The organism is Streptomyces sp. NPDC002795 (assembly GCF_042888725.1).
Classification (GTDB): Bacteria; Actinomycetota; Actinomycetes; order Streptomycetales; family Streptomycetaceae; genus Streptomyces.
Map to the genome: position 1 here is coordinate 677871 of NZ_JBIAQB010000002.1, position 55550 is coordinate 733420.

The window sequence follows — 55550 nt, forward strand, 5'->3', positions numbered from 1 at the left end:
ATCAGGAGAAGGACGGCCTGGGCGACCGGGAAGTCGTGGGTGTTGATCGCGTTGACGAGCAGGGAGCCGATGCCGCTGATGCCGAACGCCGTCTCGACGACGACCGTGCCGGCGAGCATGCCCGCCATGACGAGGCCGCACATGGTGACGATGGGGCCCAGCGCGTTGCGCAGGACGTGCCTGCGGACGATCTCGCGTTCCGGGACGCCGGAGGCGCGGGCCGCCTCGACGTGGTCGGACGCGGAGGCGTCCGCCATGGCCTGCCGGGTGACGCGGCTGACGATGGCGAGCGCGCCGAGGGCGAGGGAGACCGCCGGCAGCGTCAGATGGTGCAGGGTGCCGGCGAAACCGTCGCCCGCCCCGGTGACCGGGAACCAGCCGAGCTGCACGCCGAACAGCGAGACCAGCGCGATCGCGGCCACGAACGAGGGGACGGACGCGGCGAGCGTCGTGCCGCCGACCACCGCCGAGTCGACCCATGTGGAGCGCCGCACCGCCGCGAGGATCCCGGCGCCGACTCCGAGGATCACGTACAACACCGTGGCGTACGCGACGAGTTCGAGGGTGGTGGCGAGGCGGGAGGAGATGAGGTCCGCGACCTGGTCGCCGTATTTGAAGGAGCGGCCGAGGTCGAGGTGGACGGTGTCCCACAGCCAGCGGCCGTACTGGACGACGAGCGGTTCGTCGAGGTGGTACTGGGCGCGGACCTGGGCGAGCCGTTCGGGGGTCAGCTTGTCGCGGCCGCCCGCGAGGAAGACCGCGGGGTCGCCGGGGGCCGCGTAGACGGCGGCGAAGATGACGAACGAGGCGGCGACGAGGGTCGCGACCAGACCGGCGAGGCGGCGCGAGAGGTGGGTCAGCGCGCGCAGGGGGATTGCCTTCAAAGCTGCCACGACTACCCCTTCCTCGCGCCGAGCCCCGCGGCCCACGGGTAGTAGAGATAGGACTGCGAGGCCGTCGGCCCGGTCAGTTTCTTGTCCAGGACGAGGATCGTGGGCACCTGGGCCACCGGGATCCACACCGCGGACTCGACGAACGTGCGCTGGACGGCGGTGGCGAGCTTCGCGCGGGCCGCGTCGTCGAGGGTGCCGAGCGCCCGCTTCACCTGCCGGTCGTACGTGGCGTCCTTGAAGCCGACCCAGTTGTTCGGGGAGTCGGAGAGCCCGTTGTCGTAGAAGCCCATGGGGTCGGCCTTGGAGATGTACCAGTCGCCCACGAGTACGTCGATGTCGGCGCGGGCCGTCGGATCGCTGTAGAACTCCTCGAACTGGGCCGTCGGCACGGTCTTGATCTCGGCGCGGATGCCGACGCGTTGCAGGGCGGCGCGGGTGGCGTTCGCGATGACCGTGCGGCCCTGGCTGGCGTCGGTGCCGATGACGACGGGTTCGGTGGGGGCGCCGGCCTCCTTGACGAGCTTCTTGGCGCGGGCGATGTCGGATGCGCTGGGAGAGGCGGGGGCGAAGCGCGCCAACTCCTTCTGAGCAGCGGCGAATGCGGCCTTCTCGTAGCCCCAGGCGCCCGAGCCGACCGGTGACGCCCACGGCTGCACGAGGCCGCCGTAGCCGGAGTCGGCGATGCCCGTGCGGTCGAGGGAGAGCGAGAGGGCGCGGCGGATCCTCGGGTCGGTGAGGCCGCCGCGGTCGGTGGGGATGAGGGCGAGGGACGCGGTGGAGGGGCCGTAGTACTGCGCCAGGTCCTTGTCCGCGCGCAGCGCCGCCGCCGTGTTCGGGGACTCCGCGTACGCGCCGTCGGCCGCGCCCGTCTTGAGCGCGTTGACCAGGGCGCTGTCGGAGGCCCAGCGGAAGACGACCTGGCGGGTGAGCGGCTTCTTGCCCCAGTAGCCGTCGTAGGCGCGGATGGTGATCGAGTCGCCGGACTCCCAGCGGGCGAGCTCGTACGGTCCCGAGCAGGCGTCGGGCTGTCCCGGCGTGCCGAACTCCTTGCCCGATTTGGTGACTTGGTCCTTGTTCCAGACGATGCCCGCGTCGCCCGCCATGGCCTTGAGGAACATGGCGTCGGGTGTCTTGAAGGTGACGGTGACGCGGTGCGGCGCCGTCTTCTTCATCGAGGTGACGTTCTCGAACTCGTCGGACTGTTCCATGTCCTTGGAGGCGTGCCGCTTCAGCGACCACAGCACGTCGTCGGCGGTCAGCTTCGTGCCGTCGTGGAAGGTGACGTCGTCGCGGACGGTGAAGGTCAGCTGCTTTCCGCCGTCGGACGTCTCGGAGTCCTCGGCGAGCAGCGGTTTCGTCGTCATGTCCGGCTGGAGCTGGTAGAGGCGCTCGCAGACGTTGGTGAGGACGACGCGGCCCGCGCTGCCGCCCTGCGCGTCCAGGTCGAGGGAGTCCGGCTCGTCCTCAAGGAGCCAGTTCACCTTCTCTACGGGGCCGTTGGCGGCGGGAGTGGTGGCGTCCAGCTTCAGGTCGGCGGCCGGGGTGCCGCCGCCCTCGCCCTCGGGGCGGTCGGCGCCCGCGCAGGCGGTGGTGACGAGGAGGGCGGCCGTGGCGAGCAGGGCCGCGGCCGGCACTCTTCGGGGCTTCGGCGTCATCGCGCGTCTCATCGGGCGTCTCCGTACGGGCCGTCGTAGAGGTTCCAGGGCAGGTGCTGGTAGTCGCGGTCGCAGGGGGTGCCGGCGGTGACGTGGTAGTCGCCGCTGGTCAGGTCCACGCAGGAGGAGACGAGTGTCATCCAGTGCTTGACCTCGGGCTCGCGGGCGTCGGGGTGGGTGCACAGGGACTCGGGCAGGCCCAGGTGGTCCGACATCGCCTGCTTGATCAGCTTGCGGGACTCGTCGGGTCCTGTGGCGTTACGGAGGGCGGCGAGGCCCTGTTCGGCGCGGGGCACGCGGACGAGCGAGTCCGAGGACATCGGCCGGTAGTCGGCGGCGAGGGCCGCGGGGACGCCCGCCTGGTAGTGGTTGCCGTGCACGAGCAGGCCGTCCGTCGGGTGCAGCCAGCCGATGCCCGCGGGCGTCGTCTCCAGGTCGATCGCGTAGCCCTCCCGGCAGGTCAGCAGGGCGTTGGAGGCGATGTGGGCGCGGGTGCGGCACAGCACGTCGAGGGCGTCGGTGACGGTGTGCGTGTCGAGGACGCTGCGCCGGACGACGGTCTGCGGGAGGCCGATCGCGTCGTTGAAGCGGCCGCCGAGGCCGTTGGCGTTGAGGGCGATTCCGGCGGAGTTGGCGCCCTGGCGGCCGATCTGGCCCGCCTCCACCTGCATGATCACGGTGGGCTTGGGCGGCTGCTCGATCCGGATCATGACGACGGTGTCGGCGACGCCGGCCCGCCAGTCCCAGTTCTGCCCCGCCCATACGTGGCCGTCACCGCTGGCCTCGCCGAAGGCGGCGAAGGAGGTACAGCCCTCTGCGGGCTCCTCCGGTTCTTCGGGGGCGGCCATGTCCTTGAAGGAGCGGTCGTAGATGACCTCGCCGCGGGCGTTGAGCGCGAGGACGTCCAGGACGTCGACACCCGCTCCATCGGCGATCCCCCGCATCTCGTCGAGGAGTTCGGGGGCGTACGCGCGCACCGGCTCCAGCCAGCGGGCCGCGCGTGCGGTGACCCGGTCCCAGGTCAGCCCGGCGGACTGGCCGAAGGCCTGCTCGTAGTAGCCGATGGCGGCGTGCAGTTGGGGGCGTACGGCCTCGCCGTACTGGCGGCCACGGGCCAGAGGGGTGCCGCTGATGTCGATGACCGGGAGGGTCCGGGGTGCCATGGTTCTCCTTGCCACGGAGAGGATCCGAAGCGGGTCCGCTACCGAAAACCGTGCTGTAACGTCGATTACGAGATGCTCTCCACGTGGAACGTGTTGCCCAGGAGAGTAACGGCCGTCACACGAGAGTCAATAGCTGTAATGGAGATTACCGACGGGGTCGCCCGGCTACGAGGCGCCGTGCGCGAGCACTGGGACGAGCTGTCCGCGTCCGAGCGGGCGGTGGCCCAGTACCTGGTGAGCGCGCCCGCCGAATCCCTGCTGTTCGCCTCCGCCCAGGAGCTGGGAACGGCGAGCGGCACCAGCAACGCGAGCGTGGTGCGGACACTTCAGCGGCTCGGGTACGCGGGACTGCCCGCGCTCAAGCGGGAGCTGGCCTCGGACCTCACGTCCGCGGTGGCCCCCGAGGTGCGGCTCAAGCAGCGCATCGACCACGTCGGCCGCGACCTGGACGCCATCTGGGGCGAGGTGTTCGACGAGGCCGCCGAGCGCATCGAGCACGCCCGACGCCTGACGCCCGGCGAGGCGCTGCGGGACGCCGTGAAGGCCCTGGCGGAGGCCGGCGAGATCCACTGCTACGGAGCAGCGGCCTCCGAACTCGCCGCGCGACACCTGGCGTTGGCGCTCGGCAGGGTCGGGCGCAGGGCACAGTACATCGGAGCCACGGGGTTCACGCTCGCGGACCATCTGCTGCGGCTGCGCCAGGGCGACGCGGTCGTGATCTTCCAGCCGGGCCGCGACCTGCCCGAGCTGACGGTGCTGATCGACCGGGCGCGGGCGGTGGGCGCGCGGGTCGTCCTGGTGACGGACGAGCTGGCCGAACGGTACGGGGAGCGGGTCGACGCGGTGCTCACCGCCCCGCACACACCCACGGGGATCACCACGGAGGCACTGACGGCGCTGATGGTGTCGGACGCGCTGCTGCTGGCGCTGACGACGCTGGACGAGGGCATCGCCGTGGAGACCTCGCATCAACTCACGGTGCTGCGGGAGCAGTTGTTGAACCACCGGAGGAAGTAGGCCCGGCGACGGCCACCGGGCCGCCGCGTCTCGCGGGGCTTCCGCAGGCACCTCACCCGTGCATACGCGCGCCCTTCAGCACCTTGTCGACCGCGTTCCTCGGCCCGTACACGGCGAGGCCCACCAGGTCCAGATCGGCCGTGGTGACGGCTCGCAGGGCCGCCCGGTTGTCGGTGTCGTTGCCGGTGGTGAAGAGGTCGGACGTGAAGACGGAGCGGGGCAGAGCGCGGCGCAGAGCGCGTTCGTGGGCGGTCTTCAGCAGTTCCTTGCCGCCCTCGAAGACCAGCACCGGCTGCCGGAACATCGGCAGGTACGGGGTGCCGTCCGCGTCCTCGTACGGCTCCCCGATCACCTCGGGCAGCTCCGTGCCGAGGCCGCTGACCAGGAACGCCGTCACGTTCAGGCGCTGCCAGGTCTCCAGGTCGTCCCGGAGCAGCACGGCGATCTTGGTGTCGAAGCGGACGGGGGCCGGGGCGGCGGCGGGGGTGGTGTTCTCGGTGCTCATGGATTGAGACTGCCGTCCACGGTCCCCGCCGGTCTTGTACGTTTTTTGCATGGCGACCGGCGGTTCTACGGGTGAGGAGATCACCGCGTGGCGGCCCCGGGTACCGGGCGTCACGGAGGTCTTCCACGCCCACTTCACGCGGCACGCCTACCCGATGCACGTGCACGACACCTGGACGCTCCTCATCGTCGACGAGGGCGCGGTCCGCTACGACCTGGAGCGGCACGAGCACGGGACCCCGCTCGGCACCGTCTCGCTGCTGCCGCCGCACGTTCCGCACAACGGGCAGGCCGCCACGCCCGACGGGTTCCGCAAGCGGGTCCTGTATCTGGACGCGGCGGACGACGGACCGCTCGACGCCTCGTTCATCGGGGCCGCCGTGGACCGCCCCGACCTGGTGGATCCGCTGCTGCGGCAGCGCATCGGGCAGCTGCACGCGGCGCTCGCGCACCCCGGCGACGAGCTGGAGGCCGCGGCCCGTCTCACGCTCGTCGGGGAGCGGCTCCGGGAGCGGCTGCGACCGGCGCTCGCCGACTCCCGCAAGCCCCTGGCCAACCGCCGGGTCGCGGGCGCGCTGCGGGAACTGCTCGACGCCCGCCTCGTCGCCGGCGTCGACCTCAAGGAGGCCGCCTCACTGGTGCACGCGCACCCGGCGCATCTGGTGCGGTCCTTCGGTGCCGCGTACGGGATCGCTCCGCACCAGTACGTGATGGCGCGGCGGGTGGACCGGGCGCGGCGGCTGCTCCTGGGTGGGCGGGCGATCGCGGAGGTGGCGGAGGCGTGTGGGTTCTATGACCAGTCGCATCTGACGCGGTGCTTCAAGCGGGTGGTGGGGGTGCCGCCGGGGCGCTATGCGCGGGGCCGGTGATGTTGCGGCCGGCCGTGGTTGACGTCGCGGGGCGCTGCCCCGGACCCCGCGCCTCAATCGCCGGCGGGGCTTGATTGGGTTGATTTCCGCTGTAGGAGCGCCCCGCTCAGGACCGCCGTCGCCACCAGAAGCACGCCCGCCGCCACCAGGCTCACCCGCATCCCGCCCAGGGAGAACGTGCCCTCGCCGTTGGCCGCCAGGAGGGATCCGAAGACGGCCACCGCCAGCGCGCCGCCGGTCTGGCGCAGGGCGTTGAGGAGGCCGGACGCCGTGCCCACGCGCGGGCCCGGGACCGCGTCCATCAGCATCGCCGTCACCGCGGGGACCGCGAACGCGCCGCCGAGGCCCGTCGGGACGAGCAGCGCCAGGAGCAGCCAGGTGGGCGTGTGCGCGGTCAGCGGCAGCAGCGCGAACATCGCGAGGGCCAGGACGAGTTGGCCGATGACGACGACCGGGCGGCGGCCGAAGCGTTCGGCCGCACGCGGCGAGATCAGGTTCGTGCCGGTGATCAGTACGGCCAGCGGTACGAAGACCAGGCCCGCCGCCGTCGCGGACATGCCCCGCAGCTGCTGGAGGTAGAGGCCGAGCAGGAACACCACACCGTAGAAGCCGACGTTGATGGCGAAGCCGACCGCGAGGGACACCGAGACCGTGCGGTCGCGCAGCATGGTCAGCGGGACCATGGGGGCGCGGTGGCGTCTCTCCGTCACGTAGAAGGTGATCGCGGAGACGACCGCCACGGCGAACGCCGCGAGACCCGCGCGGCCGCCCTCGATGACGGCGAAGGTCAGGCCCGCGAGCGTGAGGACGGCGCTGATCTGGCCGGGGATGTCCAGCGGCGCCGGGCGGCGGGGCGAGGGGGCGACCTTCGTCAGGAGGAGCAGGATCGCCGCGCCCACGGGCAGGTTGAGGAAGAACACCGCTCGCCAGCCGACGTGTTCGGTGAGTACGCCGCCGAGCACCGGGCCCGCCGCCATCGACACCGATCCGCCGACCGTCCACAGGGCGATCGCCCGCGCCCGCCGCCGTGCGTCGTCGTACGCCTCCCGGATCAGCGCGAGCGACGCCGGCATCAGCACGGCGGCCGCCCCGCCCTGCACGACACGGGCCGCGATCAGCGCACCGAGGCCGGGCGCGACGGCGCAGGCCAGCGAGGCGAGGGTGAACAGGGCGGTGCCGAGGACGTAGGCGCGGCGGGCGCCCGTGCGGTCGGAGAGCGCCCCGGCCGACAGCATCAGACCGGCGAACATCAGCGTGTACGCGTCCGCCACCCACTGCAGCCCGGTCATGCCGCTGTGCAGATCGTCGCGGATGCCGGGCAGGGCGATGTTCACGGCCGATACGTCGATGGTGATCACGGCGAAGCCGAGCAGCGCGGCGAGGAGGGCGGGGGTCCGGCCGGTGCGGCGGGCCGGGGCCTCCCGCACCGGTTGCGTACGGACTCTGGGGGCGACGGTGGTCACGCTGTCCTCCTGGGGCACGGTGTTCGAAGTGCGGGTGGGCGGCGGGCACGGGCCGCGGCCCTGTGACATGCACTCCCTGGGCCCGCGGGCCCTGCTGACCGATCCGTCAGTAGGGCCCTTGCCTGCCGGCCACCCGCAGCGAGGACCACTCTGCGGCCGCGCGGCGAAAGGTGGCAGGCCGCGCTCCACCGGGGTGCCGCGTTCCTGGCCCTGACACGGCCCCCCACCGCCCTCGACGACCATGGACAATGCACGTATGGCTGAGACCACGGAACTGGGCCGCTACCTGCGGGCCCGCAGGGGGCAGGTGACACCGGCCGACGCGGGTCTGCCCGCCGGCACGGGCCTGCGGCGCACACCCGGGCTGCGGCGCGAGGAGCTGGCGACGCTCTCCGGAGTGAGCGTCGACTACTACACCCGCCTGGAGCGGGGCCGCGAGACCAACCCCTCCCCCGCCGTGATCGACGCCATCGCCCGCGCGCTGCGGCTGCGCGGCGACGCCCACGAACGCCTGCACGACCTGGCCGAGATGGCCTCCGGCAGGCACACCGAGCCCCGCCCCACCACCGACGACACGGTGCGCGATTCGGTGCTCCGGATGCTGGAGGCGCTGCGTCCGCTGCCCGCGTACGTGGTCAGCCGCTTCAACTACGTGCTCGCCGCGAACGCGCCGGGCCGTCGCCTGCTGCCCGGCCTGTGGGACCTGCCCGCCGAGCAGCGCAACGTCACCCGCTATCTCTTCCTGCACCCGGTCGGGCGGGCCCTGTACGTGCCGTGGGAGGAGACGGTGAGCGCGTCGGTCGCCCACCTGCGTGCCATCGGCGGCACGGAGGCGGACGACCCGAGGATGGCGGCGCTTGTCGGCGAACTCCTCCTGAAGTCACCCGACTTCGCCCGCATCTGGAACCGGTACGACGTCCAGGAACGCAGCGGCGGAACGAAGTCCTTCGACCATCCGAAGGTCGGCGCGATGACGCTCACCTTCGAGGTGATGCAGTTGGCGCGTACGGACGGGCAGCGGATGGTCGTCTACCAGGCCCCTGCGGGGTCGGCGGACGAGGCGGCTGCACTGAAGCTGGACCCGGCGAATATAAGCCCCTGCGGCGATTGAGCAGCGGGGTCCGGGGCGGAGCCCCGAGGCGTCAACCACGGTTCAGGCCCGCTCCAAGACCGCCGTGACCCCCTGCCCACCCGCGGCGCAGATCGAGATCAGCCCACGACCCGAACCACCCCGCTCCGCCAACAACTTGGCAAGCGTGGCGACGATCCTCGCCCCCGTCGCCGCGAACGGATGCCCGGTCGCCAGCGACGACCCCGCCACGTTCAACCGGTCCCGGTCGACCGGCGCGAGCCCCGCCTTCTCCCACGCGGCGAGCGTCGCCAGCACCTGCGAGGCGAACGCCTCGTGCACCTCGAACAGGTCGAAGTCCTCGACCCCGAGCCCGGCCCGCTCCAGCATCCGCGGCACGGCGTACGCGGGCGCCATGAGCAGCCCGTCGCCGTCACCACCCGCGACGTCACCCCCGACGAAGTCCACCGCCGCCGTCTCGTACGCGGTCAGATACGCGAGCGGCTCAAGGCCGCGGGCCTTCGCCCACTCCTCGCTCGCGAGCAGCACCACCGCCGCGCCGTCCGTCAGCGGCGTCGAATTCCCTGCCGTCATGGTCGGGTTCCCGCCCTCGACCCCGAACACCGGCTTCAGCGTGCCGAGTTTCTCGACCGTCGAACCCGGCCGCAGGTTCTGGTCGCGCTCAAGTCCCCTGTACGGGACCACGAGTTCGTCCAGGAAGCCGCGCTCGTACGCCGCCGCCAGCCGCTGATGACTGGTGGCCGCGAGCTCGTCCTGGGCCTCGCGCGCGATGCCCCACGCACGCGCGGTGACGGCGGCGTGCTCGCCCATGGACAGGCGGGTGCGCGGCTCGGCGTTGCGCGGGATGTCGGGGGCCAGGTGGCCCGGCCTGACCTTGGCGAGCGCCCTGATCCTGGCGCCCGCCGACTTCGCACGGCGGGCCTCCAGCAGGATCTTGCGCAGCGCGTCGTTGACGCCGAGCGGGGCGTCGCTCGCGGTGTCGGAGCCGCCCGCGATCGCGCTCTCGGTCTGGCCGAGCGCGATCTTGTTGGCGGCGGCGATCACAGCCTGTAGACCGGTGCCGCAGGCCTGCTGGATGTCGTACGCGGGCGTGCGCGCGTCCAGCATCGAGCCGAGCACGGTCTCGCGCGCCAGGTTGAAGTCGCGGCTGTGCTTGAGCACGGCGCCCGCCACGAACTCGCCGACGGCGCCCGGCTCATGGAGCTTCGTCCGCCCGACGAGGCCGTCGAGCGCGGCGGTCAGCATGTCCTGGTTCGACGCGGTCGCGTACGGGCCGTCGGAGCGCGCGAACGGGATGCGGTTGCCGGCGACGACGGCGACACGACGCGGGGCGTTTCCTAGGACGGGGGCGGCAGGGCCCTTCGGGGTTCGCGCCATGTCCGGCAGCTCCTGAGCTCTCGACAAGTTCTGACCAACGGGTAACCTTACTCCGCAGTAAATTTACGATCGAGCTGGGAGCTGGACAATGGCCGACCGCTATCTGAACTTCACCGGCACGGCCCCCGGCCGCTTCCTGACCCGCCGCCTCGGCCTGCCGCAACCCGCACCGCTGCTCCGCCACAGCCCCGAACACCCGCGCCTGGACGGGCAGTTGCTGTACCTCACGGCGGGAGAGCCCGCGCACCGGGAGGAGCTCGGGAAACTGCTCGCCGACACCGGCCTCGACGTCACGCCGTCGGCCGAGCGGCCCGTCGCCGCCGTCGTGGACGCCACCGCCGTGACCGGCCTCGACTCCCTCGCCGAAGTGCACGCCACGCTGCACCCGGTCGTCCGCTCCCTCGCCCCGGGCGGGCGCGTGGTCGTCCTCGGCGCACCCCCGTCACCCGAGGACCACCACCAGGCGGCCGTGCAGCAGGGCCTCGAAGGCTTCGTGCGCTCACTCGGCAAGGAGATCGGGCGCGGCCGCACCGTGAACCTGGTGCGTGTCGCGGGCCCGGTGGCCGGATCCGAGTCGACCCTGCGCTTCCTGCTGTCACCGAGGTCGGCGTACGTGAGCGGGCAGGTGATCCAAGTGGGCGCTACGAGCGGTGAGTTGACGCTTCCCGAGGACTGGGACCGGCCGCTCGCCGGACGCACCGCACTCGTCACCGGCGCCGCCCGCGGCATCGGCGAGGCCGTCGCCGAGACCCTCGTACGGGACGGGGCCGAGGTCGTCCTGCTCGACGTACCGTCCGCCGGGGCCGACCTCGCGAAGGTGGCGGAGCGGCTCGGCGGGCGCGCGCTGCCGCTGGACATCACGGCGGGCGACGCGGGTGAGCGGATCGCGGAGTCCGTACCCGACGGCCTGGACGTACTCGTGCACAACGCGGGCATCACCCGCGACCGGCGCCTGGCCAACATGCCTGCCGAGCGCTGGAGTTCGGTCCTGGAGGTCAACCTCGCGAGCGTGCTGCGGACGACGGACGCGCTCCTCGATGCGGGGACCGTGCGCCGCGGCGGGTCGATCGTCGCCACCGCCTCCATCGCCGGGATCGCGGGCAACGTCGGGCAGACCAACTACGCGGCCAGCAAGGCGGGCATCGTCGGCCTCGTACGCTCCCTGGCGCCGCGGGCCGCCGCCGAGCACGGGGTCACGGTGAACGCGGTGGCCCCCGGCTTCATCGAGACCAAGATGACGGCGGCCGTCCCGCTGTTCATCCGGGAGGCCGGGCGACGCATGAACTCCCTTGGGCAGGGCGGTCTTCCGGTGGACGTGGCGGAGACGACGTCCTGGTTCGCGTGCCCGGGGTCGGGGGCGGTGAACGGTCAGGTGGTGCGGGTGTGCGGGCAGTCCTTGCTCGGCGCGTAAGCCCTCCGGGCCGATCGGGACGGGTGGGCTTGGCCTCGGGGCTGGGTGGGCCCGGCCCGCCCGGTGCGCCTATCCGTCCTCCGGCCTCGGGGCTCCGCCCCGGACCCCGCTGCTCAATCGCCGCAGGGGCTTGATTCGCCCACCCGTCGCAAGGGACTGATATGCCCTGCCGCCGCTGGGGGCTTGATGTGCCCACCCGCCGCGCCCGCCGCAGGGGCTTGACAGGCCCACCCGCCGCACGAGCTCGACATGCCCACCCGTCGCAAGGGACTGATATGCCCTGCCGCCGCTGGAGGCTTGACGTGCCCACTCGCCGCGCCCGCCGCAGGGGCTTGACAGGCCCGCCCCGCTGCACGGGCTCGACAGGCCCACCCGCCGCACGGGCTCGACGTGCCCACCCGTCGCAGGGGCTCGACGTGCCCACCCGCCACACGGGCTCGACATGCCCACCCGTCGCAGGGCTCGATGTATTCACCCGTCACCTCGCTAGGACCCCTCCCATGACCCGTACCGTCACCCTCGACGCCGTCCCCTCACTCCTCCCCCTCATGCTCCGCGGCGCCGCGCTCTCCCCGTTCAAGCGGCCCCGCCAGGGCGCCTCGCTGCCCGACACGCGGCTTGCCGTCCCCGGGCTCCGGGTCGCGCAGAACCACCTCACCGCGTACGAACGCGCCTGCGGGTTCGCGACCGAGCGGCCCGAACTGCCCGTCACCTACCCGCACATCCTGGGCTTCCCGCTGGCCATGCGGCTGATGTCGCAGCGCGCGTTCCCGCTGCCGGTGCTCGGCCTCGTCCACACGTCGATCGAGATCACGCAGCAGCGCGACCTGTCACCGACCGAAACGTTCGAACTGGCCGTCCACGCCCAGGAGTTGCGGCCGCACCGCCGCGGCACGGAGGCCGTCGTCGTCACCGAGCTGCACGCCGAGGGAGTACCGGTGTGGCAGTCGACCAGTACATACCTCGCGCGGCACAGGACCTCCGCACCCACTGCCGAGCAGCCGCAAAACTCCGCCGATCCGCTTCCCGAACTCGCCCGCTGGCAGCTCTCCGACGACCTCGGCCGCCGCTACGCCGCCGCGTCCGGCGACCGCAACCCCATCCACCTGCACCCGCTCACGGCCCGCCTCTTCGGCTTCCCGCGCGCCATCGCACACGGCATGTGGACGGTGGCCCGCTGCCTGGCGGAGCACAAGGCGCGCGGACCCGTCCACGTACAGGCCCGCTTCAAGGCGCCGGTACTGCTGCCGGGCGAGGTGACGTACGCGGAGCAGGGCCCGGCCTTCGAACTGCGCTCGCCGGACGGCTCCCGCACGCATGTCACGGGCGAGGTGCACGAGTTGGCGGACTAGCACTGGTCCAGGACCCTTCCGACCAGCGCTCGCCGACCATCAGGTTGCCGAGGCCCGACCAGGCGAAGTTCATCAACGTCGTGGCGGCCTCCTTCGCGGACACCGACGCGTCGGTGTTCGCCCAGTTCGCCAGCGCTTCCGCCGCGCCGACCAGGGCCTGGGCGAGGCCCGCGACCTCCCGCTCGGCCAGCTCCGGGTTGCCGTGCGCCTCGCGTGCGGCCTCCGCGATCAGATGGGTCACGAACGCGACGATCTCCTCACGCATCGCGACGACCTCGGCGGCGATGGGTTCCCCCGTGGCCCCTGCGGGAGAGTCCCCGCCGGAACGCGCCTGACTGTGCAACACCGCCCAGCCGTCCGGGCGTTCGGCGGTGTGCGCGAAGAAGGCGGTCAGGCCCTCCCACAGCTGCCGGTCGGCGGCCACGTCCGTGCGTACGCCCGCCCGGACCGCGTCGACCAGCGCCTTCGCCTCCCGCCGGATACAGGCGCTGAACAGGTCGTCCTTCGAGTTCAGGTACAGGTACACCAACGGCTTGGACACGCCCGCCAGTACGGCGATCTCGTCCATCGACGCGGCCCGGTACCCCCGCTTCCCGAACACCCGCACCGCGGCGTCCAGCATCTGCCGCTCCCGCTCGGCCCGCGGCATCCTCTTCTGCCGCACCACCCCGTCACCGCGCACCCAGCCACCTTCCCTCGCCCACTCTGCACACTCCAGCGTACGCAGCCCGCCTCGCTCTCCCCGCTACGAAGGACCTCTCCCCACCACAGACCTCCACCCCCGACACCCCACCCACAACGGCCAACCTTCACCACCCTTGGCGGCAGCCCGTCCCCCGCCGCCTTGGGCAATCTGCCGCCTGGGGCGGCAGGGTGGGCAAGGCGGCACCCCGGTGCCGCGCACCCATCACCACGGGCACCGACCCCGGCACAGTCCAGAACCGGCGGTGCCGCGCAAACAGGCACCACCCCGCGGGGGCCGTAGCCCCCGGAGGGGGCGGCGGGTGGGAGATGGGCGGGCACCGGCCCAGCCGGACAAGGCACGGCCCGCGTAACAAGACCCTCGGCCACCGCCCCGGCCCAGCCCAGCCCCCGTCACCGCGCCACAACACCCCCGGCCCCAACCCCGCCCCCCGGCCAACCGCAGACGCACGAAGTCCCGCCCCCCGGAACGGGAAAGGCGGGACTTCGTGTGGGACGAGCCTGGGGGACGTCAGGCGGCGGCCGTCACGGCCACCTCCTGCGGCTCGTCCACCGGGGAGGACGTCGCGCTGTTGTAGGCGTCGCGGTCGAGGATCTTCTCGCGCGCGGAGACGAGCACCGGGACGAGGGCCTGGCCCGCGACGTTCGTCGCCGTCCTCATCATGTCCAGGATCGGGTCGATCGCGAGGAGCAGGCCGACGCCCTCCATCGGGAGGCCGAGCGTCGACAGGGTCAGCGTCAGCATGACCGTGGCGCCCGTCAGACCGGCCGTGGCGGCGGAGCCGATCACCGACACGAAGGCGATGAGCAGGTAGTCACCGACGTTCAGGTCGATGCCGAAGATCTGCGCGACGAAGATCGCGGCGATCGCCGGGTAGATCGAGGCGCAACCGTCCATCTTCGTCGTCGAACCGAACGGCACGGAGAAGGAGGCGTAGTCCTTCGGGACGCCGAGGCGCTCGGTGACCCGCTGGGTGAGCGGCATCGTGCCGACGGAGGAGCGGGAGACGAAGGCCAGCTGGATCGCGGGCCAGGCGCCCTTGAAGAACTGCAGCGGGCTCAGCTTGGCGACCGTGGCGAGCAGCAGCGGGTAGACGCCGAAGAGGACCAGGGCGCAACCGACGTAGATGTCGGCGGTGAACGTCGCGTACTTGCTGATCAGGTTCCAGCCGTACGTGGCGATGGCGTTGCCGATGAGGCCGATGGTGCCGATCGGGGCGAGCTTGATGACCCACCACAGGGCCTTCTGGAGCAGCTCCAGGACGGACTCGGAGAGGGTGAGGATCGGCTGGGCCTTCTCGCCGACCTTCAGGATGGCGATGCCGGCGACGGCGGCCATGAAGACGATCTGCAGCACGTTCAGCTGGGTGAACGGCGTGATGATGTCCGTCGGGATGATGCCGGTGAGGAAGTCGATCCAGGATCCGGCCTGTTCCGGCTTGGCGCCGTCCTTCGGGGTCAGGCCCGTGCCGGCGCCCGGGTTGGTGAGCAGCCCGATGGCGAGGCCGATGACGACCGCGATCAGCGACGTGACCATGAACCAGAGCAGCGTGCGCGTGGCGAGCCGGGCGGCGTTGTTGACCTTACGAAGGTTGGTGATGGACACCAGGATCGCGAAGAAGACGAGCGGGGCGACGGCCAGCTTCAGGAGCTGGATGAAGGTGTCGCCGACCTTCTGCAGGGTGGTGACCAGCCAGGATATGTCCTGGTTCCGGGCCAGCCAGCCGAGCAGCACACCCAGGACGAGGCCGCCCAGGATCTGCGCCCAGAACGGGATCTTGGGTATTCGGAAGCCGGACTTCTGTTCGGCTGCGGGGGTGTTCGCGGACACGGAGGCACTCCAGTGATGACACGCGGGGACAAGTCAGGGGCGTACAGGAGCGGCAACCGTGAGACGGGTCAACGACGCCGCTGCATCGCTTCGGCCAGGGAAGTCGGAACTTCGCGATCAGGCGCGACAGGCCGCGGACATGCAGCGGCAGAGATCGACATGCAGGCGCTCCACGAGCGCGACGCTCATGGCGGTTCGAGGCGCAACTGATGTCTTCATGACAGGAACGTTAACACCGCGGCTTTGGGAACATCAAAGGGCTTCTTTGGGGCAGACGAGGTGCCCGTACGGCCCCAAAGCGGCATTTACCTTGAAAATGCAGGCGACCCCGGCACCAGATCCGGTGCCGGGGTCGTACGAGGTGTGAGGAAGCTTACGAGGCCGAGCGGGCGGCGTCGTCCGCGTCGTCCTCCATGGAGCGGTTGGCCGCCATGTTCGACTTCGCGCGGTCCACGCGGGCGACGACCTTCTTGGAGGCGCGGTCGCGCTCACCGCGCAGCACGATGTAGCTGATGGGTGCGGACACCACCAGGCCGAGCAGCGCGATCCACAGCCAGTAGGAGCCACCGATGCCAGCGGGCACGATGCCGGTGGCGACGAGGCCCCAGACGACGAGGAAGCAGCCCACGAAGACCCCGAGCCGCATCAGCGTGTAGCGGAGCATGTCAATCCACTCTTCCGTTCCGAAATGGTGCCCTTACAGGACGAGCGCCCCTCCAGTGAAGCACGGGGAGGGGCGTCCGATTCCAGCGGGGGCTCGCGGAGTCCCGGCGTCAGACCAGCCAGCGGTTCTTGCGGACGGCGGGCAGCTGGGCCCACACCCCGCCGAGGCCGTAGTACCGGCCGGCGCCCGTCGCCGCGGTGATCAGCAGGACGAGCGCGATCATCCAGTGGTCGTCCATGAACGGGTTGCTGTCGGGCCACAGCGTGACGAGCCACATGGAGGCCATCATCAACGTTCCCGCGGCGGCCGCGATCCGCATGCCGACGCCGAGGATCATGGCGAGGCCGACGCCGAGCAGGCCGAGCATGAAGACCAGGTCGAGCCACCAGACACCGGCCACGGAGTCGAAGACGTGGGCGAAGGGGCCGGTCGTGCCGTGCAGCAGGAACCCTTCGGTGGGGCTGCCGCCGTTCAGCCAGCTTCCGCTGGAGGGGGTCGCCTTCCCGAGGCCGAAGGTCTTGTCGAGGAAGGCCCACAGGAAGTAGAAGCCGACGAGCACGCGGGACGCGGCGAGGACACCGCGGGCGGCGGGCGCGCGGACGACGACGTCGTCCTGACTGCCGGCACCCCGGCGCGGGGCGCCCGCGGCGCCGTGTCGGGCGGGACTGTCCGATGCGTGGAGGGCCATGGCCGTCGCCTTCTTCCTTGCGCACCCTGCGGTGCGATCCGCTCGTGAATACATTCACAAGCTACGCCCGGTGCTTACCCCTTCCCTACGGCCAAAGGTCCCGATCCCGGCATACGAACGTCCCGAACACACCCCGGAACCCCGTGGTTAGGCTCCGCCCATGCCCCTGCACTTCACCCTCGACCCCTCGGTCGACCCCGACCTGCGCGACGGGCTCCTCGCCCTGTGGTCGGACGTCACGAACGCCGGCGGCGCGGTCGGCTTCGTCCCTCCGGTCACTCCCGAGGACATACGCCCCGAGCTGGTCAAGCGCCTCGCCGACCTCGCCGGGGGCCGGACCCGGCTCCTCGTGGGCCGCGACGAGCACGGCCGGGTCGCCGCGTCGGCCTTCCTCGCGTACAGCCAACACCGCCTGATGAAGCACCACTTGTGGCTCTACACGGTGATGGTCCACCCCGGTCACCAGGGCAAGGGCTACGGCCGCGCCCTGATGTCGACCGCCGCCGAGGTGGCCCGCACCTTCGAGGGCATCGAGGCCATCCGCCTCACCTGCCGCGGCGGCACGGGCGCGGACGCCTTCTACGCGGCGTGCGACTACAAGGAAGTCGGCCGCGTCCCAGGCGCAATCCGGGTATCCCCGGGCGACGACCGCGACGACATCCACATGATGCTGCCCCTCATTTAGAGCCCCGCCGACACTTGAAGCGCGGCCCCCAAGACAGCGCCCCACTCTCTCCACCCCCGCCGACACTTGAAGCGCCGGACCCGAGGCAACGCCCCACACCTTCCAGCCCCGCTGGCGCTTGAAGCGCAGGGTCCGGGGCAGCGCCCCACTCTCTCCACCCCCGCCGACACTTGAAGCGCCGGCCCCGAGGCAACGCCCCACACCTTCCAGCCCCGCTGGCGCTTGAAGCGCAGGGTCCGGGGCAGCGCCCCGCTCTTTCCAGCCCCGCCGACGCTTGAAGCCCGGGACCCAAGACAGCGCCCCACTCTCTCCACCCCCGCCGACACTTGAAGCGCCGGACCCGAGACAACGCCCCACACCTTCCAGCCCCGCCGGCGCTTGAGGCGCAGGGTCCGGGGCAGCGCCCCACTCTCTCCACCCCCGCGACACTTGAAGCCCGGGACCCAAGACAGCGCCCCACTCTCTCCACCCCCGCGACACTTGAAGCGCCGGACCCGAGACAGCGCCCCACACCTTCCAGCCCCGCCGGCGCTTGAGGCGCGGGGTCCGGGGCAGCGCCCCGCGACCGAGGAGGACGACGACCGCAACGAAAACGGGCCCCGGCAACAACCGGGACCCGCCACAATCAAATCCGCATCGGCTGCGGCGCATCCCGCCGCCCCGGATCCGCCCCCTCGTACTCCCGAATGATCTCGTACCGCGTATTCCGCTCCACCGGCCGGAACCCCGCGTCCCTGATCAGGTCGAGCAGATCCTCACGCGTCATCTTGTTCGGCGTGCCGTAGTTGTCCGCGTCATGCGTGATCTTGTACTCGACGACCGAGCCGTCCATGTCGTCCGCCCCGTGCTGCAGCGCGAGCTGCGTGGTGTGCAGCCCGTGCATGACCCAGAAGCACTTCACGTGCGGCACGTTGTCGAACAGCAGCCGCGACACGGCGAACGTCTTCAGCGCCTCGGCGCCCGTGGCCATCGTCGTCCGCTCCTGCAGACGGTTCCTGACCTTGCCGTCCCGCATGTCCACGAAGTCGTGCTGGTAGCGCAGCGGGATGAAGACCTGGAAACCGCCGGTCTCGTCCTGCAGTTCACGCAGCCGCAGCACGTGGTCGACGCGGTGCCGGGGCTCCTCGATGTGCCCGTACAGCATCGTGCTGGGCGTCTTGAGGCCCTTCTCGTGCGCGAGGCGGTGGATCCGCGACCAGTCCTCCCAGTGGGTGTCGTGGTCGACGATGTGCTGCCGGATCTCCCAGTCGAAGATCTCGGCGCCGCCACCGGTGAGGGATTCGAGCCCCGCCTCGATCAGCTCGTCGAGGATCTCGCTCGCGCTCATCCCGGAGATCTTCTCGAAGTGATGGATCTCGGTCGCCGTGAAGGCCTTCAGTCCGACGTTCGGCAGGGCCTCCTTGAGGGCCTTGAGCGAGCGCGGGTAGTACCGCCACGGAAGGTTCGGGTGCAGCCCGTTGACGATGTGGAGTTCCGTGAGGTTCTCCGACTCCATCTCCTGGGCGAGCTTGACGGCCTCCTCGATGCGCATCGTGTAGGCGTCCTTCTCGCCGGGCTTGCGCTGGAAGGAGCAGTAGGCGCACGACGCGGTGCACACGTTCGTCATGTTCAGATGACGGTTCACGTTGAAGTGCACGACGTCGCCGTTCTTACGCGTGCGCACCTCGTGGGCGAGGCCGCCGAGCCAGGCCAGGTCGTCCGACTCGTAGAGCGCGATGCCGTCCTCGCGGGACAGCCGCTCACCGTCCCTGACCTTCTGCTCCAGCTCGCGCTTGAGCCCTGCGTCCATGTGCCCGTACCTCTCCTCGCTCAACGACCGGTCCCCACCGTACGCCGCCGCACCGACAGTCCCCTGGCAGGGCCCGGACCCTGGGCGGCTCGTCACACCTCTTCGGGAAGCTCCCCCACCCGGTTCTCCCACTTCGTGGAGAGAATGATCGTGGTACGCGTCCGGGACACGCCCTTCGTGCCGCTGAGGCGACGGATCGTCCGCTCCAGGCTGTCCACGTCGCCCGCGCGGACCTTCAGCATGTACGAGTCGTCGCCCGCGATGAACCAGCAGTCCTCGATCTCGTGCAGATCGCGCAGGCGGTGCGCCACGTCCTCGTGGTCGGCCGCGTCGGAGAGCGAGATGCCGATGAGGGCGGTGACACCGAGGCCGAGCGAGGCGGAGTCGACGGTGGCGCGGTAGCCGGTGATCACTCCGGCGGCCTCAAGGCGGTTGATGCGGTCCGTGACGCTGGGTCCTGACAGACCGACGAGCCGGCCCAACTCCGCATACGAGGCGCGCCCGTTCTCGCGCAGGGCCTGGATGAGCTGCCTGTCCACGGCGTCCATAAGGTCCAATGCCTTTCATTGTTCAGCGTTGACGCGAGCTTATGTGCACGATCGAAGGCGCGCTAGGGTTTTCCCTCGCAAAATCTAAAGTCCACCCCTTGGGTTAGCGCGGATCCAAGCGAAGATCCAAGCCAAGATCCAAGCGACGACCATCGGAGACCTGGTACCGCGTCACCCGGATTCGCGGGAGGCTCCCCCGAGCTCTCCCTCCCACCGGCGGTACAGCGTGTGCGGCACTCCCGCCGCGTCCAGCGCCCGCCCCGCGACGAAGTCCACAAGGTCCTGGATGTGCGTCGCCCCCGCGTAGAACGCCGGTGACGCCGGCAGCACCACGGCGCCCGCCTCGTCGAGCGTCACCAGGTGCTTGAGGGTCTGCCCGTTCAGCGGCGTCTCCCGTACGGCGACGATCAGCGGCCGCCGCTCCTTGAGGGTCACACTCGCCGCGCGCTGCAACAGATCCTTCGAGAGGCCGAGTGCGACACCCGCCACGCACGCCGTCGAAGCGGGCACGATGATCATGCCCTTGACCGCGTACGAGCCCGATGAGGGCCCTGCCGCGAGATCCCCCGCGGGCCAGTACCGCACGTCGTCGAGGCCGATCTCTCCGAACGTGTCCGGCTTGCCGTCGGCGCCGCGCGCCAGCCACTGGGCCAAGTCCTCGCGCCAGTGCGCGTCCCGCAGGCCGATCCCCGTCTCGTCGAGCAGCGTGAGCCGCGAGGCCCGCGAGACGACGAGGTCCACGGCTTCGCCCGCCGCGAGCAGGGCGCGCAGCACGGAAGCGGCGTACGGGGTACCTGACGCTCCGGACACCCCGACGACCCAGGGCTTGCGGCTGTTTGCATTGACGTGCTCCACACCACGAGCCTATCCGGCGGTCCGGCGGGGGAACTTGAGCAGGGGCGGTGGCCGTTCATCCCATGACGGGTGGGGGACGGGATGACATACGAAGACGGAATGGGCCGGGCGGCAGTTCGGCGCCGGCCGACGCGCGGGCGGGTGCTCACGGCGGCGAAGGTGATGCTCGCCTGGGTGGCCCTGCTCTGGCTCCTCGAAGTGATCGACGCGGCGTCGGGACACGCCCTTGACGGCTTCGGCATCCAGCCGCGCGAGCCTTCCGAACTGATCGACGTCGTCCCGGCCTCCTTCATCCACTTCGGCTTCGGCCACGTTGCGGCGAACTCGATACCCCTCCTGGTCCTCGGCTTCGTCGCCGCGCTCGGCGGCCTGCGCCGTTTCTTCCTGGCCTGCGCCCTGATCGTCGTCGCGGACGGCATCGGGGTGTGGCTGGTGGCCCCGGCGCACACGAACACGGCGGGCGCGTCGGGCCTGATATTCGGCCTGTTCGGCTTCGTCGTGCTGTCCGGTTTCGTGGAGCGCAGGCCGCTCGGCGTCGTCGCCGGCGTCCTGATAGCCGCGGTCTGGGGCACGACGTTCCTTGCGGGCCTCTCCCCCACGAACGACGGGGTGAGCTGGCAGGGGCATCTGATCGGGCTGCTGGCCGGGGTGGCGGCGGCGTTCGTACTGCGCAGACCGCCGGTCACGCAGGCCGATTGAGTACGGGCCGAGTACGCGGTCGAGTACACGGCTGAGTACACGGGCCCACGCGCCCGGGCACGCGGCGGGACAGGGTGGGGCCATGAAGGCCCGATATCTGATGCTGTGCGGCGCGGCATTCGTCGCCGCCCTCGTCCTGGTCCACGTACTCGGTGTCCCCGCCGAGACGCTGCTGCTCACCGGGGGTGGAGCACTGTGCCTGCTGTGGCTGGTGCTGCTGCTGACCGTGCCCTGGAATCTCTACTTCCGCGCCCGTGCCGTCGTGCACGAGGCCCGCGTCAGCCGCGAGAAGGGCATGGCCGTACCCGCCGACCGGGACGCGGAGGCCGCCCGGATCGCCGCCGTCATCCTGCGCATCGCGATCGGCGCGCACCTGGCCACGGGGGCCGTCACGGTGTTCGCCGCGTGGGCGACGGGGCGGACCGCGGGCTACTGGCTGGCCGGGCTCTATCTGCTCAGCACGGTCTTCCGCCCGGCGGGCTCCTACTTCGGCGCGCTGCGCCGCCGGCTCACCACGCTCCACCGCGAGGTGCGCTTCCCGCGCGACGACGTCGCCTCGGTGCGGACGGCCGTGGCGGCGCTGCAGAAGGGCGCCACCGTCCAGGAGGAGAAGGCCGAGGAGACGTACCGGGCCCTGGGTGAACTGCGGACGTCCGTGGACGCGGTCGGCCTCTCCGCCCACCGGCGCGCCGACCGCGCGGACCAGCGGATCGCGGCGCTGAGCCGCGAGTTCGAGGCGGTGGTGAACCGGCTGACGGACAACCAGGAGATCATCACCGGGCTCAAGGCGTTCCTGCGGCTGCTCCGCGCCGACGGCAGCGGCGGCGGCACGGAACAACCCGTCTGACGGGTCCTAGACCGTCAGGCCCCGCACCAGCAGGTCCAGCAGCGCGCACACGAACAGCGCGATCCCGATGAAGCCGTTGACCTGGAAGAACGCCCGGTTCAGACGGGAGAGGTCGTGGGGCTTCACGATCGTGTGCTCGTAGAGGAAGGCGCCCGCGACGATCACGAGGCCGGCCCAGAAGAAGGTGCCCGCGTCGGTGGCCACGGCGTACCAGACGAACAGGGCCGTCGTGAGGGTGTGGCAGACACGCGCGCCCCAGATCGCCCCGGGGATGCCGAAGCGGGCCGGGACCGACTTCACGCCGACCTCGCGGTCCGTCTCCACGTCCTGACATGCGTAGATCAGGTCGAAGCCGCCGATCCAGATGCCGACGGCGAGACCGAGGATGACCGCGGTCCAGGACCACTCCCCCGTGATCGCGATCCACGCCCCGATCGGGCCCATCGCCTGGGCGAGGCCGAGGATCGCCTGCGGGAAGTTCGTGAACCGCTTGCCGTACGGGTAGACCACCATCGGGATCACCGCGATGGGCGCCAGGGCCAGGCAGAGCGGGTTCAGGAGCGCCGCCGCGCCGAGGAAGACGACGAGCGCGACCAGCGCGCCGGTCCACGCGGTCTTCACCGACATCGCGCCGGTGACGAGTTCGCGGTGGGCCGTGCGCGGGTTGCGTGCGTCGATCTCCCGGTCGATGATCCGGTTCGCCGCCATCGCGAACGTCCGCAGGCCGACCATCGCGACGGTGACCAGGAGCAGGCGTCCCCAGTGGATGTTCCCGTCCAGCTCGAACATGGCCGTCAGCGCGGCGATGTACGCGAAGGGCAGCGCGAAGACCGAGTGCTCGATCATGACCAGGCGCAGAAACGCCTTGGTCCGTCCCGGCTGCTGCGGGATTGCTGCTGAAGCGCTGGTCACGAGAGTCCGTACTCCTTCCAACGGCGGTCCACCAGAGCCGCCGTACGGGGGTCGGAGACGACCATCTCCGGCCAGCCTCCGTCCCGCGTGTAGCCCTCCTCGGGCCACTTCTTCGTCGCGTCGATGCCCGCCTTGCCGCCCCAGAACTGCTGGTACGAGGCGTGGTCGAGGTGGTCGACGGGCCCCTCGGCCACCGTCAGGTCACGGGCGTAGTCCGTGTTCCCGAGGGCGCGCCACGAGACTTCATGAAGATCGTGGACGTCGCAATCGGAGTCGACGACGACCACGAGCTTCGTCAGCGACATCATGTGCGCGCCCCAGACCGCGCTCATCACCTTCTGGGCGTGCTTCGGGTACTTCTTGTCGATCGAGACGATCGCGCAGTTGTGGAAGCCGCCGGACTCGGGCAGGTGGTAGTCCACGATGTCCGGGACGATCACCTTGAGCAGCGGCAGGAAGAAGCGCTCCGTGGCGCGGCCCAGCGGACCGTCCTCCGTCGGCGGGCGCCCCACCACGATCGACTGGAGCAGCGGGCGCTTGCGCATCGTCACGCAGTCGATCTTCAGCGCCGGGAACGGCTCCTGCGGCGTGTAGAAACCGGTGTGGTCGCCGAAGGGCCCCTCCGGCAGCATCTCGCCCGGCTCCAGCCAGCCCTCGATGACCACTTCCGCGTTGGCCGGGACCTGGAGCGGCACCGTCTTGCAGTCGACCATCTCGACGCGCTTGCCCTGGAGGAACCCGGCCAGCATGTACTCGTCCATGTCACCGGGCAGCGGCGCCGACGACGCGTACGTGACCGCCGGCGGGCAGCCGAAGGCGATCGCGACCGGGAGCTTCTCGCCCCGCTTGGCGGCCACCTGGTAGTGGTTGCGGCTGTCCTTGTGGATCTGCCAGTGCATGCCGATGGTGCGCTTGTCGTGGCGCTGCAGGCGGTAGAGCCCGAGGTTGCGGACGCCCGTATCGGGGTCCTTGGTGTGGGTGAGCCCCAGATTGAAGAAGGAGCCGCCGTCCTCGGGCCAGGTGAACAGGGCCGGGAGCTGCTCCAGGTCGACGTCGTCGCCGTGCAGCACCACCTCCTGCACGGGGGCGGCCTCCGACTTCACCTTCTTCGGCGGTACGTGCGTCATCGCGCCGAGCTTGCCGAACGCCTCGCGGATGCCGACGAACCCCTGCGGCAGCTCCGGCTTCAGCAGCCCGCCGATCTTGTCACTGATCTCGTCGTACGACTTGAGGCCGAGCGCCTTGAGGAGGCGCCGGTCCGTGCCGTAGACGTTCATCGCGAGGGGCATCGACGCGCCCTTCACGTTCTCGAAGAGGAGGGCGGGGCCGCCGGCCTTGTTCACCCGGTCGACGATCTCACCGACCTCCAGATACGGGTCGACCTCGGCCTTGATGCGCTTCAGGTCGCCTTCGCGCTCCAGAGCCCTGAGCAGGGAGCGAAGATCGTCGTAAGCCATGCGTTCCAGTATCGGGCAACCGATACCCTGGCCAGGTCACCGGGGGCCGCATCGGCCCCGTTCCGCTCTTTGGGGGACCGCGACACCATGCTGCGCTACTTGCCGTTCCTGCTGGTCCTGGCGCTCTGGATCTACGCGTTCATCGACTGTCTGAACACCCCGGAGAAAGAGGTGCGCAAGCTGCCCAAGGTGGTCTGGGTCATCATCATCCTGCTGTTCGGCGAGGTGCTGCTGGGCCCGGTCGCCTGGCTGGTGGTGGGCAGGCCGCGGCGCGCTCCCGCGGGCGGCGGCAGCACGCGGTTCGTCGCGCCCGACGACAACCCCGAGTTCCTGCGGTCCCTGAGGGACGACGACAAAAAGGACGAATGAGCACCATGGATCTCGATCTCGCCCGCACCTGGCTCGCCACCGCCGTGGAGGAGGCGAGGGACGGCCTCGCCGAAGGGGGCATCCCGATCGGCGCCGCCCTGTACTCCGCCGACGGCAAGGTGCTCGGCCGCGGCCACAACCGGCGCGTACAGGACGCCGACCCGTCCGTGCACGGGGAGACCGACGCGTTCCGCAGGGCGGGGCGCCAGCGCACGTACCGGGGCACCACGATGGTGACCACGCTCAGCCCCTGCTGGTACTGCTCGGGTCTGGTGCGGCAGTTCGGGATCTCGCGGGTGATCATCGGCGAGGCGCGCACCTTCCACGGCGGGCACGACTGGCTCGCCGAGCACGGTGTCGAGGTCGTCCTGCTCGACGATCCCGAGTGCGTGGGCATGATGGAGGAGTTCATCGCGGCGAAGCCGGAGCTGTGGAACGAGGACATCGGGGACACCGGCGAGTGAGCCGTCGGCGCGGGCGGCCGTTGTGACGCCGTCGCCGTAACCGACCGTGCCGATGCGAGCCGTTCTTGCCCCAGTTCCACACGATGCCGAGCCCCGAGCAGCTGCCCATGGCCACGCTCGGGCCACCGCCGGAAGTACTGGTTTCTCCGCGGCCCGAACTCCCGCCGCCATCGGAGGAGTTGCCCTCCCTGCCGGCTTCGTCCGCTCCGGTTTCCGCGCCGCGAACCCCGCCCGCTCGGCGAGCAGGTCAACAACGGGCGCCGGCCAGTCGGCGCCGCCCAACGCCTCGCCCCCACCCGCGAGTTCGACACGAGGCCACCACCTCGGCGAGGCGCGGATCACAGGCACGGACCGGCTCCGGGTCAGCCGGCTCTGCTCGGCGGCCCGCAGGAGTGACCACAGGCCGGGGCCGTCGAGCGGTCCCCCGTGCCGCTCGACGGCCTCGGCCAGGGTGATCCCTGGGACGTACTCCGCGGCGAACCACGGCGGGTCGGCCTCCCGGGGTTGTCCACGACGCCGCGATACACCCGCCGACCCGTTGTCCGACACGGAGTTCAGTGTGGCTCAGCACCACACTGAACTGGAGTGGCTTTCTAGAAATTCACTATAGAAACACAGCTCCGGTGCGGTGCCCTAGGCTGGTCGTCGACATGAGCCCCAAGCAACTGCGCGGCGCGGAAACCGTCGACCGCCTCCTCGATGCAGCGCTGCGCGTCTACGCGGACGCGGGCGAGCAGGGCATCACCGTCAGCTCCCTGACGCGCACGGGCGGGGCCAGTCCGGGCAGCCTGTACCACCACTTCGGCAGCGTCGACGGGCTGATGCAGGCACTGTTGCTGCGCTGGCTCGGCCGGCTCCTCGACGAGCTCACCGCTGCCCTCGAACGCTCCCGCACGCCGCGTACGGGGATCCGCGCGGTGGTCGAAACGTATCTGCGCTTCATCCGGGAACACCCCGACGCCTCCCGCCTGTTGCACTCCTCGTACGCCGACCGGGTGGGGATGGCGCAGGCCCGCCAGTTGCGCGACGCGCAGGAGGCGCGGCTCTCCCCGCTCACCGAGTGGATGCGGCAGCACGTCGAATCCGGCGCGATCGCCCCGCTGCCCGCGCCGCTCATCGAGGCCCTGGTGCTCGGCCCGGTCGTCGGTCTCGCGCGCGGCTGGCTCGCCGGGACGCACGAGAGCGACCTCGATCACGCGGCGCGCGTCCTGTCGGAGCGGATCTGGCGCTCACTGGAGCCGTGAACACGTGAAAGGCCGGCCCCGCGGTACGGGACCGGCCTTCCAGAAACGTGTCACACCCCGGCGTACGAGTGCTTGCCCGTGACGAAGATGTTCACGCCGTAGTAGTTGAAGATCCAGCAGGCGAAGGCGATCAGCGCCAGGTAGGCGGCCTTGCGGCCCTTCCAGCCGGCGGTCGCGCGGGCGTGCAGGTACGCCGCGTAGGCGACCCAGGTGATGAACGACCAGGTCTCCTTGGGGTCCCAGCCCCAGTAGCGGCCCCACGCGTCGCCCGCCCAGATCGCGCCCGCGATGATCGTGAACGTCCACAGCGGGAAGACCGCCGCGTTCACGCGGTAGGAGAACTTGTCCAGGGACTGCGAGGCGGGCAGCCGCTCCATGACGGAGGTCGCGAACTTGCCGGGGGTGCCGCCGTTCGCGAGCTTGTTCTCGTACGAGTCCTTGAAGAGGTACAGGATCGTGCCGACCGCGGCGACGTAGAAGACCGCGCCGCAGAAGATCGCCGTCGAGACGTGGATGTACAGCCAGTACGAGTGCAGCGCCGGCACCAGCTGGTCGCTGGACGTGTACAGCACGGTGGTGGCGAGGCCGAGGTCGAGCAGGACCGTGATGACCAGCGGCAGGCCCAGCCAGCGCACGTTCTTCTTGCATGCGAGCAGGACGAGGTAGATGCCCACGGCGACGGTGGAGAAGGTGATGCTGAACTCGTACATGTTGCCCCACGGGGCCCGCTCCACCGAGAGCGCGCGCGTGACCACACCGCCGAACTCGACGAGGAAGGCGAGCACCGTGAGGGAGATGGCGATGCGCCCGTACATGTCGCCCTGCACGTCACCGGCCGCGGCGCCGGGCCCGTCCGGCACGTCTCGCGCGCCGGCCGCGGCCCGCGTCACGACCTGCGGCCGGTCGAGGACGGCGGCGCCGCCCTTCTTGTTGACGGTGACGGCGGGTGCGGCGGCCGTCTTCTCCTCGGCCTTGCCGGTCAGCGCGGCGGCGGTGCGGCCGACCTTGCTGCGGCTACCGAAGATCCACTCGGCCATGTTCGCGAAGAACGCGAGCAGATAGACGGCCATCGACGAGTAGATGAGGACGTTACTGGTGTGAGCCAGGTTCTCGTTGACTGCGGCGGCGAGAGTCACTTCTCAGCCCCTTCGGCGGCAGGAACAGCAGTGGGAGGTTCGGATGATTCGGTGGGTTCGGCGGGGTCGGGCGCGCTCGGCGCCTCGCTGTGCAGCTGCTCCACCAGGGAGCCCAGCTCCTCCGGCAGCTTCGCGGACTCGCTGCGGCCGAGGCCCGCGAGTTCGACGACGGTCACCCCGTCGGGGCCCGGAGCGGCGCGCACCCAGACGCGGCGGCGCTGGATGAACAGGGAGCCCGCCAGACCGCCGATCGCGGCGATGGCGCCGCCGAGTGCCCAGGTGTCACCGGGCTGGTGGGAGATCTGGAAGGTGACCCATTCCTTGATGTCCTTGTCGAACGTGACGGAGCCCGCCCCGTTCGGCAGCTTCATCGTCTCGCCGGGCAGCAGCCGCTGCTTGAGCGCCTTGCCCTTGGAGTCCTTGAAGGTCTTCATGTGCGAGGTGTCCAGCTGGTACACGTTCTGCGGGAGTCCCGCGTCCACGCCGAGGTCGCCGTGCGTCGCGTTCAGCGCGAGGACGGGGAAGTCGAGCGCGGGGAACTGGGAGAGCATCGTGCCCTTGCCCGCGCCCGCGAACGTCGGCACGAACCAGGCCGCGAAGCCCAGCTGTTCCTTCTTGCCCTTGGCGTCGCGGTAGCCGTCCATCACCTTGATGGCGCCCTGCGAGGAGATGTTGGAGTCGATCGGCAGCATCGGCACGGTCTGCTTCGAGACGACCTTGCCCTTGCCGTCGCGGACCGTGACGGGGACCGCGTAGCCGTGCCCGTTGAGGAAGATCTTGGTGCCGTCGATGTCCAGCGGGTGGTTGGACTCGATCTTGGCCTGCTTCGTCTTGTCGCCCGAGCCCTCGGTGTAACTCACGTTCGCACGGAAGGTGCGCGGCGTGCCCTTCTCGGGGCCCGTGCGCTCGTACGTGGCCGTGAACTTGTCGAGCGTGAAGCTGAACGGCGACAGGTCGTGGTCGCTGTCGAAGAGGTTGCCGGACTTGAAGTCGTCGTACTGCGTGAGCGTGTTGGCGAACCCGTCGCCCTCGGTGACGAGCTTGCCGCCCTCGAACTTGAACAGCTGGCCCCACGCGAAGGAGACCAGCATCACGATCAGCGCGATGTGGAAGACGAGGTTGCCGACCTCGCGCAGATAGCCCTTCTCCGCCGCGATCGCGTCCCCCGCGACGTGGGCGCGGAAGCGGCGCTTCTTCATCATCGCGAGGGCGGCGGTGCGCACCTGCTCGGGGTCCGCCTCGGTGCGCCACGTCGCGTACGCGGGCAGCCGGGTGAGCCGCTTGGGCGCGCCCGGCGGGCGGCCGCGCAGCTGCCCGACGAACTGCCAGGTGCGCGGCACGATGCAGCCGATGAGGGAGACGAAGAGGAGCAGGTAGATCGCGGAGAACCACACCGAGCTGTAGACGTGGAAGAAGCCGATCTTGTCGTAGATCGGCGCGAGCACGTCGTGCGCCTTGCTGAAGTCCTCAACCTTGGCCGGGTCCGTGCCCTGCTGCGGGATCAGGGAGCCGGGGATGGCGCCGAGGGAGAGCAGGAACAGCAGGATCAGGGCGACCCGCATCGAGGTGAGCTGCCGCCAGAACCAGCGGACCCATCCGATGACACCGAGCCTGGGCAGGTTGGGCGCACGGTCCTCCTGGGGGGCCGTGCTCAGCTGGGAGGACGCGGCTTCGAGCTCAGTGGGGTCGCCACCGCTCCGCACGTCGTCGGTTGTCTTGCTCATGGATCAGATTCCCACCTGGAAGCCGGTGGACCAGGTCCGCATCTGCCCCACGAGGGCGTCCCACGCACCCGTGAGCAGCAGAACCCCGGTCAGGATCATCATGATGCCGCCGATGCGCATCACCCACGTGTAGTGCTGCTTGACCCAGCCGAACGCGCCGAGCGCCTTGCGGAAGGCGATCGCGGCGAGCACGAAGGGCACGCCGAGGCCGAGGCAGTACGCGATGGTCAGTATGGCCCCGCGGCCGGCGGTGCTCTGCACCGAGGAGAGGCCGATCACGGAGGCGAGGGTCGGGCCGATGCAGGGGGTCCAGCCGATGCCGAACAGCGCGCCGAGGACCGGGGCTCCGGCCAGACCGGCGGCGGGCTTCTTGTGGAAGCGGAACTCCCGCTGCGTCATCCAGGGCATGAAGCCCATGAAGAAGACACCCATGGCGATCATGAGGCCGCCGAGCACCTTGCTCAGCACCCCTTGGTACTCCTGGAGCGTCTGGCCGAAGAAGCCGAACAGGGCGCCGCCGGAGACGAAGACGGCGGTGAACCCGAGGACGAACAGGCTGGCGCCCGCCGCCATGCGGCCCCTCCGCTGCTCCATCAGATCGGTGCCGGTGATGCCGGTCACGTACGACAGATAGCCGGGTACGAGGGGCAGTACGCACGGGGAGAAGAAGGAGACCAGGCCGCCGAGGACGGCGACCGGCACGGCCAGCAGCAGCGCGCCGTCCGTGACGGTGTCAGCGGCGGCGAGTGTGATGAGGGAGGAGCTCACCTTCGCTCACTTCTCCGCGACGACCGGCGAGACCATCTCGCGCAGGGCCTTCTCGCTGAGTGGCTTGAGCGAACGCGCGGCGATCTTGCCCTCGCGGTCGACGACGATCGTCGAGGGGATGGCCTGCGGGTTGAGGGTGCCCTTCTCGAACTTGAGGAGCAGCCGGCCCGTCGGGTCGTAGAAGCTCGGGTACGGGACCCCGTAGGACTCCTCGAACTTCTTGGCCGGGTTGGTGCTGGTGTCCCGGGTGTTGATGCCGAGGAACTGGACGCCCTGCTTCTCGGTGTCCTTGGCGACCTTCACGAAGTTCGGTGCCTCGGCGCGGCAGGGCGGGCACCAGGAGCCCCAGACGTTGAGGACGACGACCTTGCCCTTGTAGTCGGACATGTGGAGCTGCTTGCCCTCCAGGTCCTTGGCGCTCAGGTCGGGGGCGTCGTGCCGCTCGCCCTTCTTGACCGTGGCGATACCGCCGGACCCGGTGACGAAGTTGGTGTTGTTGCCGCCGCCCGACGTGCCGCCGGAGCCGCAGGCCGTCAGCGCGAGGGCCGCCACGGCGGCTCCTACGGTCAGCTTGGCGGCGCGGCGCTTCGTCGCGGTGGTGCGGGGGGTGCGGGAGGCGGCACTCATGTGAAAAGTTTCGCATGTCTGTTTAGGGGATCTTCCGCACCCCCCTCGCGGTAGGAAAAGCCCACTTCAGGAGGGGTTTGCGAGGAACTTGCGCCAGCCCTCGGCGGGCCGCTGTCCCACATCGAGCGTACGCAGCTTCGCCAGCGTTTTCGGGTCCTGCGCGTCGAGCCAGTCGACGAACTGCCGGAAGGAGACGAGCCGCACGTCACGGTGGTGCTCGGCGGTGGCCGCGATGTGCTTCAGCGCGTCCTCGACGGCGTCCATGTAGATGCCGCCGTTCCACTCCTCGAAGTGGTTGCCGATGAAGAACGGTGCCCGGTTCGTCTCGTATGCCCGCTTGAACCCCTGGATGTACGCCTGCGTCGACTGCTCACGCCAGCCCGGGTAGTTGGCGGCGGGCGCACGCGTGGAGTTGAGGGACTGGTTGGCCAGCATGTTGTAGTCCATCGACAGGACCTCGAAGCTCCGGCCGGGGAACGGGACGGCCTGCAACGGCAGGTCCCAGATCCCGAGCCGCTTGTCCGGCCAGCGCTGTACGCCGCCGGGCGAGGACGCGTCGTAGCGCCAGCCGAGTTCACGGGCGGTGGGCAACAGGTTCTCCTGGCCGAGCAGGCAGGGCGTGCGGCCGCCGACGAGTTCCTTGTCGTAGTCGAAGGGCAGCGCCGGAAGGTCCTTCCAGCCCGTGTGCGTACGCCACTTCTTTACGAAGGACGTCGCCTGGTCGATCTCGTCGCGCCACTGCGCGGGCGTCCAGTGGGCGACGGACCCGGAGCCTGCGCAGAAGTGCCCGTTGAAGTGCGTGCCGATCTCGTGCCCTTCGAGCCAGGCCCTGCGCACGTACGTCAGCGTCTCCTTGATGTGGGCGTCGGTCAGATAGCCGATGTCGGAGGCGCCGACGGGGTTGTTCGGCGGGCGGTAGAGCCGCTTCTTCGACTCGGGCAGCAGGTAGAGGCCCGAAAGGAAGAAGGTCATGTGCGCGCCGTGCTCCTCGGCGAGCTTCAAGAAGCGCGGAAAGAGTCCGTTGCCCACCTCGCCCGCGCCGTCCCAGGAGAAGACCACGAACTGCGGTGGCTTCTGGCCGGGTTCGAGCCGCTCGGGCCTGCCCGGCTGGTGCGGCTGCTTCCCGGTGTACGCCGTCGAGCCGTCGCCGATGGGCCGCAGCTGAGCCCTGCCCGGCCGGCCGGGCCCACCGTGCCGCTCCGCGGTGACCGTCGGGGCACCCCCCGCACCGCAACCGGCGAGCAGCGCCCCGCTCGCCGCGCCCGCACCGAGCCCGAGCAGTCCCCTGCGACTCACGTCCCGCATACCGTCGTCCCCAATTCCTCACGCCACCCCATGCACAGGGGCACCCCGGAAGAGGGCATGAGGAACACGCGGGTTCCGGTAAACGGTCCGGCTTTGCGGCGATTTGAAGAGGTACGCGAAAGGCCGCCGGGTCGACGGCGGCCTTTCGCTCTTGAATCGTTGCCCGGAATCAGGCGGTCAGACGGTCAAGCCCCGAAGGCCTTGTCCTTCCCCTTCACGGGCTTCGCGCCCGCCAGGAGATGCGCGGGAACGAGGTCGCGGGCGGGCTCGGTGTAGCCCACCGACACGATCTTGTCGCCCTGGTACGTGAACGTCGTCAGCGAGGCGAGCGTGCACTGCCGCTTGCGCGGGTCGTGCCACAGGCGCCGCTTCTCGACGTAGCTCCGCACGATCCAGATGGGCAGCTGGTGGCTGACCAACACTGCCTCGTGCCCGCGCGCCGCGTCCTTCGCCGCGTCGAGCGCGCCCGTCATCCGGACGACCTGGTCGATGTACGGCTCGCCCCAGGACGGCTTGAACGGGTTGACCAGGTGCTTCCAGTTCTCCGGGTTCTTCAGCGCGCCGTCGCCGACGCCGAAGGTCTTGCCCTGGAAGACGTTGTCCGCCTCGATGAGCCGCTCGTCGCTGCCCAGGTCGAGGCCGTGCGCCTTCGCGATCGGCGTCGCCGTCTCCTGCGCCCGGTCCAGCGGCGACGCCACGACGTGCGTGATGTCACGCGCGGAGAGGTGCTCGGCGACCCGGTCGGCCATCCGCCGGCCGAGCTCGGAGAGGTGGTAGTCCGGCAGGCGACCGTAGAGGATCCCGTCCGGGTTGTGCACCTCGCCGTGGCGCATCAGATGGACGACGGTGATGTCGTCGCCCGACTTCGGGGCGCTCATGCCGTGGCCTCCGCGGCCGCGCGGGCGGCGGCAGGAAGGGCGGCCGCGACGCGCTCGATCGCCCGCTCGTCGTGAGCGGTCGACACGAACCAGGACTCGAACGCCGACGGCGGCAGATACACGCCCTGCTCCAGCATCGAGTGGAAGAACGGACCGAAGCGGAAGGCGTCCTGCCCCTTCGCGTCCTCGTAGTCGTTCACCTCGTTCTCCGTGAAGAACACGGTGAACATGTTCGAGGCGTTCTGCACGCGGTGCGCGACGCCCTCCTTGGTGAGCGCCTCCGAGACCAGCGAACGCAGGCGCTCACTGGTCGCGTTCACCTTGTCGTACGCCGCGTCGTCGAGCAGCCGCAGCTGGGCGACGCCCGCGGCAGTGGCGACAGGGTTACCGGACAGCGTGCCCGCCTGGTAGACGGGGCCCGCCGGAGCGAGGTGCGCCATCACATCGGCACGGCCACCGAACGCGGCGGCCGGGAAGCCACCACCCATGACCTTGCCGAACGTCATCAGGTCGGGCACCACACCGTCGACGCCGAACCAGCCGGCCTTCGACGTACGGAACCCGGTCATCACCTCGTCGGAGACGAACAGCGCGCCGTTCTGCGCGCACACGTCCTTGAGCCCCTGGTTGAAGCCCGCCTTCGGCGGCACGACGCCCATGTTGCCGGGCGAGGCCTCCGTGATGACACAGGCGATCTGGCCGGGGTGCGCGGCGAACGCGGCCCGCACGGCCTCGATGTCGTTGTACGGCAGCACGATCGTGTCGCCGGCCTGCGCGCCCGTGACACCCGGGGTGTCCGGCAGGCCCAGCGTGGCGACGCCCGAACCGGCGGCGGCCAGCAGCGCGTCGACGTGCCCGTGATAGCAGCCCGCGAACTTGATGACCTTCGCCCGGCCGGTGAACCCGCGCGCGAGCCGGATCGCCGACATGGTCGCCTCGGTGCCGGAGGACACGAGGCGCACCTGCTCGACGGGGCCGATCCGCCCGACGATCTCCTCGGCCAGCTCGACCTCACCGGCACCCGGCGTACCGAAGGAGGTGCCGCGCGAGACGGCCTCCTGGACGGCCGCGATGACCTCGGGGTGGGAATGGCCGAGGATCATCGGCCCCCACGAGCACACGAGGTCCACATACTCGCGGCCGTCGGCATCCGTGAGATACGGACCGTTACCGGACACCATGAAACGGGGCGTTCCGCCCACCGCTCGGAACGCGCGCACGGGCGAGTTCACGCCACCGGGCGTGACCGCTTCCGCACGGTCGAAAAGGCCCTGCGACGCGGGTGCCTCGTAGGGATAGGGAGTGTTGTTCGCCTCTGCCATACCTCTCAGCGTACGGCCCACCCTCGCGCGCACCGGCGCGCGGACCCGCGGGCAACCTAGACTCGGGCTCGCGCCACACCCCGCCCGCACGTTTCGGCGGGGGACCGTGGGGGAGGTCACTGACACGATCATCGGGTTGCGCGCAGGCGGTCGCGCGGCCTACAAAAGGGCTTGCGCGCCCTGGGGAACAGCAGTCGGGTGGAGATTATGCATCGCGGTGGCGGACTGGGCGAGGGGACCGGTGACCTGGGCCCCCGGCGTGCCCGGCGGGGGAAGCACCGGCGCGAAGAGGGCGAAGAGGTCAGCGGCATCAGGGACGGGGACATCAGAGACGGGGACATCGGGAATGGTGGCCGGGTGGGGGTGACCTACAAATACTTCGGCGCGCCCGACGGCGCGACGGCCGCCCGCGTCCCGATCTCCATGCGCCCCGAGGAGCTCGGCGGTGACGAGCTGGGCATGGGCGGCATGTTCACCAAGATCAAGCCGGAGACGGTGGCCGCGATGGTCCTCACCGGCATCGAGGGCATACCCCTGCACAAGGTCCCGCCCCTGGAACTCGTCGTCCTCCACCCCGACTACGCGGTGGTCAAGCTCCCCATGACGGTCGTCGACCCGCTGCGCGGCGTCGGCGAGGAGTCCGTCGGTGCCGCGGCGTTCATCTGGTCCACGGTCCCCGACCGCGGCGGCCCCAGCGACGCGTTCAACGTGTACCAACTGCTGCACGAGTGGCAGGACTTCAGCCACCGCCTGCACGACGCGGGACACCAGGCGTACTGCCTGGTCTGGCCGTAACCGGGCCCTACAGCACCGGCGGCCCCGCCTCGATCCTCCGCAGCACTGCCTCGTACGAGTCGATCGACCCGCCCGTCTGCAACTGCCGCTCGTCCCACCAGGTCGCCCCCGCGTCCGCCAGCGGACCGACGACGTCGAGCGCCGCCGCCTTGCCGGGCGGCGTGAGCCCGCCGACGACGAACTCGAAGGGCCCCTCCACGGACTCCCGGTGCTCATTCACGTACCGGACGACGTCCGCGAACTGATCCGGACGCGGCGGCACACCGTGCAGGGCGTCGGCGAACAAGGGAGCCGCGCCGTCCCAGCGGGCCGCGCGGCGCATCGGCCGCCGGGCCGGCCAGAAGCCGCCGATCCAGACGGGCGGGCGGGGCTGCTGCACGGTCGCGGGCAACAGCCGCGTCTCCCGTACGCGGAAGTGGGCGCCGTCGTGGTCCACCGTCCCGCCCGACCAGTACCGGGACAGCAACTCAAGCCCCTCGTCGAGACGTTCGGCGTGCACGGCCCGGTCGACCGTGTCCCCGAAGCCGCCGTACTCGTCGTCGGCGGGGCCGCCCAGACCCGCGCCGAACACGACACGGCCACCGCTGAGCGCGTCCAACGTGGCGACCTGGCGGGCCAGTTGCTCAGGCCGGTAGCGGGGCACGGCCGCGACGAGCGTGCCGACCTTGATCCGGGACGTGGCCAGGGCCGCCGCCGTCAGCAGCATCCAGGGGTCACCGAAGGGCTTCCCGCGCTGCTCCTCCTTGTCGTGCACGACGTGGTCCCACACCAACAGGCCGTCCCAGCCCGCCTGTTCGGCCGCGACGGCCGTGCGGGCGACGGTGTGGGCGTCGGCGAAGTCACCGAAGTTCGGGATGTTGACCGAGAAGCGCATGACCTCATGATGTCGGCCCGCACGCCTGCCCGACAGGGCGCCACGCACCCCTCCCCCATGAGCCGCACGGTGAGCCGCCGGGGCGGCCGATCGCCTGATCGGTGGTCGGCCGAAGGGCTTCTTCCCCGGATCTCACCCGCGGCGCACACCATCCGGGGAAGGCATGGCACATGAAGATCGCGTTCCTGCTGCACAACGTGTACGCCGTCGGCGGCACGGTGCGCACCACGCTCAACCTCGCCGCCGCGCTCATCGAGCACGGCGGCCACGAGGTGGAGATCGTGTCGCTCTCCCGGCACCGGGAGGCCCCCCGGTTCCCGGTCGACCCGCGAATCACCCTCGTACCCCTGGTGGACCCGCGCGCCGGGACGCCCGACAGACTCCACCCCGCGTACGGAGAACCGGCCCGCGACTACCCCACCGCCGACAAGCGCCACCAGCAGTACACGCTGCTGCACGACATCCGCGCACGCGCCTACCTGGAGGAGCGCTGCGAGGCCGACGTCGTCATCGGGACGCGGCCCGGACTCAACGTCTACCTCGCCCAGTGGGCGCCGAAGCGGGCGCTGCGGATCGCCCAGGAACACCTGCGGCACGACGCGCACAGCGACAGTCTGCTCAACACGCTCGCCCAGCACTACCGGACGCTGGACGCGCTCGTCACGGTCACGGAGCAGGACGCGGAGGTGTACCGGGCCAAGGTGCGGCTGCCCGGCGTGCGGATCCTGTCCGTGCCGAACATCGTGCCACCGGCCGCCGTGCCGCCCTCCGACGGCAGCTCGAAGATCATCGCCGCAGCCGGCAGGCTCGCCCCCGGCAAGCGCTACGACCTGCTCCTTGAGGCCTTCGCCGCGGTGTCGGCGAAGCACCCGGACTGGGAACTGCGGATCTACGGAGGCGGCCGACAGGAATCGCGCCTGCGGGCCCTCGTGGACGAGCTCGGGCTGCGCGGACGGGCCCGCCTCATGGGGACGGTGTCGCCGATCGAGCCGGAGTTCGCGCAGGCGTCGATCGTGGTGAGCGCCTCCGACGCGGAATCCTTCGGGATGACGCTGGTCGAGGCCATGCGCTGCGGCGTCCCCGTCGTCTCCACGGACGCGCCGCTCGGCCCCGCCGAGATCATCACGGACGGCGTCGACGGGCGGCTCGTGCCCGTCGGGAACGCGAGTGCGCTCGCCGAGACGGTCATGGACCTCATCGAGGACGAGCCGGCACGCCGGAAGATGGGCGCGGCGGCGCTCAGTGCTGCGCACCGCTATGACCCGGAGCCGATCGTGGCCCGGTATGCCGCCCTCTTCACGGACCTGGCGGCGAGTCGGCGGCGCCGCGCCTGGAGCAAACTCCCCGCGCGACTCCGCCACCCACCCCGGTGAGCAGCGGGCCCCTGTGGCGGCACCGGCGTGACGGCCGCGGGGCTCCGCCCCGGACCCCGCGCCTCAAACGCCGGCGGGGCTGAATTCGCCGAACCGGCGTGACGGCCGCAGGGCTCCGCCCCGGACCCCGCGCCTCAAACGCCGGCGGCGCTGAATTCGCCGAACCAGCGTGACAGCCACGGGACTCCGCCCCGGACCCCGCGCCTCAAACGCCGGCGAGGCTGAATTCGCCGAACCAGCGTGACAGCCACGGGGCTCCGCCCCGGACCCCGCGCCTCAAGCGCCGGCGGGGCTGAATTGCCGAACCGGCCCGACAGCCGCGGGGCTTGGGCTGGTCACCCGACTCGGAGTGCCTCAAGGCGGTCCGCGAACGGGACGACCGTGAAGCCGTCGTCGGGGTCGACCGAGGTGACCGCCCCGTGCAGGGAGCGCGGAGCGATCGCCGCGGCCGTGTCGACGTCGGGGGACGCGGCGGAGCCGAACCGTGCCAGCTCCCCGCCCGCCCGGGCGATCCGGGACGCGAGGCCCTCCTCGCCCCAGTCCTCCGACGCCGCGTACACGGCCGTAGGAAGGACAACCGCCCGCAGATACGTGAACAGCGGACGCAGCGCGTGCTCGGTGACCAGGGAGTGCCGGGCGGTGCCGCCCGTCGCGCCCACGAGCACCGGCTTCCCGGTCAGCGCATCCTTGTCGATGAGGTCGAAGAACGACTTGAACAGGCCGCTGTAGGACGCGGAGAACACCGGGGTCACCGCGATCAGGCCGTCCGCCGCCGCCACCGCGTCGAGCGCGGCGGCGAGCCGGACCGGCGGGAAACCGGTGACGAAGTGCTGGGCGATCTCCGTGGCGTAGTCACGCAGTTCGAGCACCTCGACCTCGGCGTCCACACGCTCCGCGGTCGCGGCGGCCAGCCGATCCGCCAGCAGCCGGGTGGACGACGGGGCGCTCAGCCCCGCCGAGACGACGACGAGCTTCATACCTGGTCGACCTCCTTCGCGGCGACACGGGCAGCGTGCGTGGGCGCGTCCGGCACGTTCGCCGGCCGCTTGTTCGCGAACTCCTTGCGCAGCACCGGCACGACCTCCTCGCCGAGCAGGTCGAGCTGCTCCAGGACCGTCTTGAGCGGCAGCCCGGCGTGGTCCATGAGGAACAGCTGGCGCTGGTAGTCGCCCACGTAGTCGCGGAACGACAGCGTCCGCTCGATGACCTCCTGCGGCGAGCCGACGGTCAGCGGCGTCTGGGACGTGAACTCCTCCATGGACGGGCCGTGTCCGTACACCGGCGCGTTGTCGAAGTACGGGCGGAACTCGCGCACCGCGTCCTGCGAGTTCTTCCGCATGAACACCTGACCGCCGAGCCCGACGATCGCCTGCTCGGGGGTGCCGTGCCCGTAGTGGGCGTAGCGCTGCCGGTACAGGTTCACCATCTGCTTGGTGTGGCTGGCGGGCCAGAAGATGTGGTTGTGGAAGAAGCCGTCGCCGTAGTACGCGGCCTGCTCTGCGATCTCCGGCGAGCGGATGGAACCGTGCCACACGAAGGGCGCGACGCCGTCCATCGGACGCGGGGTCGACGTGAACGACTGGAGCGGCGTACGGAACTTGCCCTTCCACGTCACCACGTCCTCGTCCCAGAGGCGGCGCAGCAGCGCGTAGTTCTCGATGGCGAGGTCGATGCCGTCCCGGATGTCCTTGCCGAACCACGGGTAGACCGGGCCGGTGTTGCCGCGGCCCATCATCACGTCGACCCGGCCGTCCGCGACGTGCTGGAGCATCGCGAAGTCCTCGGCAATCTTCACCGGGTCGTTCGTGGTGATCAGCGTCGTCGACGTGGACAGGATCAGGTTCTCGGTGCGGGCCGCGATGTGGCCGAGCATCGTCGTCGGCGAGGACGGGACGAACGGCGGGTTGTGGTGCTCACCGGTGGCGAAGACGTCGAGGCCGACCTCTTCCGCCTTCCGCGCGATGGCGAGCATCGCCTTGATGCGCTCGTGCTCGCTCGGCGCGCGTCCGGTCGTCGGGTCGACGGTGACGTCGCCGACGGTGAAGATCCCGAACTGCATGCTGGTCACCTTGCTCACCTTCCGAAGTTGTTGACGCTTCAACTATACCTCCGGAACGGTGGCCCGCCACCAGGTATTCCCGCGACCGGCGGACACGGTCGAGCGCCGCCCTACACCCGGTACGGATCCCGCCCCGTCGCCGCCAGCAGCCGCTCGAACGGGCCCGCGTCCGCACCCACCGGCACCGCCGCCCCGAACGCCCCCATCTCCCGGCCCGTCGGCGCAAGCCGCTCCACCACCCCCGTGAGCTCCGCCACCACCGCGGGCTCGGCCGCGTACTCCTGGCCGGTCGCCCGCGCCAGATCCCACGCGTGCGCGGTCAGATCCAGCAGCGCCATCCCGCCCACGGTCCGCGCCGGCATGTTCAGCGACCCGGTCGTCCCCTCCTCCGCACCGGGCGTGGACCAGGCCTCCACCAGCACATCCGCCTCGGTCGCGAACCGCTCACGCCAGCCGCCCTCCGCCACATAGTCCGGCGGCGACGAGAAATCGGAGTCCCGCTTCACCGCGAGCTTCTGAAACTCGACGACCACATGCAGAAGGTGGTTCGCCAGAGCCCTCACGTCGTAGTCCGCGCACGGCGTGGGGGCGTCGAGGGCCTTGTCCTCGATCCCGGCGACGACGGGGACGGCACGGGAGACGGCCGCGGCGAGCAGCCCGCCCAGGGGCTTCGTGTGCGTCTGCTTCTCGTTCGTGTCCATACCTCGACGCTACGAGCCCCAAGACCGCCCGTCTTGAAGAAACACGACGCCAGGGAACGAAGGACGAAGGACCTGCGATGTCAGTGCCCCGCCCTACGCTTCCCCCATGTCACCGGAGCGCCCCGACACCCGCGGGATCGTCGACCCGGCCGCACTCCTCACGCGCGTGCGGCTGCGGCGTCACGAACCCGCCGAACCGCTGCGCCGGTACGTCGAGCACTACTGGTTCATCGACTGGGACCTGCCGGAGCCCTACGCCTCGAACGTGCTGCCCCACCCCTCCGTGCACCTCACCTTCCAGCAGGACGACATCGACCAGCCGCCGTACGGGGAGCTGACCGGCGTCGCCGCGCCCGGCCTCTACACACGCAAGATCCACGGGCGGGGAAAGGTGTGCGGGGTGAAGTTCCGCCCGGGGTCGTTCCGACCGTTCGCCCCCGACGCGCCGGTCTCGCGGTGGACGGGCCGGGTCCTGCCCTACGAAGAGGTCTTCCCGGCCACGGACCCCGCGGCCATCCTCTCCCCCACCGACGACCCCGGCCGGATCGCCGCCCTCGACGCGTACCTGCTGCCACTGGCCCCCACCGAACCCGACCCGCAGGCCGACCTCGCGACCGGCCTGGTCGACCGCATGAGAGCCGACCGCGGGGTCCGCCGCGTAGCCGACTTCGCGCAGACCGAGGGCATGACGGTGCGGGCGCTGCAGCGCCTCTTCCACGCGTACGTCGGCGTCAGCCCCAAGTGGTGCATCCTGCGCTTCCGCATCCACGAAGCGGTGGAGACAGCCGCGGCACGCCGCGACATCGACTGGGCCGCCCTCGCCGCCGACCTCGGCTACGCGGACCAGGCCCACCTCGTACGGGACTTCACGACGACGGTGGGCGTGCCCCCGACGGCGTACGCGAGCTGAGTCCGGCCTGATCCAAACGGCAGGCCCTAGTTCGCGTGCTTGATCGCGAAGATCATCACGAACGCGACGATATGAATCCCGAACAGGAAGTACCCGAGGTACCACCACATGTACCGCTCGCCGCGCTTCTCCTCCGCGCGACGCCGCTCGTCGTACTCCCGCTGAAGCACGTCCAGCGGATCGCTCGCGTCACTGCTCACGATGCACCTTCGTATTGGACGCCTGAGCACGCGGCCGGACCACCAGCAGATCGATGTTCACGTGCGGCGGCCGGGTCACGGCCCAGCGGATCGTGTCGGCGACATCGTCCGCGCTCAGCGGCTCGGCCACACCCTGGTACACCTTGGCGGCCTTGTCCTCGTCCCCGCCGAACCGGGTCAGCGCGAACTCATCGGTCTTCACCATCCCCGGCGCGACCTCGATCACCCGCACCGGCGTCCCGACGATCTCCAGCCGCAGCGTCTCCGCCAGCACATGCTCCCCATGCTTGGCGGCGACGTACCCGCCCCCACCCTCATAGGTCCCGTGCCCAGCGGTCGACGACAGAACAACAACGGTCCCGTCCCCACTCGCGGTAAGGGCGGGCAGCAGCGCCTGCGTGACATTGAGCGTGCCGATGACGTTCGTCTCGTACATCTGCCGCCAGTGATCCGGATCCCCGGTGGCCACGGGATCGGCGCCCAGCGCGCCCCCGGCGTTGTTCACCAGCACACCAATGGTCTTGAACGCCGAAGCGAACTCGTCAACGGCGGCCCGGTCGGTCACATCCAACGCATACGCGACGGCATCGTGCCCAGCCGCCGCGATCTCCTTGGCGACCGCGTCGATCCGGTCCTGCCGACGCGCCGTGAGCACCACGCGATACCCCTCGGCCGCCAGCTGCCGCGCGGTAGCGGCACCAATGCCACTGCTCGCGCCCGTGACGACGGCAATACGGGATGCGGGGGCGGGAGCCATGGTCTTGCCCTACCTTTCGGCGACGATCCACTGAATCGCAGCCCAGGGTACGCGCGACACTCACACGGGTGACGCCGCTCGATCACCCGGACGGGGCGGGAACGCGCGGGCTAGCGTCGCACTCGACAACCGAAAACAGAGCGGCCCCCGGCGGGATTGCAGTCCCGACCGGAGGCCTGACCAAGAGGAAGGCAGTAACTTCCCATGGCTGAACGCGAGCCTAGCGCTCACCACCAACTGGCGTTCGACGACGCCTCGGCATCCGGGTTCATGGACCTGGAGGTGCCGGAGTACTCGTACATGTTCGGGTTCCTGCAGATGGACGGACACCTTGCGAAGGGCACCGGCCAGAAGGGCCGCCTGAGCGCCGAGATCAACATCCGGGATGTCGACATCCTGCGCAGGTTCCAGGAGCTGACGCCGTACAACAGCAGCATCAGGGAGCGCGTCCGGGAGACGAACTTCTCCGCGAGCCACCACTCGGCGACGTGGACCCTGTGCTCCCTCGAAGCGCGCACGAAAATCAACGAGCTCGGGCTGCCATACGGCCGCAAGTCCAAACAGATCAAGCCACCCCGGGTGCCGTTCTCCCGGCGGGACTACCTGCGGGGAGTGATCGACGCGGACGGCTCCGTCGGGTACACGGGCAAAGGCCTCCCGTACATCACGCTCACCACACAGAGCACCGCCATCGCGGTCTACCTGTGCTTCTACGGCCGCAAGATCGCCGAAGTGCAGCGTCACCCCAAGCGCAATGCACGCGACGGCATCTACAACGTCATGTACGCGATGGAGGCCGCCCAGAAGCTCAGCGCCCATCTCTACTATCCGGGCTGCCTCGCGCTCGAACGCAAGCAGACTGCGGCCGACTCGCTGATCGGCTGGACCCGGCCGGCCGACATGAGGGCGGCGTACACCGCGCGACGCTGGAAGGAGTGGGAGGACCGCGTTCTCCTGAAGCACGACAGCATCGCAGCCGCCGCCGAGGAGCTGGGCCGCACCTACCAGAGCTGCAACCTGCGACGGTGGCGCCTGTTGAGCGGGAAGGTGCCGATGCCTGAGTGATCCTCGGCCGAGGGTCCGAGCTGCCAACAGCTCGGGCCCTCCCGCCAGTTCACCCCTTCACGCACACAACCTGCTTGATCTTCGCCACGACCTCCACGAGGTCGCTCTGCTGAGCCATCACCTGGTCGATGTTCTTGTAGGCACCCGGAATCTCGTCCAGAACCCCGGAGTCCTTACGGCACTCGACGCCCCGGGTCTGCTCCTCCAGGTCCCGCACCGTGAAGTGTCGCTTAGCCGCATTGCGGCTCATCCGCCGTCCGGCACCGTGCGAAGCCGAGTTGAACGCCTTGCTGTTGCCGAGGCCCTTCACGATGTACGAGCTGGTGCCCATGGACCCGGGAATGATTCCGTAGTCGCCGGACCCGGCCCGGATCGCCCCCTTGCGTGTCACGAGCAGGTCCATACCGTCGTACCGCTCTTCCGCGACGTAATTGTGGTGACACGAAATCTCGGGCTCGAACGTCGGCTTGGCCTTCTTGAACTCCTTGCGGATCACGTCCTTGAGGAGCGCCATCATGATCGCGCGGTTGTACTTCGCGTACTCCTGCGCCCAGTACAGGTCGTTCCGGTATGCCGCCATCTGCGGAGTTTCCGAGATGAAGACCGCCAGGTCCCGGTCGACGAGACCCTGGTTGTGCGGAAGCTTCTGCGCCACTCCGATGTGGTGATCCGCCAGTTCCTTGCCGATGTTGCGGGAACCGGAGTGCAGCATGAGCCAGACCGAACCTGACTCGTCGAGACAGATTTCTTCTAGATGATTCCCCGATCCGAGCGTTCCCATCTGCTTCCTGGCACGTTCGTGACGGAATTTGACCGCATCGGCCACCCCATCGAACCGCCCCCAGAAGTCCTCCCACCCCGCCGTACCGAACCCATGCAGCCGCCCCGGATCCACCGGCTCGTCATGCATCCCGCGGCCCACCGGAATCGCCTGCTCGATCTTCGAGCGCAGCCGCGACAGGTCGCCCGGCAGGTCATTGGCCGTCAGGGACGTCTTCACCGCGCTCATTCCGCAGCCGATGTCCACGCCGACCGCCGCCGGGCAGACCGCGCCCTGCATTGCGATCACCGAGCCGACCGTGGCGCCCTTTCCGTAGTGGACGTCGGGCATGACGGCCAGGCCCTTGATCCAGGGGAGCGTCGCCACGTTCTGGAGCTGCCGCATCGCGCCCTCCTCCACCGTGGCCGGGTCGGTCCACATGCGGATCGGGACCTTGGCGCCCGGAACCTCTACGTACGACATGAAATCCCCCGGAAATCGGAACAGTTGGTCAACTTCGAGCTGAAGCATCGGAAATGGATGTAGCGCAAATACCGGCGCCAGCGCGGCAAATAGGATGCCGGACCGGCGTTCACGGCAGCCGGTGCGATACACATAGTGCCCATTGGCCGCCCCACCGCGGCAACCGATTAACCAGGCGCAAGGCGCCGAGAGGAGCCTCAGGGTGCAGCGGAAGTCGTACGCGTTCGTACCGGGTGTCGCCGTGCTCCTCGCGGCGGTGCTCGCCGGCTGCACCGGTGGTTCCGATGACGACGGCGGGGCCGACGACTCGAAGCCGGGTGAGCCGACCGCGACCGCGTCGACCGCGGAGCCGGGCAAGTACCGGACGCTGCCCGAGCCGTGCAGTCAGCCGGACCGGGCCACGCTGGACGAGATGCTTCCCGGTATCAAGAAGCTCCCGGACGCGGAGCAGCGGGAGAAGGCGTACGAGGGTGTGGCCACGGTCACGTACGACACGGATCGCCGGGTCGGGTGCCGGTGGAAGGACGATGCGGCCCGGGGTGGCACGCATCGTCTGAGCCTCGACTTCGAGCGGGTGGTGTCGTACGACACGGCCGTGAGCGATGACGACCGCGCGGCGTCGGTGTTCGCGGCGAAGGCGGACGCGGCGCAGCTGCCGGAGCCCGTGGCGTCGGAGGCCTCGGCTTCGGCGTCGGAGAAGGTTTCGGATTCCGCGCCGGAGTCCGCGTCTCCTTCCGCGTCGGACGAGCCGTCCGGTGACGCCTCCGCTTCCGGCTCCCCCAGCTCCCCCAGCTCCTCCGCGACCGCCGATGATCTTCAGCCGCGGCTGCTCGACGACCTCGGCGACGAGGCGTTCGTCGACGATGTGCTGGCGGGTCCGACGACGGGTCGGCACCGCACGGTGACTGTGGCGTTCCGCACGTCGAATGTGTTGGTGACCGTCCGGTACGAGGTGCAGACGGCGACCGCCGCGAAGGTGCCGGACAGCAAGGAAATGCAGGACACAGCGCGGAATCTGGCCGGGAACCTGGTCGGCAAGTTCGGCGATTAGGGGCATTCGGGCACTGCCCGGTGGCAGGCTGAACGTGAGACGCGCGCGTCGGGCACGGCGTACGGTGACCCATCGGGCCCCACTCGTGAAGGTCGAATGGTCATCACGTGGCGGGTCCGTGGCCCTGTCAGCGTCCTAGTGAAGGAACCATGCACCGTCCGACCAAGCGACTCACCCGCACCCTTGTCTGCGCGGCCGCCGTGCCTGCGGTTCTCGTCGTAGCCGGCTGCTCGTCCGGTTCCGGTTCCGACAGCGCGAAGGACGACTCGCAGGCGAAGGCCTCGGCCTCGACCTCGGGCGCCAAGGCGAAGAAGGTCACGCCCGCGACGTACAAGGAGCTGCCGCAGGCGTGCTCGGCGTTCTCGAAGGACACGCTGGGCGATCTGGTCCCGAAGGCCGAGAGCAAGGCCGGCGCGTCCGACGACGAGTCGACGCGTGCGAACTGCTCGTGGTCCAGCCTGGACAACAACGGCGTGGAGGGCTCGCAGTTCCGCTGGCTCAATGTGTCGTTGGTCCGTTTTGACTCGGATGTGAACCGGGGCAGCGGCGACAAGCTGGCCGAGAGCTACTACGCGAAGCAGATCAAGGACGCCAAGGCGACCAAGGGCGCGAAGGACCTCAAGACGGCGCCGGTGTCCAAGACGGGCGACGCGGCGACGCAGATCAGCTACGACCGGAAGTACAAGGACAAGAAGGACACCGTCACGTCCAAGCAGCAGACGATCGTCTCGCGCGTGGACAACGTCGTGGTGACGGTCGACTACAACGGTTCGGGTCTGGCGGGCGAGAAGGCCCCCACCGCGGACTCGCTGTCGAAGGACGCGCAGAAGGCGGCGAAGGAAGCGGTGGCCAAGGTCATCGAGTCCGCCAAGGGCGGCGGTGACGCGGCCGGTTCGGCGAAGCCGTCGGCCCCCGCCAAGGAGTCCAAGGACTCCAAGAAGTCCGAGGAGTCGAAGAAGGGCGCGTGATCGCGGCCCGCTGACCTCCTGACGGAAGCCCGGTTCCCCCTTGGGGGACCGGGCTTCCGTGCGTACCGGCCCACGCCGCTGCGTACGCGTGTGCCAGTCTGTTGGCCGCAACAGCCGGAACTTGGAGGGGAAGTGGAGTGGCCGCGCCACTGAAGCTGACACGGACGCACCGGATACTCGTGGGGGTGGTCATCGCCGGGGCGGTGGTCATCGCCGCCATCGGTTTCGCCGGTTCGTACGCCGCTGTGCGGGAGTTGGCCCTGGAAAAGGGCTTCGGGAACTTCTCGTACGTCTTCCCGATCGGTATCGACGCCGGTATCTGTGTGCTCCTCGCGCTGGATCTGCTGCTGACGTGGATCCGGATCCCGTTCCCGTTGCTGCGTCAGACGGCGTGGCTGCTGACGGCGGCGACGATCGCCTTCAACGGCGCGGCGGCCTGGCCGGATCCGCTGGGTACCGGCATGCACGCGGTGATCCCGATCCTGTTCGTGGTGGCCGTCGAGGCGGCGCGGCACGCGATCGGGCGGATCGCGGACATCACCGCGGACAAGCACATGGAGGGTGTGCGGATCACGCGCTGGCTGCTGTCTCCGCTGCCTACGTTCTTGCTGTGGCGGCGGATGAATATCTCTATGCCGTACTGACCCGTCAGGGACGTATGGCACGTCTCGTCACTCGTTCGTGGCTCACAAGTATCTACAACGCGGGAGTCACGTTAGGTACGGCATGAACGCCGACGCCTTTCAAGCTGAACGGGCCCTGTCTCCCAGTGGAGACCCACAGAGCACCCGGTGGGTCATCCTCGATCCGCAGCTTTCGATCCACCGGGAGGGGACGGACTTCCTGACGTTCCTGCACGGTGCCGACCGGTCCGTGAACACCATCAGGGTCTACGCCGGGCGCCTGGCCTTGTTCCTGACTTGGTGCGCCGAGTACGCGGTCGACTGGAGGACCGTCACGCTGGCCGCGATGGCGCGCTTCCGGTTCTGGCTGGAGTCCACTCGCGGCAAGCGAGGCAAGTCGCGTTCCGGGGCGACGGTCAACGCGACGATCACGGCGGTGGTGGAGTATCTGCGGTACTGCGCTCTTCACGGTGTGATCGCGCCGGAGGTAGCGGACCGCTTGTCGCAACCGCGCTATCTCGCTACACCCCCACCAGGCTTCGATGCTGGTGAACGCGGGCAGTTCCGCACAGTGCGCGCGAAGGCAATCAAGTCGCGCGAGGTGGAGAAGCCCTACGAGGCTCTGTCCGAGGAACAGGTCGCTGCAACGGTGGCCGGCTGTCGTACGGCTCGCGACCGGTTCCTGGTGGTGCTGATGCTGGCGACCGGCATCCGTATCGGAGAGGCCCTGGGGCTACGGAGGCAGGACATGCACTTCCTGCCGGACTCCCGTGTGCTCGGCTGCAGCGTCTCCGGGGCTCACATCCACGTGCGCCACCGCCGGGACAACGAGAACAAGGCCCTGGCCAAGTCCCGTTATCCGCGAGTCGTCCCAGTCGATGGACCCACGGTGGCCGAGTACGTGGCCTATCGCGCTGACCGCGATGCCGTGGCCGAGGCCGAAGCGAACGATCTGGTCTTCGTCAACCTCTACCAGCGGCCTCTGGGCAAGGCGATGACCTATCAGGCGGCGAAGGGAATGTTCGAGCGGCTGTCGCGACAGTGCGGACTCGTCGTGCGCCCGCACATGCTGCGGCACACCGCCGCAACGGCCTGGGTTCGAGCCGGCGTGCCGATCGACGTCGTGCAACAGCTGATGGGGCACGTGTCGGCCGCGTCCACCGCGATCTACCTGCACGCCAACGAGCGTGAGAAGCGGGATGCCGTGGAGCGGGTGGCGGAGCGGCGGGCGGTGACCGCGTGATGCAGCAGGTACCCGCTTCGCCCTTGTCCTCACGCCCGGAGCTCGAGACGCCGGGCGTCGGCTGGTTGGCTTGGCTGCGCCAACACGTGCAGCCCGACTGGCGTCCGGGCGAGTGGGACCACGGGCGGATGTTCTTCGACGGTGATCTGGACAACGACGCCACGGGTGCGTCGCAGTGCAAGGTTGCCGCCTGCCGGACGCCGTGCCCTGGCCGTGTCGGCCGGTGCTCACCCTGCAAGGCGGCTGCCCGATCGAGCGATCTGTCGGCCGATGAGTTCGACGCGACGTACCAGCCGCCCCGGCAACGGCGCGCACGCGGGCTGTCGGATCGTGAGGCGTGCTTGGTTGCTGACAGCTCGGGACGATGCGCACGGGAAGCGGTAAGTCACGGGCTCTGCCCCACCCATGCTTCGACCTTCAGCGAGCGCAGAAGACGCAGCCCCGAGCTGAGCGTCGCGGACTGGCAGGGTTCCACGCGCCCCCAGCCGCTGCCGCACCAGGGAGAATGCCTCGTCGGCGGGTGCGTCCGTGAGCAGCAACAACTTCGCTTGTGTGGGTCACACCATGGGAAGTGGCGCCGCGAGCTCAGCAGCGGCAGGCGCACTCCCGACCAGCTTCTGGAGTGGGCCGCTGCTGCCGGCCCGTTCCTGCAGGTCCATCAGTTCTGGTGCGGCGGGCTTCGCCCCGTCGTCGCCCACGAGCTGCTGCTCGGACTGCAGGAACGCGACCGGGCAGGGCTGAGTATCAGTCCGCTCGCGGTACGGCTTGCCATCGCAGCCGTCGCAGACGTGGATAGCCTGTGCAGCCTGGACGTGTCGGCGCTGCGGCTCGGCGGGCAGCAGGGCAGCAGCCCGGCGCGCGCCTTGCTGGGGCAGATCCAGCGCATGGTCGAGCGTGCTCGTCGGCAGTACGAGGGGGCCGATCCGATGGCTGGTGAGGTCTGGGACGCGGCCGCCGTGGGGCTGTGGGCCGCAACCCATCGTCGCTACGACGCGGTGAAGGGCGACATCGATTTCCGTGTCGTCCGGCAGCAGTGGTTGCGCACACTGCTGATGGAATGGGCCCGCTCAGTTCGGCCGACCATCCAGGATCTGCGCACCTCCCTGCTGGCCTTCTCCGCCGCGTCCGAGGGGCTGGCCCAGAAGGCCGGTGGCGATACTCCTTCGCGTCTCGGCGCTGCGGACATGACGGCTGCCGTCGACGCGATCAAGAAATCCCGGAAGCAGAACGGGGATCCTCGGGCATCTGCCACCCAGGACAAGCTGGTCAGAGCGTGGTTCGCCGTGCTGGAGTTCGCCCGTGCAGGCGGGCTGATGGACGACGTTCCCGGTACCTTCAGCCGGGCTCGCCACCACCGTGTGGCTCCCGTCGAGGTCAACGAGGAACAGATCGGCCGAGCGTTGCCCGACACCGTCATTCGTCAGCTGGACGCCCAGTTGGATCTGCTAAGCGCCTCCCAGCGGGGCTGGCCGAAGGACCTTTCCCAGCTGTTCCACCGGACCATCTACGCCGTCCTGCGTGACACCGGGCGCCGCCTGAGCGAGGTCGCTAGCCTCAAGGTGGGCTGCGTCGAGCAGGAGGACGAGAGCTACCAACTGATCTACGACAACCACAAGGCCAAGAGGAACGGCCGCCGCCTGCCCATCGCGCAGAGCACAGCCGAGTTGATCATCCGCTGGGAACAGCGCCGTGCCGAACTCCCGCTGACCGAGCGCGCGGGACAGTGGCTCTTCCCCAGTGCCATGCACGGCTCCGGCCGCGGAAACGGGCACATCCGGGGTGACAGCATCTCAGCGGTACTACGCACCTGGGTGGACTCGCTCCCCCACATCGACAGCGGCATCCCGGGGCCGAACGGGCAGTCACTGCCCTTCGACCGCTCCCAGATCACCGCTCACGCCTTCCGCCACACCTACGCCCAGCGGCATGCAGACGCCGGTGTGCCCGTCGATGTCCTGCGCGACCTCATGGATCACACCTCGGTCGACACGACCATGGGCTACTACCAGGTGACCTTGAAGCGTAAGCGGGAAGCTGTGCGAGCCCTGGCGCCCCTGGCCGTGGACCGCACCGGCCGGTCGGCCCCTCTCGCCCAGAGCAAGTACGAGATCGCTTCGGTCGCCGTCCCGTTCGGCAACTGCACTGAGCCCTCCAACGTCAAGGCCGGCGGCGGATCTTGCCCTATCCGGTTCCAGTGCTCGGGCTGCACCTTTTACCGCCCTGACCCGTCATACCTGCCCGCCATCGAGGATCACGTACGCGGCTTGAAAGCCGACCGCGAGACCGCTGACGCCATCGGGGCAGCCGACTTTGTACTGACCAACCTCAACGCCCAGATCAACAGCTTCCAGGACGTGTCCGCCACCATGCGCGACCAGCTCACCGCCCTGCCCGACGACGAACGACAGCAGATCGAGGAAGCAAGCAAGATCCTCCGCAAGTCACGGGCCACCGCATCCCACAAGCTCCTGCCACTGACCGTGGCCAAGTCGCGCGAGGAGGATCAGTGACCGGTCACGAAAGCCGAGCTGCCGCTCTCAAGGCAGCGCGAGAGCGCGACAGCCAGAACAAGCGCCACCGCGTGCTGGAGGTTCTCGACTCCCTGCAGCGCGCGGGAACTAAGATCACGTTCGTCAGAGTGGCCAAGGAGGCAGGCGTTTCCAGCTGGCTCGCGTACTCGCCGGGGCTGCGCGAACACATCGACGCCGCCCGTCGGCGTCAGGAGGAGCTCGGCATCGAGGCGACAGCCGACGCCGTCCCACCACAGACCCGCGTCAGCAGCGCCAGTCTCAAAACCGACCTCGCACTTGCCCAGCAGCAGGTCAAGGAACTCCGCGACGAGCGCAACCGGCTGCGCGAACGACTCCGCCTCCAGCTCGGCACGGAACTGAACAACGCCGCCGCCAGCGAACTCACAGCCCGCGTAGAGGAATTGAGCCGCGCGAACGCAGTGCTCACCAAGGATCTCCAGCAAGCCCAAGCCGACAACGAGGCACTGCGCGCCACGATCGAGGACCTGGAGGACGACCTGACCGCAGCCCGGCAGAGTCTGCGCAAGATGATGCGCGCCACGTAGATTCAGATCAGGCTGCCACCACTCAGCACCGGAGCGACAGCATCGCCCGTACGATGCCGGTGCTGAACACAGTCCCGCCGAAGGAGGAACAGCGCATGGCCAGGAGGCAGAGCCCGGTGCGGCCCATCCATTTCCTCCTGGCTCCGCTCATGGCACGGCGCCTGTACCTATGGACGCTGGACAACCCCGGTCTCACCTACCGGGAAGCGCTGAAGTGGGAGAGCCGCTGGCAGCACGAGCGTGCCCGGCTGCGACAGGCTTATGGGCGATGGCTGTGGCGCCTGAAGGCGCCTCGGTTGGAACGGACTCCTCTGCGCGCTGGCCTCTTCAGCCCGGCTTTCCTCGCCGAGATGCGCTCCGTCCAGAGATCCATGAGCAGCAGTTGAGCAAAGCGGTGCCAGGCGGGCCCTTGCACCCACGCGAACCTGAACCCGCCACTCACCTCGAGACGGCCGAATCGTAGAAAGGGAGGACGTGGAGAACCGGTTCGCAGGAGGGTGCTCATCCTGTTCCGTGTGGGTGGCTGCACACGGTGGGTTCGTACGGAGAAGTGAGAGAGGCACCTGGGAGGTGCGCTGCGCGACGTGCCGCCACGTGGACAAGCTCGTCGAGGCGGACGACTTTGACCCCGACGAGCTCACCCTGCCCGCTGCACCACCGCCCGGGGCCGCTCCCGGCCTGCTCCTTCGTGTTCTCGGACTGAACCGATCCTGTTGGAAGTGCGGAAGGGGCACCACCTGCATCGTCGGTCTCTATCCGGCTCGGCCAGCACGCGGGTACTGCGGGCTCTTCACCACGGAGAACGCCCGGACGATGACACTCGCCGTGGGCCTTCTGGAGCGACACGGCCTGACGGATCTGACGGCGCCCGTGAGGCTCCGATACAGCGAGACCATGCGTGCCCGGTACCTGGCCAACGGGTGCCAACACTGTGACGCCCTCCAAGGAAACTTCCCTCTCCAAGAGGAAGCGTTCGCCCGAGTTGCGGCAGATGGCGGGCCGGACGGGCTCAACGCGCTGCTCATCGCCGAATGCCCTGCCCTCGCCTGGCAGGAAGTGGTGCACGATACCGGCGGCGGTGTCATCGCTGTGTGAAGCCAGGGCGATGCAGATCAGATGGCGCTCAACGGGGCGCCCTTGTGCGGGGATAGTTGGTCAAAACTCTGCGCGCGGCTCCTGTGCGAGGTTACGTCCGCTGCCGTTGAATCCTGCCGTACTGCCTATTCCAAGGTGTTCCAAGGTGCGGTTCATGACCTGGACTGCGAGATCCAGCGACTCCTTGTCTTCGATAACGCTGAACACTTCCTCTATTTTACTTCGGACGAGGAGTTTTTCGTCACTGGTCTGATCGACCTTGGCGGCATGAAGCGCCTTCTGCAGCACGGCAAAGGCGCGTAGGAACGACTCGACCTTCTTCTCCGGGTCGCCGGTCGCGAACTGAAGCTCGGCATACCGGCTGACCCACCAAACCGGTCCGAGGGTCTGATCAGTGAGCCGATCGAACAGTAGCTCGAGTTCGACAGTCTGTCGTGCATGTGCTGACCGCAGAACTACTTCTTCTTCAGCCCGCTGCTGTGCCAGTTGTTTATCTGCCTTGGTGATCCTAAGGCGCACGCCTGCCTCAACACCGATGCGCTGCTCGGCATCCCATATTTCCTGACAGAGCGCAGTGTTCATGGCGTCCTCTGCCGCGCCAAAGTCCAGCATCCGATACTGGCCAGCCACACCCTCCAGCGCTGCTGTGAGGAGGTGGCGCGCCAGGCCATCGGGAGCTAGGGGTCGGGGGGCGGAGGATTCACCGTTAATGCGCCAGCGGTAGTGGACGGTCGCACGGAAGTACAACCCGCGATCCTTGCTTTCCAGTGATGCCGAGAGGGAGCGACGATTGAAGAATCGTCGCCCCCTTCGCCAGCCAAGAACTCGAATCATGGTGCCGCGGAATCCGCCTCAGGTGAGTCAGGAACGGTCTGCTGTGCCGGCGTGGGCGCGAATGGCACGGCAGGCCCACCCGGTGCCACGCCGTACGCCCTCTGATACTCCACAAAAAGGGAAGCGAGTAGGGCGTCCTTCAACCGGCCGTCAGGCTTTACGACATCCCGCAGGGGAGCCTTGGCGATGCCCGTAACCCGGCTGAGTGCGATGATGATTTCGACCACGGGGCCCTCTGGCAACAAACCGTCCTCAGCGCTCCGGCGCCAGGTCAGCAGAACTTTCTGGGCTTGGGGCAAATCTTCACCGTTTTGAACGATGTGCTCCCATCCCTCTAGAAGGCGTCGACGTACTACTTTGCCTGCCTTACCCGTCTGATTGAGCGCCACTGCCAGAGGGGTCTTATCAAGCTGATCGACGCTAGAGGGAACGGTGAAGACGTCGTAGAAGACGCTCCATGCCGTTCCGGTCGGCTTACCTGAATTCGTGATCCAATGGACGACGGTGTCGGTCACGAGAGGTGCGAGATCCCCATCCGCGGCCAACGTACGCACAGCTTCGATGGCTTCCCGTTGTGCCACCTGTTGCGGGTCCTGAGAACCCGGCGAGTTGATGATGTAGCGAGCTCGGGTCAAAGCTTGGCTGGGGTACTCCTTCCCGAAGGAACCTGCGCAAGCTCGGGCGACGGCACGTTGGCGTGTCGGTTCCGATCTCCCTGCGGCCCACTTCGCCAGCTCAACCCTGGCCTGACTCCCCAGGGTAGCGTGCACGGCGAGATCGGAAATGAGGTCGCCGACAAGCTCCAGATGCTGCTTACTGCCGTTACGGAGCCAGCCTTCTGCCAGATCGAATAGGGGCTCTATGCCCACCGTCTCAGCAAGTTGAGTGAGCGAAGAAGCGAGCGCTTCAAGGTGACCCTCGGCCGGCCCCTGACTGATGTCCTGGAGCCACTGGGTGAGCACCTCCTCAGTCAGCTGCGTGTGCCTCGTCCAGAGGTATCGCAGGATTGCTGGCCCTTGCGACTCGTGGTCAAGTGATGCAACACCAGTAGCCTCATTGAAGGACATATCTGCTGGCTCGAGGCGCGTCGGTGCGTCCGGCATCGCGAGGAGCCCACCCTCAGGCATGGGTAGGTTGACTTTGCGGGCCTCAAGCAGGAGGTCAGCACTGTTCAGCACTACCGCAGCTGGCGCCTTATCCAGGAAGGCGCCAGCGATTCGGACGGCTCGCGTTTCGACTCCTTCCCGGCCTCCGGCGCTGAACCAGTCCCTCAGGTGGTTTTCCCAGCCCTTGTACTCATCAAGAGCTTCCTTGTCTGTGACGTGCTTGGCCCTTGCAATGATCGATGCCAGCCGAACCGCTTCACCGGGTGCGCAACCTTTCGGCAAAAGGCCATAGAACACGCCTTCTTCGTTGTCAATCCAGCCAGAGCGATCCCGCGTCTGCTCTTTGCTCTCCAGATACTTCTTGACAACATCACCGGGCTTTGGGCGATCGATCTCCACCACGAAGATCTCGGGATGGAGCGCGCCTGCTCGCGCCTGGGACCAGACGGCCCTCGTGGCAGTGATGACCATGTAGCTGCCTGCATTACGCAGCGTGGACGCATACGTCGCTAGATCGCTGTAGAAAGCATCGGGGAGGGACTGAGTAACACCACGCAGGTTGAGGAGATAGCCCGCGCCGCGCTCTACGGGCAGGCAGTCGACGTCCGGTTCATCCCAGTCAGGCCGTAGTTCGAAGAAGCGATCAGACGGGAGGTTTGTGGTGGCCAGCAGACGGAGCGCTGCCGACTTGCGGCCATGCTGCTCGGGAGCCAGCAGGACCACGATGCGGGCGGCTGTGCTCCCGTAGGAGGTTCGGATCGCTTGACCAGCCCTGTCAAAGCTGGTGTCTTTCTCGTCGCCAGGGGTGACGAAGCGGTTGGCCGGCATCAACGTGTCAGGGCTGATCGCACGCGGGCGCAAGCGCCGCAGTCCGGTCAGGTAATTCGTGATGTTGTTGTCCCGGCCAGCAACGTTCTGGTCACCATGGACGACATTGTCCTTGACGTCCTGTTCCACCGAGGGCTCAGGCGGGGTCGGCAACGACATCAGCGAGCTCCTCCGAAGTTGTTGTCCCGGCCAGCAACGTTTTGGTTGCCGAAGACGAAGTTGTTCTTAACGTCCTGCTTCACTGAGGCATCGGTAGGCGGCTCCACACCCTGCGCCTTCAGCGCATCGAGGAGCTCCTGGATTGTGTCGGGCTCGTCGCCGACGCAGGAGGCCAGAATCTCGCGCACCTGTGGCTCCACAGCGTTGATCATCGCCTCCCTCTGGTCAGGCTCAGCAGCCGCTACTACCTGCTCCAGCGAGTCGAGTCGAGCCACCGCCTCG

Annotated in this window: 52 protein-coding genes and 2 pseudogenes (2 of these 54 cut by a window edge); 22 read left to right on the forward strand and 32 right to left on the reverse strand. The window is 69.3% G+C overall.

Annotated elements, in window-relative coordinates; all coding sequences use genetic code 11:
* The 3 genes in view from ACFYWS_RS07725 to ACFYWS_RS07735 are tightly spaced (at most 11 nt apart) and all read right to left on the reverse strand, a layout consistent with a single transcriptional unit that may run on beyond the window.
* On the reverse strand, positions 1–884 hold the 5' portion of the coding sequence (locus tag ACFYWS_RS07725; protein WP_389271769.1) for an ABC transporter permease. The gene continues 85 nt to the left of window position 1, outside the view; only the first 884 of its 969 coding nucleotides appear in the window; it begins with the start codon at positions 882–884; its stop codon lies beyond the left edge, outside the window.
* Between the two features lie 11 nt (positions 885–895).
* The gene (locus ACFYWS_RS07730; RefSeq protein ID WP_389270855.1) at positions 896–2560 is read right to left on the reverse strand and encodes an ABC transporter substrate-binding protein; all 1665 of its coding nucleotides are present in this window, start codon (positions 2558–2560) and stop codon (positions 896–898) included.
* Positions 2557–3711, reverse strand: coding sequence for a C45 family autoproteolytic acyltransferase/hydolase (locus ACFYWS_RS07735; RefSeq protein ID WP_389270858.1), 1155 nt, complete (start codon positions 3709–3711; stop codon positions 2557–2559). Before ACFYWS_RS07735 ends, ACFYWS_RS07730 begins: the two co-directional genes overlap by 4 nt.
* A gap of 138 nt (positions 3712–3849) precedes the next feature.
* Here ACFYWS_RS07735 and ACFYWS_RS07740 point away from each other — a divergent pair, with 138 nt between their 5' ends.
* Positions 3850–4728, forward strand: a complete 879-nt coding sequence (locus tag ACFYWS_RS07740; RefSeq protein WP_389270861.1) for a MurR/RpiR family transcriptional regulator — start codon at positions 3850–3852, stop codon at positions 4726–4728.
* Positions 4729–4780: 52 nt separating this feature from the next.
* Here the strand turns inward: ACFYWS_RS07740 and ACFYWS_RS07745 are convergent, their stop codons facing one another.
* On the reverse strand, positions 4781–5284 hold the full coding sequence (locus tag ACFYWS_RS07745) for a DUF2000 family protein (protein WP_389270864.1): 504 nt from the start codon (positions 5282–5284) through the stop codon (positions 4781–4783).
* Between ACFYWS_RS07745 and ACFYWS_RS07750 the strand changes: the two genes are divergently transcribed.
* Positions 5283–6101 carry a helix-turn-helix domain-containing protein gene (locus tag ACFYWS_RS07750; protein WP_389270867.1) on the forward strand — a complete coding sequence of 273 codons (819 nt, stop codon included), beginning with the start codon at positions 5283–5285 and terminating at the stop codon, positions 6099–6101. The genes ACFYWS_RS07745 and ACFYWS_RS07750 overlap by 2 nt on opposite strands.
* A 53-nt stretch (positions 6102–6154) precedes the next feature.
* Here ACFYWS_RS07750 and ACFYWS_RS07755 read toward each other — a convergent pair whose 3' ends face one another.
* Entirely contained in the window at positions 6155–7564 is a 1410-nt protein-coding gene (locus tag ACFYWS_RS07755; RefSeq protein ID WP_389270870.1) for an MFS transporter, read from the reverse strand.
* A gap of 256 nt (positions 7565–7820) precedes the next feature.
* Here ACFYWS_RS07755 and ACFYWS_RS07760 point away from each other — a divergent pair, with 256 nt between their 5' ends.
* Complete coding sequence (locus ACFYWS_RS07760) at positions 7821–8675, forward strand: helix-turn-helix domain-containing protein (protein WP_389270873.1); 855 nt, start codon at positions 7821–7823, stop codon at positions 8673–8675.
* 42 nt (positions 8676–8717) lie between these two features.
* Here ACFYWS_RS07760 and ACFYWS_RS07765 read toward each other — a convergent pair whose 3' ends face one another.
* Entirely contained in the window at positions 8718–10031 is a 1314-nt protein-coding gene (locus tag ACFYWS_RS07765) for an acetyl-CoA C-acetyltransferase (RefSeq protein WP_389270876.1), read from the reverse strand.
* Positions 10032–10119: 88 nt separating this feature from the next.
* Between ACFYWS_RS07765 and ACFYWS_RS07770 the strand changes: the two genes are divergently transcribed.
* Positions 10120–11442, forward strand: a complete 1323-nt coding sequence (locus ACFYWS_RS07770) for a 3-oxoacyl-ACP reductase (protein WP_389270879.1) — start codon at positions 10120–10122, stop codon at positions 11440–11442.
* Positions 11443–11942: 500 nt separating this feature from the next.
* The gene (locus ACFYWS_RS07775) at positions 11943–12794 is read left to right on the forward strand and encodes a MaoC/PaaZ C-terminal domain-containing protein (RefSeq protein WP_389270882.1); all 852 of its coding nucleotides are present in this window, start codon (positions 11943–11945) and stop codon (positions 12792–12794) included.
* On the opposite strand, the gene ACFYWS_RS07780 is transcribed toward ACFYWS_RS07775, so the two are convergent.
* The 4 genes from ACFYWS_RS07780 to ACFYWS_RS07795 form a co-directional block, all read right to left on the reverse strand.
* Positions 12763–13443, reverse strand: a complete 681-nt coding sequence (locus ACFYWS_RS07780) for a TetR/AcrR family transcriptional regulator (RefSeq protein WP_389271772.1) — start codon at positions 13441–13443, stop codon at positions 12763–12765. The two genes, ACFYWS_RS07775 and ACFYWS_RS07780, sit on opposite strands and share 32 nt — an antisense overlap.
* 564 nt (positions 13444–14007) lie before the next feature.
* A complete protein-coding gene (locus tag ACFYWS_RS07785; protein WP_389270885.1) occupies positions 14008–15327 on the reverse strand; it encodes a dicarboxylate/amino acid:cation symporter in 1320 nt (439 codons plus the stop codon).
* A 373-nt stretch (positions 15328–15700) separates the two neighbouring features.
* Positions 15701–15991: a DUF4229 domain-containing protein gene (locus ACFYWS_RS07790; RefSeq protein WP_389270888.1), complete on the reverse strand. Its 291-nt coding sequence runs from the start codon at positions 15989–15991 to the stop codon at positions 15701–15703.
* A gap of 109 nt (positions 15992–16100) precedes the next feature.
* Positions 16101–16679: a hypothetical protein gene (locus tag ACFYWS_RS07795; RefSeq protein WP_389270891.1), complete on the reverse strand. Its 579-nt coding sequence runs from the start codon at positions 16677–16679 to the stop codon at positions 16101–16103.
* Positions 16680–16839: 160 nt separating this feature from the next.
* Between ACFYWS_RS07795 and ACFYWS_RS07800 the strand changes: the two genes are divergently transcribed.
* Positions 16840–17364 carry a GNAT family N-acetyltransferase gene (locus tag ACFYWS_RS07800; RefSeq protein WP_389270894.1) on the forward strand — a complete coding sequence of 175 codons (525 nt, stop codon included), beginning with the start codon at positions 16840–16842 and terminating at the stop codon, positions 17362–17364.
* Positions 17365–17989: 625 nt separating this feature from the next.
* Here the strand turns inward: ACFYWS_RS07800 and mqnE are convergent.
* From mqnE to ACFYWS_RS07815, 3 genes are all read right to left on the reverse strand, one after another.
* Entirely contained in the window at positions 17990–19153 is a 1164-nt protein-coding gene (gene mqnE / locus ACFYWS_RS07805; protein ID WP_389270897.1) for an aminofutalosine synthase MqnE, read from the reverse strand.
* 92 nt (positions 19154–19245) lie between these two features.
* Positions 19246–19701: an Lrp/AsnC family transcriptional regulator gene (locus tag ACFYWS_RS07810; RefSeq protein WP_266712846.1), complete on the reverse strand. Its 456-nt coding sequence runs from the start codon at positions 19699–19701 to the stop codon at positions 19246–19248.
* Between the two features lie 171 nt (positions 19702–19872).
* Complete coding sequence (locus ACFYWS_RS07815) at positions 19873–20556, reverse strand: UbiX family flavin prenyltransferase (RefSeq protein ID WP_389270901.1); 684 nt, start codon at positions 20554–20556, stop codon at positions 19873–19875.
* An 81-nt stretch (positions 20557–20637) separates the two neighbouring features.
* On the opposite strand from ACFYWS_RS07815, the gene ACFYWS_RS07820 reads away from it, so the two are divergent.
* Entirely contained in the window at positions 20638–21255 is a 618-nt protein-coding gene (locus ACFYWS_RS07820) for a rhomboid family intramembrane serine protease (protein WP_389270904.1), read from the forward strand.
* Between the two features lie 82 nt (positions 21256–21337).
* Positions 21338–22102, forward strand: a complete 765-nt coding sequence (locus tag ACFYWS_RS07825; RefSeq protein WP_389270907.1) for a hypothetical protein — start codon at positions 21338–21340, stop codon at positions 22100–22102.
* Positions 22103–22108: 6 nt separating this feature from the next.
* Here ACFYWS_RS07825 and mqnP read toward each other — a convergent pair whose 3' ends face one another.
* Positions 22109–23014, reverse strand: coding sequence for a menaquinone biosynthesis prenyltransferase MqnP (mqnP, locus tag ACFYWS_RS07830; protein WP_389270910.1), 906 nt, complete (start codon positions 23012–23014; stop codon positions 22109–22111).
* The gene (locus ACFYWS_RS07835; RefSeq protein ID WP_389270913.1) at positions 23011–24471 is read right to left on the reverse strand and encodes a menaquinone biosynthesis decarboxylase; all 1461 of its coding nucleotides are present in this window, start codon (positions 24469–24471) and stop codon (positions 23011–23013) included. The genes mqnP and ACFYWS_RS07835 overlap by 4 nt, the downstream gene beginning before the upstream one ends.
* An 87-nt stretch (positions 24472–24558) precedes the next feature.
* Here ACFYWS_RS07835 and ACFYWS_RS07840 point away from each other — a divergent pair.
* The 3 genes and pseudogenes from ACFYWS_RS07840 to ACFYWS_RS07850 all read left to right on the forward strand — a co-directional run.
* A pseudogene (locus ACFYWS_RS07840) lies at positions 24559–24837 on the forward strand (PLD nuclease N-terminal domain-containing protein); the annotation flags it as partial.
* Between the two features lie 8 nt (positions 24838–24845).
* The gene (locus ACFYWS_RS07845; RefSeq protein ID WP_389271775.1) at positions 24846–25304 is read left to right on the forward strand and encodes a nucleoside deaminase; all 459 of its coding nucleotides are present in this window, start codon (positions 24846–24848) and stop codon (positions 25302–25304) included.
* A gap of 650 nt (positions 25305–25954) precedes the next feature.
* On the forward strand, positions 25955–26548 hold the full coding sequence (locus tag ACFYWS_RS07850; RefSeq protein WP_389270916.1) for a TetR/AcrR family transcriptional regulator: 594 nt from the start codon (positions 25955–25957) through the stop codon (positions 26546–26548).
* Positions 26549–26598: 50 nt separating this feature from the next.
* Here ACFYWS_RS07850 and ccsB read toward each other — a convergent pair whose 3' ends face one another.
* The 7 genes from ccsB to hemL all read right to left on the reverse strand — a co-directional run bounded on the left by ccsB (position 26599) and on the right by hemL (position 34308).
* Positions 26599–27684 (reverse strand): c-type cytochrome biogenesis protein CcsB, encoded by a 1086-nt coding sequence (ccsB, locus tag ACFYWS_RS07855; protein WP_389270919.1) that lies wholly within the window; start codon positions 27682–27684, stop codon positions 26599–26601.
* Positions 27681–29408 carry a cytochrome c biogenesis protein ResB gene (locus tag ACFYWS_RS07860; RefSeq protein ID WP_389270922.1) on the reverse strand — a complete coding sequence of 576 codons (1728 nt, stop codon included), beginning with the start codon at positions 29406–29408 and terminating at the stop codon, positions 27681–27683. The genes ccsB and ACFYWS_RS07860 overlap by 4 nt, the downstream gene beginning before the upstream one ends.
* 3 nt (positions 29409–29411) lie before the next feature.
* On the reverse strand, positions 29412–30176 hold the full coding sequence (locus tag ACFYWS_RS07865; RefSeq protein ID WP_389270925.1) for a cytochrome c biogenesis CcdA family protein: 765 nt from the start codon (positions 30174–30176) through the stop codon (positions 29412–29414).
* Positions 30177–30182: 6 nt separating this feature from the next.
* A complete protein-coding gene (locus ACFYWS_RS07870) occupies positions 30183–30803 on the reverse strand; it encodes a TlpA family protein disulfide reductase (protein ID WP_389270928.1) in 621 nt (206 codons plus the stop codon).
* A 66-nt stretch (positions 30804–30869) separates the two neighbouring features.
* Positions 30870–32108, reverse strand: a complete 1239-nt coding sequence (locus ACFYWS_RS07875; RefSeq protein ID WP_389270931.1) for a hypothetical protein — start codon at positions 32106–32108, stop codon at positions 30870–30872.
* Positions 32109–32293: 185 nt separating this feature from the next.
* Entirely contained in the window at positions 32294–32986 is a 693-nt protein-coding gene (locus ACFYWS_RS07880) for a histidine phosphatase family protein (RefSeq protein ID WP_389270934.1), read from the reverse strand.
* Entirely contained in the window at positions 32983–34308 is a 1326-nt protein-coding gene (gene hemL / locus ACFYWS_RS07885) for a glutamate-1-semialdehyde 2,1-aminomutase (RefSeq protein WP_389270937.1), read from the reverse strand. Before hemL ends, ACFYWS_RS07880 begins: the two co-directional genes overlap by 4 nt.
* A gap of 207 nt (positions 34309–34515) precedes the next feature.
* On the opposite strand from hemL, the gene ACFYWS_RS07890 reads away from it, so the two are divergent.
* Positions 34516–35103: a hypothetical protein gene (locus ACFYWS_RS07890; RefSeq protein WP_389271778.1), complete on the forward strand. Its 588-nt coding sequence runs from the start codon at positions 34516–34518 to the stop codon at positions 35101–35103.
* A 7-nt stretch (positions 35104–35110) separates the two neighbouring features.
* Here the strand turns inward: ACFYWS_RS07890 and ACFYWS_RS07895 are convergent, their stop codons facing one another.
* A complete protein-coding gene (locus ACFYWS_RS07895; RefSeq protein WP_389270940.1) occupies positions 35111–35977 on the reverse strand; it encodes an LLM class flavin-dependent oxidoreductase in 867 nt (288 codons plus the stop codon).
* A 170-nt stretch (positions 35978–36147) separates the two neighbouring features.
* Between ACFYWS_RS07895 and ACFYWS_RS07900 the strand changes: the two genes are divergently transcribed.
* On the forward strand, positions 36148–37350 hold the full coding sequence (locus tag ACFYWS_RS07900; RefSeq protein WP_389270943.1) for a glycosyltransferase family 4 protein: 1203 nt from the start codon (positions 36148–36150) through the stop codon (positions 37348–37350).
* A gap of 335 nt (positions 37351–37685) precedes the next feature.
* On the opposite strand, the gene ACFYWS_RS07905 is transcribed toward ACFYWS_RS07900, so the two are convergent.
* The 3 genes from ACFYWS_RS07905 to ACFYWS_RS07915 all read right to left on the reverse strand — a co-directional run bounded on the left by ACFYWS_RS07905 (position 37686) and on the right by ACFYWS_RS07915 (position 40110).
* Positions 37686–38327, reverse strand: a complete 642-nt coding sequence (locus tag ACFYWS_RS07905) for a CE1759 family FMN reductase (RefSeq protein ID WP_389270946.1) — start codon at positions 38325–38327, stop codon at positions 37686–37688.
* The gene (locus tag ACFYWS_RS07910) at positions 38324–39409 is read right to left on the reverse strand and encodes an LLM class flavin-dependent oxidoreductase (RefSeq protein ID WP_389271781.1); all 1086 of its coding nucleotides are present in this window, start codon (positions 39407–39409) and stop codon (positions 38324–38326) included. Before ACFYWS_RS07910 ends, ACFYWS_RS07905 begins: the two co-directional genes overlap by 4 nt.
* Before the next feature lie 110 nt (positions 39410–39519).
* Positions 39520–40110, reverse strand: a complete 591-nt coding sequence (locus tag ACFYWS_RS07915) for a TIGR03086 family metal-binding protein (protein WP_389270949.1) — start codon at positions 40108–40110, stop codon at positions 39520–39522.
* A 106-nt stretch (positions 40111–40216) separates the two neighbouring features.
* Here ACFYWS_RS07915 and ACFYWS_RS07920 point away from each other — a divergent pair, with 106 nt between their 5' ends.
* Positions 40217–41020 (forward strand): DUF6597 domain-containing transcriptional factor, encoded by an 804-nt coding sequence (locus ACFYWS_RS07920; RefSeq protein ID WP_389270952.1) that lies wholly within the window; start codon positions 40217–40219, stop codon positions 41018–41020.
* A gap of 26 nt (positions 41021–41046) precedes the next feature.
* Here the strand turns inward: ACFYWS_RS07920 and ACFYWS_RS07925 are convergent, their stop codons facing one another.
* Both ACFYWS_RS07925 and ACFYWS_RS07930 read right to left on the reverse strand, forming a co-directional pair.
* Positions 41047–41220, reverse strand: a complete 174-nt coding sequence (locus ACFYWS_RS07925; RefSeq protein ID WP_389270955.1) for a hypothetical protein — start codon at positions 41218–41220, stop codon at positions 41047–41049.
* Positions 41210–41977: an SDR family NAD(P)-dependent oxidoreductase gene (locus tag ACFYWS_RS07930; RefSeq protein WP_389270958.1), complete on the reverse strand. Its 768-nt coding sequence runs from the start codon at positions 41975–41977 to the stop codon at positions 41210–41212. Before ACFYWS_RS07930 ends, ACFYWS_RS07925 begins: the two co-directional genes overlap by 11 nt.
* Before the next feature lie 204 nt (positions 41978–42181).
* On the opposite strand from ACFYWS_RS07930, the gene ACFYWS_RS07935 reads away from it, so the two are divergent.
* Complete coding sequence (locus ACFYWS_RS07935) at positions 42182–43042, forward strand: hypothetical protein (RefSeq protein WP_389270960.1); 861 nt, start codon at positions 42182–42184, stop codon at positions 43040–43042.
* A 49-nt stretch (positions 43043–43091) separates the two neighbouring features.
* Here ACFYWS_RS07935 and ACFYWS_RS07940 read toward each other — a convergent pair whose 3' ends face one another.
* Complete coding sequence (locus ACFYWS_RS07940) at positions 43092–44285, reverse strand: RtcB family protein (RefSeq protein WP_389271784.1); 1194 nt, start codon at positions 44283–44285, stop codon at positions 43092–43094.
* A 202-nt stretch (positions 44286–44487) separates the two neighbouring features.
* Here ACFYWS_RS07940 and ACFYWS_RS07945 point away from each other — a divergent pair, with 202 nt between their 5' ends.
* From ACFYWS_RS07945 to ACFYWS_RS07975, 7 genes and pseudogenes are all read left to right on the forward strand, one after another.
* Positions 44488–45336, forward strand: a complete 849-nt coding sequence (locus tag ACFYWS_RS07945; RefSeq protein ID WP_389270963.1) for a DUF3558 domain-containing protein — start codon at positions 44488–44490, stop codon at positions 45334–45336.
* 149 nt (positions 45337–45485) lie between these two features.
* Positions 45486–46304: a DUF3558 domain-containing protein gene (locus ACFYWS_RS07950; RefSeq protein WP_389270966.1), complete on the forward strand. Its 819-nt coding sequence runs from the start codon at positions 45486–45488 to the stop codon at positions 46302–46304.
* Between the two features lie 137 nt (positions 46305–46441).
* Positions 46442–46933 (forward strand): annotated as a pseudogene (locus ACFYWS_RS07955) (DUF2637 domain-containing protein); the annotation flags it as partial.
* A 97-nt stretch (positions 46934–47030) separates the two neighbouring features.
* On the forward strand, positions 47031–48170 hold the full coding sequence (locus ACFYWS_RS07960) for a tyrosine-type recombinase/integrase (RefSeq protein WP_389270969.1): 1140 nt from the start codon (positions 47031–47033) through the stop codon (positions 48168–48170).
* Positions 48170–50680 (forward strand): tyrosine-type recombinase/integrase, encoded by a 2511-nt coding sequence (locus tag ACFYWS_RS07965; protein WP_389271787.1) that lies wholly within the window; start codon positions 48170–48172, stop codon positions 50678–50680. The genes ACFYWS_RS07960 and ACFYWS_RS07965 overlap by 1 nt, the downstream gene beginning before the upstream one ends.
* On the forward strand, positions 50677–51246 hold the full coding sequence (locus ACFYWS_RS07970; RefSeq protein WP_389270972.1) for a DUF6262 family protein: 570 nt from the start codon (positions 50677–50679) through the stop codon (positions 51244–51246). Before ACFYWS_RS07965 ends, ACFYWS_RS07970 begins: the two co-directional genes overlap by 4 nt.
* 594 nt (positions 51247–51840) lie before the next feature.
* Complete coding sequence (locus tag ACFYWS_RS07975) at positions 51841–52341, forward strand: hypothetical protein (RefSeq protein WP_389270975.1); 501 nt, start codon at positions 51841–51843, stop codon at positions 52339–52341.
* A gap of 60 nt (positions 52342–52401) precedes the next feature.
* Here the strand turns inward: ACFYWS_RS07975 and ACFYWS_RS07980 are convergent, their stop codons facing one another.
* The 3 genes in view from ACFYWS_RS07980 to ACFYWS_RS07990 are tightly spaced (each overlapping or abutting the next) and all read right to left on the reverse strand, a layout consistent with a single transcriptional unit that may run on beyond the window.
* Positions 52402–53175 (reverse strand): hypothetical protein, encoded by a 774-nt coding sequence (locus tag ACFYWS_RS07980; protein ID WP_389270978.1) that lies wholly within the window; start codon positions 53173–53175, stop codon positions 52402–52404.
* A complete protein-coding gene (locus ACFYWS_RS07985) occupies positions 53172–55268 on the reverse strand; it encodes a hypothetical protein (protein WP_389270981.1) in 2097 nt (698 codons plus the stop codon). Before ACFYWS_RS07985 ends, ACFYWS_RS07980 begins: the two co-directional genes overlap by 4 nt.
* On the reverse strand, positions 55268–55550 hold the 3' portion of the coding sequence (locus ACFYWS_RS07990; RefSeq protein WP_389270984.1) for a hypothetical protein. 86 nt of this gene lie beyond the right edge of the window; the window shows 283 of its 369 coding nt (coding positions 87–369); the start codon falls outside the window, past its right edge; it ends in the stop codon at positions 55268–55270. The genes ACFYWS_RS07985 and ACFYWS_RS07990 overlap by 1 nt, the downstream gene beginning before the upstream one ends.

Excerpts from the sequence above, each read along its gene's own strand:
- ACFYWS_RS07730 (WP_389270855.1), bottom strand. The coding sequence starts at position 2,560 with ATGAGACGCGCGATGACGCCGAAGCCCCGAAGAGTGCCGGCCGCGGCC.
- ACFYWS_RS07735 (WP_389270858.1), bottom strand. The coding sequence starts at position 3,711 with ATGGCACCCCGGACCCTCCCGGTCATCGACATCAGCGGCACCCCTCTG.
- ACFYWS_RS07740 (WP_389270861.1), top strand. The coding sequence starts at position 3,850 with ATGGAGATTACCGACGGGGTCGCCCGGCTACGAGGCGCCGTGCGCGAG.
- ACFYWS_RS07750 (WP_389270867.1), top strand. The coding sequence starts at position 5,283 with ATGGCGACCGGCGGTTCTACGGGTGAGGAGATCACCGCGTGGCGGCCC.
- ACFYWS_RS07745 (WP_389270864.1), bottom strand. The coding sequence starts at position 5,284 with ATGCAAAAAACGTACAAGACCGGCGGGGACCGTGGACGGCAGTCTCAA.
- ACFYWS_RS07760 (WP_389270873.1), top strand. The coding sequence starts at position 7,821 with ATGGCTGAGACCACGGAACTGGGCCGCTACCTGCGGGCCCGCAGGGGG.
- ACFYWS_RS07765 (WP_389270876.1), bottom strand. The coding sequence starts at position 10,031 with ATGGCGCGAACCCCGAAGGGCCCTGCCGCCCCCGTCCTAGGAAACGCC.
- ACFYWS_RS07770 (WP_389270879.1), top strand. The coding sequence starts at position 10,120 with ATGGCCGACCGCTATCTGAACTTCACCGGCACGGCCCCCGGCCGCTTC.
- ACFYWS_RS07775 (WP_389270882.1), top strand. The coding sequence starts at position 11,943 with ATGACCCGTACCGTCACCCTCGACGCCGTCCCCTCACTCCTCCCCCTC.
- ACFYWS_RS07780 (WP_389271772.1), bottom strand. The coding sequence starts at position 13,443 with ATGCCGCGGGCCGAGCGGGAGCGGCAGATGCTGGACGCCGCGGTGCGG.
- ACFYWS_RS07790 (WP_389270888.1), bottom strand. The coding sequence starts at position 15,991 with ATGCTCCGCTACACGCTGATGCGGCTCGGGGTCTTCGTGGGCTGCTTC.
- ACFYWS_RS07795 (WP_389270891.1), bottom strand. The coding sequence starts at position 16,679 with ATGGCCCTCCACGCATCGGACAGTCCCGCCCGACACGGCGCCGCGGGC.
- ACFYWS_RS07800 (WP_389270894.1), top strand. The coding sequence starts at position 16,840 with ATGCCCCTGCACTTCACCCTCGACCCCTCGGTCGACCCCGACCTGCGC.
- mqnE (WP_389270897.1), bottom strand. The coding sequence starts at position 19,153 with ATGGACGCAGGGCTCAAGCGCGAGCTGGAGCAGAAGGTCAGGGACGGT.
- ACFYWS_RS07810 (WP_266712846.1), bottom strand. The coding sequence starts at position 19,701 with ATGGACGCCGTGGACAGGCAGCTCATCCAGGCCCTGCGCGAGAACGGG.
- ACFYWS_RS07820 (WP_389270904.1), top strand. The coding sequence starts at position 20,638 with ATGACATACGAAGACGGAATGGGCCGGGCGGCAGTTCGGCGCCGGCCG.
- ACFYWS_RS07825 (WP_389270907.1), top strand. The coding sequence starts at position 21,338 with ATGAAGGCCCGATATCTGATGCTGTGCGGCGCGGCATTCGTCGCCGCC.
- ACFYWS_RS07835 (WP_389270913.1), bottom strand. The coding sequence starts at position 24,471 with ATGGCTTACGACGATCTTCGCTCCCTGCTCAGGGCTCTGGAGCGCGAA.
- ACFYWS_RS07845 (WP_389271775.1), top strand. The coding sequence starts at position 24,846 with ATGGATCTCGATCTCGCCCGCACCTGGCTCGCCACCGCCGTGGAGGAG.
- ACFYWS_RS07850 (WP_389270916.1), top strand. The coding sequence starts at position 25,955 with ATGAGCCCCAAGCAACTGCGCGGCGCGGAAACCGTCGACCGCCTCCTC.
- ACFYWS_RS07860 (WP_389270922.1), bottom strand. The coding sequence starts at position 29,408 with ATGAGCAAGACAACCGACGACGTGCGGAGCGGTGGCGACCCCACTGAG.
- ACFYWS_RS07870 (WP_389270928.1), bottom strand. The coding sequence starts at position 30,803 with ATGAGTGCCGCCTCCCGCACCCCCCGCACCACCGCGACGAAGCGCCGC.
- ACFYWS_RS07875 (WP_389270931.1), bottom strand. The coding sequence starts at position 32,108 with ATGCGGGACGTGAGTCGCAGGGGACTGCTCGGGCTCGGTGCGGGCGCG.
- ACFYWS_RS07880 (WP_389270934.1), bottom strand. The coding sequence starts at position 32,986 with ATGAGCGCCCCGAAGTCGGGCGACGACATCACCGTCGTCCATCTGATG.
- hemL (WP_389270937.1), bottom strand. The coding sequence starts at position 34,308 with ATGGCAGAGGCGAACAACACTCCCTATCCCTACGAGGCACCCGCGTCG.
- ACFYWS_RS07890 (WP_389271778.1), top strand. The coding sequence starts at position 34,516 with ATGCATCGCGGTGGCGGACTGGGCGAGGGGACCGGTGACCTGGGCCCC.
- ACFYWS_RS07895 (WP_389270940.1), bottom strand. The coding sequence starts at position 35,977 with ATGCGCTTCTCGGTCAACATCCCGAACTTCGGTGACTTCGCCGACGCC.
- ACFYWS_RS07900 (WP_389270943.1), top strand. The coding sequence starts at position 36,148 with ATGAAGATCGCGTTCCTGCTGCACAACGTGTACGCCGTCGGCGGCACG.
- ACFYWS_RS07905 (WP_389270946.1), bottom strand. The coding sequence starts at position 38,327 with ATGAAGCTCGTCGTCGTCTCGGCGGGGCTGAGCGCCCCGTCGTCCACC.
- ACFYWS_RS07910 (WP_389271781.1), bottom strand. The coding sequence starts at position 39,409 with ATGCAGTTCGGGATCTTCACCGTCGGCGACGTCACCGTCGACCCGACG.
- ACFYWS_RS07915 (WP_389270949.1), bottom strand. The coding sequence starts at position 40,110 with ATGGACACGAACGAGAAGCAGACGCACACGAAGCCCCTGGGCGGGCTG.
- ACFYWS_RS07920 (WP_389270952.1), top strand. The coding sequence starts at position 40,217 with ATGTCACCGGAGCGCCCCGACACCCGCGGGATCGTCGACCCGGCCGCA.
- ACFYWS_RS07930 (WP_389270958.1), bottom strand. The coding sequence starts at position 41,977 with ATGGCTCCCGCCCCCGCATCCCGTATTGCCGTCGTCACGGGCGCGAGC.
- ACFYWS_RS07935 (WP_389270960.1), top strand. The coding sequence starts at position 42,182 with ATGGCTGAACGCGAGCCTAGCGCTCACCACCAACTGGCGTTCGACGAC.
- ACFYWS_RS07940 (WP_389271784.1), bottom strand. The coding sequence starts at position 44,285 with ATGTCGTACGTAGAGGTTCCGGGCGCCAAGGTCCCGATCCGCATGTGG.
- ACFYWS_RS07950 (WP_389270966.1), top strand. The coding sequence starts at position 45,486 with ATGCACCGTCCGACCAAGCGACTCACCCGCACCCTTGTCTGCGCGGCC.
- ACFYWS_RS07960 (WP_389270969.1), top strand. The coding sequence starts at position 47,031 with ATGAACGCCGACGCCTTTCAAGCTGAACGGGCCCTGTCTCCCAGTGGA.
- ACFYWS_RS07965 (WP_389271787.1), top strand. The coding sequence starts at position 48,170 with ATGCAGCAGGTACCCGCTTCGCCCTTGTCCTCACGCCCGGAGCTCGAG.
- ACFYWS_RS07980 (WP_389270978.1), bottom strand. The coding sequence starts at position 53,175 with ATGATTCGAGTTCTTGGCTGGCGAAGGGGGCGACGATTCTTCAATCGT.
- ACFYWS_RS07985 (WP_389270981.1), bottom strand. The coding sequence starts at position 55,268 with ATGTCGTTGCCGACCCCGCCTGAGCCCTCGGTGGAACAGGACGTCAAG.